48 protein-coding genes (1 of these 48 running past the window's edge) are annotated in these 57671 nt (G+C 59.7%); 18 read left to right on the top strand and 30 right to left on the bottom strand.

All coding sequences use genetic code 11. The features are described from left to right. Positions 1 to 36, top strand: partial view of an ATP-binding domain-containing protein gene (locus AC1DIX_RS15760; protein WP_477325572.1) — the final stretch only. The gene continues 1608 nt to the left of window position 1, outside the view; the window shows 36 of its 1644 coding nt (coding positions 1609-1644); the start codon falls outside the window, past its left edge; its stop codon occupies positions 34 to 36. Between the two features lie 25 nt (positions 37 to 61). Then, positions 62 to 445, top strand: a complete 384-nt coding sequence (locus AC1DIX_RS15755) for a hypothetical protein (protein WP_477325570.1) — start codon at positions 62 to 64, stop codon at positions 443 to 445. A gap of 102 nt (positions 446 to 547) precedes the next feature. On the opposite strand, the gene AC1DIX_RS15750 is transcribed toward AC1DIX_RS15755, so the two are convergent. After that, positions 548 to 1426, bottom strand: a complete 879-nt coding sequence (locus AC1DIX_RS15750; RefSeq protein ID WP_477325568.1) for a hypothetical protein — start codon at positions 1424 to 1426, stop codon at positions 548 to 550. Between the two features lie 352 nt (positions 1427 to 1778). Between AC1DIX_RS15750 and AC1DIX_RS15745 the strand changes: the two genes are divergently transcribed. Both AC1DIX_RS15745 and AC1DIX_RS15740 read left to right on the top strand, forming a co-directional pair. Next, positions 1779 to 3884, top strand: a complete 2106-nt coding sequence (locus AC1DIX_RS15745) for an McrB family protein (protein WP_477325566.1) — start codon at positions 1779 to 1781, stop codon at positions 3882 to 3884. After that, complete coding sequence (locus AC1DIX_RS15740) at positions 3884 to 6526, top strand: hypothetical protein (RefSeq protein ID WP_477325564.1); 2643 nt, start codon at positions 3884 to 3886, stop codon at positions 6524 to 6526. The genes AC1DIX_RS15745 and AC1DIX_RS15740 overlap by 1 nt, the downstream gene beginning before the upstream one ends. Positions 6527 to 6748: 222 nt before the next feature. Here the strand turns inward: AC1DIX_RS15740 and dndE are convergent, their stop codons facing one another. From dndE to dndB, 4 genes are read right to left on the bottom strand one after another with little or no spacing between them, the layout of a single operon-like run. Beyond that, positions 6749 to 7126 (bottom strand): DNA sulfur modification protein DndE, encoded by a 378-nt coding sequence (dndE, locus tag AC1DIX_RS15735; RefSeq protein ID WP_477325562.1) that lies wholly within the window; start codon positions 7124 to 7126, stop codon positions 6749 to 6751. Next, positions 7123 to 9108, bottom strand: coding sequence for a DNA sulfur modification protein DndD (dndD, locus tag AC1DIX_RS15730; protein WP_477325560.1), 1986 nt, complete (start codon positions 9106 to 9108; stop codon positions 7123 to 7125). Before dndD ends, dndE begins: the two co-directional genes overlap by 4 nt. A gap of 3 nt (positions 9109 to 9111) precedes the next feature. Next, a complete protein-coding gene (dndC, locus tag AC1DIX_RS15725; RefSeq protein ID WP_477325558.1) occupies positions 9112 to 10710 on the bottom strand; it encodes a DNA phosphorothioation system sulfurtransferase DndC in 1599 nt (532 codons plus the stop codon). Then, positions 10700 to 11797: a DNA sulfur modification protein DndB gene (gene dndB / locus AC1DIX_RS15720; protein ID WP_477325556.1), complete on the bottom strand. Its 1098-nt coding sequence runs from the start codon at positions 11795 to 11797 to the stop codon at positions 10700 to 10702. The genes dndC and dndB overlap by 11 nt, the downstream gene beginning before the upstream one ends. A 61-nt stretch (positions 11798 to 11858) precedes the next feature. Here dndB and dndA point away from each other — a divergent pair, with 61 nt between their 5' ends. Together dndA and AC1DIX_RS15710 are read left to right on the top strand one after the other, a co-directional pair. Continuing rightward, entirely contained in the window at positions 11859 to 12986 is a 1128-nt protein-coding gene (dndA, locus tag AC1DIX_RS15715) for a cysteine desulfurase DndA (RefSeq protein WP_477325554.1), read from the top strand. A gap of 108 nt (positions 12987 to 13094) precedes the next feature. Then, positions 13095 to 15740 carry a DNA phosphorothioation-associated putative methyltransferase gene (locus AC1DIX_RS15710; RefSeq protein ID WP_477325552.1) on the top strand — a complete coding sequence of 882 codons (2646 nt, stop codon included), beginning with the start codon at positions 13095 to 13097 and terminating at the stop codon, positions 15738 to 15740. Positions 15741 to 15926: 186 nt separating this feature from the next. Here AC1DIX_RS15710 and AC1DIX_RS15705 read toward each other — a convergent pair whose 3' ends face one another. The 14 genes from AC1DIX_RS15705 to AC1DIX_RS15640 form a co-directional block, all read right to left on the bottom strand. Continuing rightward, positions 15927 to 17024, bottom strand: coding sequence for a ribonucleotide-diphosphate reductase subunit beta (locus AC1DIX_RS15705; protein ID WP_477325550.1), 1098 nt, complete (start codon positions 17022 to 17024; stop codon positions 15927 to 15929). Positions 17025 to 17130: 106 nt separating this feature from the next. Next, on the bottom strand, positions 17131 to 18765 hold the full coding sequence (locus AC1DIX_RS15700) for an LPD7 domain-containing protein (RefSeq protein ID WP_477325548.1): 1635 nt from the start codon (positions 18763 to 18765) through the stop codon (positions 17131 to 17133). A 1-nt stretch (position 18766) separates the two neighbouring features. Then, a complete protein-coding gene (locus tag AC1DIX_RS15695; RefSeq protein WP_477325546.1) occupies positions 18767 to 20713 on the bottom strand; it encodes a type IV secretory system conjugative DNA transfer family protein in 1947 nt (648 codons plus the stop codon). A 10-nt stretch (positions 20714 to 20723) separates the two neighbouring features. After that, complete coding sequence (gene virB11 / locus AC1DIX_RS15690; RefSeq protein ID WP_477325544.1) at positions 20724 to 21794, bottom strand: P-type DNA transfer ATPase VirB11; 1071 nt, start codon at positions 21792 to 21794, stop codon at positions 20724 to 20726. Between the two features lie 8 nt (positions 21795 to 21802). Next, entirely contained in the window at positions 21803 to 23008 is a 1206-nt protein-coding gene (virB10, locus tag AC1DIX_RS15685; protein ID WP_477325542.1) for a type IV secretion system protein VirB10, read from the bottom strand. Further along, a complete protein-coding gene (locus AC1DIX_RS15680) occupies positions 23005 to 23811 on the bottom strand; it encodes a TrbG/VirB9 family P-type conjugative transfer protein (protein WP_477325540.1) in 807 nt (268 codons plus the stop codon). Before AC1DIX_RS15680 ends, virB10 begins: the two co-directional genes overlap by 4 nt. After that, positions 23808 to 24674: a VirB8 family type IV secretion system protein gene (locus AC1DIX_RS15675; protein WP_477325538.1), complete on the bottom strand. Its 867-nt coding sequence runs from the start codon at positions 24672 to 24674 to the stop codon at positions 23808 to 23810. Before AC1DIX_RS15675 ends, AC1DIX_RS15680 begins: the two co-directional genes overlap by 4 nt. 166 nt (positions 24675 to 24840) lie before the next feature. After that, positions 24841 to 25854 carry a TrbL/VirB6 family protein gene (locus AC1DIX_RS15670; protein ID WP_477325536.1) on the bottom strand — a complete coding sequence of 338 codons (1014 nt, stop codon included), beginning with the start codon at positions 25852 to 25854 and terminating at the stop codon, positions 24841 to 24843. An 8-nt stretch (positions 25855 to 25862) separates the two neighbouring features. Beyond that, entirely contained in the window at positions 25863 to 26144 is a 282-nt protein-coding gene (locus AC1DIX_RS15665) for an EexN family lipoprotein (RefSeq protein ID WP_477325534.1), read from the bottom strand. Between the two features lie 28 nt (positions 26145 to 26172). Next, on the bottom strand, positions 26173 to 26826 hold the full coding sequence (locus AC1DIX_RS15660; protein WP_477325532.1) for a type IV secretion system protein: 654 nt from the start codon (positions 26824 to 26826) through the stop codon (positions 26173 to 26175). Further along, a complete protein-coding gene (locus AC1DIX_RS15655) occupies positions 26823 to 29297 on the bottom strand; it encodes a VirB4 family type IV secretion/conjugal transfer ATPase (protein ID WP_477325530.1) in 2475 nt (824 codons plus the stop codon). The genes AC1DIX_RS15660 and AC1DIX_RS15655 overlap by 4 nt, the downstream gene beginning before the upstream one ends. Beyond that, on the bottom strand, positions 29284 to 29664 hold the full coding sequence (locus AC1DIX_RS15650; RefSeq protein WP_477325528.1) for a VirB3 family type IV secretion system protein: 381 nt from the start codon (positions 29662 to 29664) through the stop codon (positions 29284 to 29286). Before AC1DIX_RS15650 ends, AC1DIX_RS15655 begins: the two co-directional genes overlap by 14 nt. Position 29665: 1 nt before the next feature. Further along, positions 29666 to 29959, bottom strand: a complete 294-nt coding sequence (locus AC1DIX_RS15645; RefSeq protein WP_477325526.1) for a TrbC/VirB2 family protein — start codon at positions 29957 to 29959, stop codon at positions 29666 to 29668. After that, a complete protein-coding gene (locus tag AC1DIX_RS15640; protein WP_477325524.1) occupies positions 29956 to 30393 on the bottom strand; it encodes a hypothetical protein in 438 nt (145 codons plus the stop codon). Before AC1DIX_RS15640 ends, AC1DIX_RS15645 begins: the two co-directional genes overlap by 4 nt. A gap of 154 nt (positions 30394 to 30547) precedes the next feature. On the opposite strand from AC1DIX_RS15640, the gene AC1DIX_RS15635 reads away from it, so the two are divergent. The 5 genes from AC1DIX_RS15635 (at position 30548) to AC1DIX_RS15615 (ending at position 34845) form a co-directional block, all read left to right on the top strand. Continuing rightward, positions 30548 to 30865 carry a TrfB-related DNA-binding protein gene (locus AC1DIX_RS15635; RefSeq protein WP_477325522.1) on the top strand — a complete coding sequence of 106 codons (318 nt, stop codon included), beginning with the start codon at positions 30548 to 30550 and terminating at the stop codon, positions 30863 to 30865. Beyond that, positions 30862 to 31647 carry a ParA family protein gene (locus tag AC1DIX_RS15630; RefSeq protein ID WP_477325520.1) on the top strand — a complete coding sequence of 262 codons (786 nt, stop codon included), beginning with the start codon at positions 30862 to 30864 and terminating at the stop codon, positions 31645 to 31647. Before AC1DIX_RS15635 ends, AC1DIX_RS15630 begins: the two co-directional genes overlap by 4 nt. Beyond that, positions 31644 to 32726: a ParB/RepB/Spo0J family partition protein gene (locus AC1DIX_RS15625; protein WP_477325518.1), complete on the top strand. Its 1083-nt coding sequence runs from the start codon at positions 31644 to 31646 to the stop codon at positions 32724 to 32726. Before AC1DIX_RS15630 ends, AC1DIX_RS15625 begins: the two co-directional genes overlap by 4 nt. A gap of 456 nt (positions 32727 to 33182) precedes the next feature. Beyond that, positions 33183 to 33812 carry a plasmid mobilization relaxosome protein MobC gene (gene mobC / locus AC1DIX_RS15620; protein WP_477325516.1) on the top strand — a complete coding sequence of 210 codons (630 nt, stop codon included), beginning with the start codon at positions 33183 to 33185 and terminating at the stop codon, positions 33810 to 33812. Further along, entirely contained in the window at positions 33802 to 34845 is a 1044-nt protein-coding gene (locus tag AC1DIX_RS15615; RefSeq protein WP_477325514.1) for a relaxase/mobilization nuclease domain-containing protein, read from the top strand. The genes mobC and AC1DIX_RS15615 overlap by 11 nt, the downstream gene beginning before the upstream one ends. 456 nt (positions 34846 to 35301) lie before the next feature. Here the strand turns inward: AC1DIX_RS15615 and AC1DIX_RS15610 are convergent, their stop codons facing one another. Further along, positions 35302 to 36294, bottom strand: a complete 993-nt coding sequence (locus AC1DIX_RS15610) for a hypothetical protein (RefSeq protein WP_477325512.1) — start codon at positions 36292 to 36294, stop codon at positions 35302 to 35304. A gap of 842 nt (positions 36295 to 37136) precedes the next feature. Between AC1DIX_RS15610 and AC1DIX_RS15605 the strand changes: the two genes are divergently transcribed. From AC1DIX_RS15605 to AC1DIX_RS15595, 3 genes are all read left to right on the top strand, one after another. After that, entirely contained in the window at positions 37137 to 38687 is a 1551-nt protein-coding gene (locus AC1DIX_RS15605) for a patatin-like phospholipase family protein (protein WP_477325510.1), read from the top strand. A gap of 985 nt (positions 38688 to 39672) precedes the next feature. After that, complete coding sequence (locus tag AC1DIX_RS15600) at positions 39673 to 39888, top strand: helix-turn-helix transcriptional regulator (RefSeq protein ID WP_477325508.1); 216 nt, start codon at positions 39673 to 39675, stop codon at positions 39886 to 39888. A 1084-nt stretch (positions 39889 to 40972) separates the two neighbouring features. Further along, positions 40973 to 42334 carry a Fic family protein gene (locus tag AC1DIX_RS15595; protein ID WP_477325506.1) on the top strand — a complete coding sequence of 454 codons (1362 nt, stop codon included), beginning with the start codon at positions 40973 to 40975 and terminating at the stop codon, positions 42332 to 42334. 135 nt (positions 42335 to 42469) lie between these two features. Here the strand turns inward: AC1DIX_RS15595 and AC1DIX_RS15590 are convergent, their stop codons facing one another. The 3 genes from AC1DIX_RS15590 to AC1DIX_RS15580 all read right to left on the bottom strand — a co-directional run bounded on the left by AC1DIX_RS15590 (position 42470) and on the right by AC1DIX_RS15580 (position 46911). Further along, positions 42470 to 43513: a glycosyltransferase family 4 protein gene (locus tag AC1DIX_RS15590; RefSeq protein WP_442122505.1), complete on the bottom strand. Its 1044-nt coding sequence runs from the start codon at positions 43511 to 43513 to the stop codon at positions 42470 to 42472. Between the two features lie 30 nt (positions 43514 to 43543). Further along, positions 43544 to 44467 carry a glycosyltransferase family protein gene (locus tag AC1DIX_RS15585; RefSeq protein WP_442122504.1) on the bottom strand — a complete coding sequence of 308 codons (924 nt, stop codon included), beginning with the start codon at positions 44465 to 44467 and terminating at the stop codon, positions 43544 to 43546. A 218-nt stretch (positions 44468 to 44685) separates the two neighbouring features. Next, entirely contained in the window at positions 44686 to 46911 is a 2226-nt protein-coding gene (locus AC1DIX_RS15580) for a tetratricopeptide repeat protein (RefSeq protein WP_477325504.1), read from the bottom strand. Positions 46912 to 47289: 378 nt separating this feature from the next. Here AC1DIX_RS15580 and AC1DIX_RS15575 point away from each other — a divergent pair, with 378 nt between their 5' ends. Both AC1DIX_RS15575 and AC1DIX_RS15570 read left to right on the top strand, forming a co-directional pair. Continuing rightward, positions 47290 to 48171: a flagellin N-terminal helical domain-containing protein gene (locus tag AC1DIX_RS15575; RefSeq protein WP_442122502.1), complete on the top strand. Its 882-nt coding sequence runs from the start codon at positions 47290 to 47292 to the stop codon at positions 48169 to 48171. A gap of 101 nt (positions 48172 to 48272) precedes the next feature. Then, positions 48273 to 49121 carry a hypothetical protein gene (locus AC1DIX_RS15570; RefSeq protein WP_477249787.1) on the top strand — a complete coding sequence of 283 codons (849 nt, stop codon included), beginning with the start codon at positions 48273 to 48275 and terminating at the stop codon, positions 49119 to 49121. A 32-nt stretch (positions 49122 to 49153) separates the two neighbouring features. Here AC1DIX_RS15570 and AC1DIX_RS15565 read toward each other — a convergent pair whose 3' ends face one another. The 7 genes from AC1DIX_RS15565 to AC1DIX_RS15535 are packed head-to-tail and all read right to left on the bottom strand — an operon-like array spanning position 49154 to position 55453. Then, positions 49154 to 51247 carry a flagellar biosynthesis protein FlhA gene (locus AC1DIX_RS15565; protein WP_477325502.1) on the bottom strand — a complete coding sequence of 698 codons (2094 nt, stop codon included), beginning with the start codon at positions 51245 to 51247 and terminating at the stop codon, positions 49154 to 49156. Beyond that, positions 51244 to 52383 (bottom strand): EscU/YscU/HrcU family type III secretion system export apparatus switch protein, encoded by a 1140-nt coding sequence (locus AC1DIX_RS15560; RefSeq protein WP_477325500.1) that lies wholly within the window; start codon positions 52381 to 52383, stop codon positions 51244 to 51246. Before AC1DIX_RS15560 ends, AC1DIX_RS15565 begins: the two co-directional genes overlap by 4 nt. Continuing rightward, the gene (fliR, locus tag AC1DIX_RS15555; RefSeq protein WP_442122498.1) at positions 52376 to 53155 is read right to left on the bottom strand and encodes a flagellar biosynthetic protein FliR; all 780 of its coding nucleotides are present in this window, start codon (positions 53153 to 53155) and stop codon (positions 52376 to 52378) included. Before fliR ends, AC1DIX_RS15560 begins: the two co-directional genes overlap by 8 nt. 13 nt (positions 53156 to 53168) lie before the next feature. Next, the gene (fliQ, locus tag AC1DIX_RS15550; RefSeq protein ID WP_442122497.1) at positions 53169 to 53438 is read right to left on the bottom strand and encodes a flagellar biosynthesis protein FliQ; all 270 of its coding nucleotides are present in this window, start codon (positions 53436 to 53438) and stop codon (positions 53169 to 53171) included. A gap of 12 nt (positions 53439 to 53450) precedes the next feature. After that, positions 53451 to 54239, bottom strand: coding sequence for a flagellar type III secretion system pore protein FliP (gene fliP / locus AC1DIX_RS15545; RefSeq protein ID WP_442122496.1), 789 nt, complete (start codon positions 54237 to 54239; stop codon positions 53451 to 53453). Beyond that, positions 54236 to 54598 (bottom strand): FliM/FliN family flagellar motor switch protein, encoded by a 363-nt coding sequence (locus tag AC1DIX_RS15540; protein ID WP_442122495.1) that lies wholly within the window; start codon positions 54596 to 54598, stop codon positions 54236 to 54238. Before AC1DIX_RS15540 ends, fliP begins: the two co-directional genes overlap by 4 nt. Next, on the bottom strand, positions 54599 to 55453 hold the full coding sequence (locus tag AC1DIX_RS15535) for a FliM/FliN family flagellar motor switch protein (protein WP_477325498.1): 855 nt from the start codon (positions 55451 to 55453) through the stop codon (positions 54599 to 54601). A 349-nt stretch (positions 55454 to 55802) separates the two neighbouring features. Here AC1DIX_RS15535 and fliE point away from each other — a divergent pair, with 349 nt between their 5' ends. Then, positions 55803 to 56147 (top strand): flagellar hook-basal body complex protein FliE, encoded by a 345-nt coding sequence (gene fliE, locus AC1DIX_RS15530; protein ID WP_442122493.1) that lies wholly within the window; start codon positions 55803 to 55805, stop codon positions 56145 to 56147. Between the two features lie 17 nt (positions 56148 to 56164). Then, a partial coding sequence (gene fliF / locus AC1DIX_RS15525) for a flagellar basal-body MS-ring/collar protein FliF (RefSeq protein ID WP_477325496.1) occupies positions 56165 to 57671 on the top strand: 1507 nt, incomplete at its 3' end.

The following is a 57671-nucleotide window of genomic DNA, read 5'->3' as shown; positions in this document are numbered from 1 at the left end:
CGTGCTGCCGCCGCGTTGTTGGACCGGATGGCGTAATACATAACCTTCAGTTGGAGAGTGCATGAACCCAGTCGTCCCAATCGCGAGCGTCGAACGATTCAAATCTGCGTTGCTATCGCTGCGCGACAAGCACCTGCCATCGAGCCACTTCGCGATGCTGCGCGCCCAGTGTCGCGCACCGGACGCGACGATCACGGCCACTCAACTGGCCGTCGCGGCCGACTATGAGAATTACAACGCGGCGAATCTGCAATATGGAACCCTGGCGTTCAACCTGGCGGGACTGCTCGGCTTTACGCCGACCCTGCAGCGGCGCGATGGCAGCTTGTGCTGGTGGACGACCTTGTCGGTGGAAGGCGAGGGTCCGTATGAAGACGCCCCGCACTTCCACTTCGTGATGCGGCCCGAATTGATTCAAGCGTTGCGCGACATGCGTTGGGCGTGATCAGCGAGCCCGCGATGCAGGCATCGGTCTAGATCGGGTAAGCGGCAGGACCGCTGCCCATCTGAGGGAACCAGATTCGCGGTGAACTTGGCCCGCTAACGCTCAGCGCGAACAGATGGCCCGACGAACCGTGATGGGGCGTGTCGCATTTGAGATGCCCCACTGCCAGTTATAGGCGGGGTGGAATGCCGCATAGATGATGTCGGCAAACCCGGCATCGGACAGCGAACATGTGACCTTGGCTTTAAGCGTGCTGGTACAGCAGTTCAAAATGGCCACAGGGGCGTATTGCTCGCACCGTCGGATGAAGTCGTTTTGCAGATCCGGGACGTTCCATAGCTGAGTCCAAACATGATTCCGCACCGACTTTTTTAACGGCCCACTGGGTGCAGAAGTATACCTGGTCAATACGTCCATCCAGTGCAGGGAAGTCAGATAGGGGATCGGATTGACGAGCACGAGCGCGTACTCAGCGTCAGGAAGGGGCGTGCCAGTCTGTTCTTCAAACTGTTGTGCTAACAGATCAAGTACCTCTAAGCCCTGTCGTTCGATCGCGCCGCCAGCGTCGCCGGGTTGACGCCCTTGCGCCGGCCCCTTTGGAAAAACACGGTGTCGATTCGAACAAAATTGAAATTCTGAGACATGCGGCGATTCCAGCACCAACAAGATAATGTTCAGGCCGCCGCGATATGCGGTCATGTCGATGTCGTTGGGAAAATCGCTGAGCGCCAGTTTGACCCTGCCACAGGCGGGTTTCCAAGCTCCATTTACTCGACCATTTTGGATACTGAAACTGTAGCGCCATGCGTCTGGAACTCGACTGTGCCAACGTAGTAGATCCGCAAGGTGGGGGGCCATCTCTTCCATTGGCGCTTTGCTGGCCTTCACAAGCCGCTTGGCGCAGAACGTAACCTGAATGGATTGTCCGCGCCCTGTCTCGACATCGACGTGGTAAGGAATAGCAATGCGTGTACGTGGCATGGTATGGCGCTTCAATATACCGATCAAAACTTCCTGTTTGCCAGCATAGCAACAATATGGAGCTTGCGTTGCAGGCCCATATTTCGCAAGTTGACTTAGCCAGCGATATGGCGCGTGGTACCGCTGCAGCTCGCATGTCTTTACACGGGACTACGCCATTACAGCACAGGTAGCAGAAATTTAACACGGCGTTCCTTATTGAACTTGAACGTATCCTTGATCTGCTGCATCATTGTTGCTGGGAATAATGGTGCGTTTAAACGCTTAACTAGGGCTTTTGTCGTGTTGCTCACATCGGAATCAGGCTTATTATGCCGCTAGCGTATGGTGCGGATAGAGGAACGCCAGAGGTATGACGGCGTCTATGGTGGCTACAAGGCTACCCAGCTTCGACTGGACCGACGCAGAACTGTTGAAGTATCTGGCGGATACCTGGGGGATGGGCGACCCACATCACATGCGCGTCATTGGGCGCTTACGCGTTGCCGAAGCTGGCGCTCATGGGTTTTTGGAAGATTTATATGACGCAGTCACTGGCGTCAAATTACCTTATGTCTCGGAGATATCGCGGGGACGCCAGCGTATTTTCGTTCCACCACGTGACTTAGAATCTTTTATTGCCTGCGCTGGGCGGGTTGAATATGCCGTCGCCGAGTTGACGCTGGCGCCCCGTGAGCAGCGTCAGAAAAGCAATGATCCATTGGCCTGTAGAGTGCGCTCATTGTCGATGACTGCCTTAAGCCGTGCGCCGGAGAGTTGGGGTATGACACTCACGGACGAGGACAATTCCCTGCTCTTACTGGACCGCGCCCGTGAGGCCATCCAGGCGCAACTCCAACGCGATACGGCAGAAGTTGCAGCGCAACTTGAACGCGTGCGTCTTGAGTATGCAGAGCAGCAGCGGCAACAAGCGGTGCTAAAAGCTGCGATCGCGGAGTCTGACGAGTGGATGTCGACCGTCCACGAGAAAATCGAAGCGCTTAACGTAGATTTTGAGGTGAGGAGCAGGATGTTGGAAACTAAACTACGTGCGCTTGAGGACTTGCTGCGCCAGCGAGGTGAACGACTTGTGGCGCTTGACCTGATTGAGCCAGATGACCTACACGCCTTAGTGCCTCCGCTTGAACAGCCAGATACCCGTCAGGGGCACGATTACCAGGACGTGCTTGGGGGTGACTACGCGCGGCTGGCGCCGTACATCCAGGCCCGACTCTGGTCAAAGGATATGTTGTTCTCGCAAGGTCAGTTGCGCGACTTTCTCGCGCTCATGCGTACCCACGACCTGGTCGTTCTAGCAGGCGACTCCGGCTCCGGAAAAACAAGTTTGGTGCGCGCGGTTGCGGAATCGATTGGGGGGCGCTGTACGGTGATCCCGGTCAAGCCCAACTGGACAGGTCCGGAAGATCTGCTGGGTTATTACAACCCGATCGAGCGTAGCTACCAAGCCACGCCCTTCTTGCTTGCATTGCAGGCAGCTCAGCGCGAACCCGACATTGTGCACTTCATCTGTCTTGACGAGATGAACCTCGCGCGCGTTGAGCATTATTTTGCAGACTTCCTGAGTCTCCTTGAAGAACGGGACAATAGTCCCGTCATCCCGCTGTATACCTCGGATGAAGAACGGCATGTCGTCGTTGAGTACGACCACTTTCTCACGCTCGAGCGAGAGGCCCGGGGCCGTACCGGCATGGAAGAAACCGCTACCTTCCTCGATATTCTGAAGAACACAGAGGCGAATACAACCCTACATCAGCTTGGCGGGTTCCAAGACACGGAATCGGTGTTGCTCCACCATGCGCGACTGCGTAGGTCGGCGAGGGGCCTCATGCGCACGCCTTGCAGTCTCCAGTTTCCGAGTAATGTCAGGATCATCGGTGCCGTGAATGTCGACGAAACGACGCACTATCTCTCGCCCAAAGTACTTGACCGCGCCCACGTCCTTCGTTTTCGCAATCCATTGCTGATGGATTGGGATGCGATCGCGGATGAGGTGCAGCCTTTTGAGGTTGAGACCACACTGCCGGTACGTTTATCGACTGCTGACCTAGGCGTACGTGGCCCTTATCCTGCTTATGACAGAAAAAACCCTAACGCCGCGGCGCTCACGAAGCTAACGCGCGACTATTTAGCCCCCCTCGGCCTCGAGTTCGGCCTACGTACGATCCGACAGTCACTCGGCTATTTATACGCCGCCCAAAAAGCTGGGATTGACGATTTGACAGCACTCGACAACGTCGTCCAGCACAAGATTTTACCTAAGCTAATGCTTGATACGACGCGTACCGACGGGGAAGGTCGTAGCAAGCGGGAGATTCTAATCGCTTTACGCGACGCGCTTGCTGTTGTGCTGGCCGAATCAGAACCTACAGCCGGGGGCGAAACGGCTGTAACGGCACTTGATCAGCTGATCGGTTCGCTTGACAGTAATAATGGGATCGCCAATTTTTGGTTGCGTTGATGCTCGCGTCGTTACACGCTCACTATCTCGAGATTGAATGGCACGAATTCAAGCGTGCACGCACGATCACGGTGGCCCCGGAACCGATCGAAATCAGCGAACTGGACAGTGGCGTTTTGACGGCCGAGACCCAAGTCTTTCACGATTTTTGCCCATGGGTGGGCTTGCGCCTTGAAGGTGAGCTAGCTGCTTTCGAGCCGGCTTTTGAAGGATCAGATGGTGTTCTGAGCTCAATGCTTCGCCTTAAAGATGGGCATGGTGATCACTGGTGGGTGCAAGACAGCGGGTGGGATCCAGCCGGCAAGCGACACTTGAGCGAGTTACACCGCAGCATGGGCCAATTCACCGTTGTGCTCGGACCCTACCGTCTTTTGCTCAACAACGTGGTGGATGGATTGCGACGGGTCGAGGTCGAGGCATATCTGCATGATTTTCAGCATGACCTGATTTGGTTAGTACTGGGCTTTGGGGGCGCGACCGCCGCAGCGACCAGTGGCGTCAAGCTGAACCAAGAGTTGATAGAGGCGCTTGAGGCGTTCACCGCAGCAGCCCATCAAGTGCTGGCCCGTCCTGCTTGTGCCGTACGCGAGGTGCAGGTGGATAATCTACTCGCCCGCCTCCGACCCAATTCGACGACGTTTCGCCAATACCTTCGCCAACCGGCGGCCCAGCGCCTGCCCGGGCGAGGAGCTGAAGAAACGCCTGACATTGCCGACAATCGTTACTTACGCCATTTGGTCCAAGTCTGCGAAAAGCTTTCCTCGAGTCTGGCTCGCGCAGTAGTCCAACAGGCCAATCGATTTTTAGACCGTGCTCGACTCGAGGGTGAACGCTCTGCCATCTATAAAAGCCAGACCCATCGCGAGGTCGATCCAGACATTTTTAATCGCCAGTTAGAAGAGCTCAAAAGAAAATTAGCGGGTGTCGAGAAGTGTTGCGATGCCTATCGCGATCCGAATGAAATGCCACTTGTGCTTGAGTTTCGTGCCGGGGATCGCTTCGCAGACCTGTCGGATACTATCTTTTTTAGCAACAAAGATGGCAGCACAACAGGTTCGCGCCATGGAAACGAGTATGAATTCAGCATACTTAAAATGCCCGAGGCCCTCGCGGAGGCGATTCAGTTAACGCGGAGCTTTTGCGACTACTACCGACTTGAAGGGGCCGGCTCGGTGAGTTGGAGGTACAGTAAAAAGGGCAAGCCGTATCGAGAAGTTCACTTCACCCAAATTTATTCCGCCAAACCGTTTACCAAAGCAATCCAGCGAAAACTGGAGAAAGGTGCACAGTTAGAAAAGAATGGCTGGTTGGCCCCGTTGACGAGGAAGGAACGCCAGGAAAGCCAGCAGGAAGCGCGTACCGCCCAGTTGCGCGAGCAAACGTATCAGCGCTATGCTCAGCAAGCAGAACAGGCCTCGTTCGCTTTAAGCCGATGTCAAAGAGAGCTCCAGGTGCAGAACCGGGCTTGGGAGAAGCTAGGGGTAGCGGCGGTAACCACACTACCGATGGGTGTACGCTTCAGCCAGAGTCCCACATACACTGCCTGTAAGGTCGCGTTCTTCAGGCTGATGCAGCTTGCCCAACAAGGTGGTCTTGAACTGAGTACATTGGACACCCTTGACCGGATCGGGCTACTTCATGCGAGCGCATTGTACGAGCGCTGGTGCCTCGTCAAAATTCTCATTGTCCTGATGCAGGATTACCATTTTCAGCCTGAAGCTGGCTGGCAAGAGCAGTTAGTGCGTGTGATTGCTGGAAAGCCGGAGAGTGTGGAACTAAAGCTGCACCGGGCGGACGTTGGGCTGTTTGCTTATCTCGAAATTCAGCCCGTATTACCCAACGGCAGACGACCTGACTTCCGACTTCGCTTTTCGTATGATCTCGTCACGCCTGCGTCTGACGATGCAGACGACGACTGGAACGGGGAAACCCAAGGATATAGAGCGCAACACAACAAGGTTAAGACAAGAGCGCTCGTGTTAGATGCGAAGTTCCGCACCAGTTGGCGTAGAGGCGAACTTGGACGTACGTTGACTAGTCTCATCGCGGAAAAAAACTATAGTCAGCACGGTGATCGTGTTTTCATTTTGCATCCAGCACCCAAGGCCATCTTGACGCCGACTTCCCCGTTGATTTGGGGCAAAGACTGCGATTATGGACAAGAAGCCGGAAGAAACCACATGAAAGGCGTTGTCTATCTTGCCCCAGGCGCTGGCGCAACGAATCCGGAACTCAACCTCCGGCGATTGATCGTAATGCAGTTGCAAGCAACGTTTCCAGTCCCCGTCAAAATCGAATCGCTTGATGGTCCTTGCTCGGAGAGCAAAAGTTTTTGCATCCGCTGCGGGAAAGCGCATCAGTCACAAGACCTGCGGCAGCAATCCACCCAGCGTGGAAGTAGCTTTTGGATCTTATCGTGCAGTGAATGTCAGATGCAAACGACCCGTACCCATTGCTACGGATGCGAATCAGGTCTCATCTATAAAAACGGGTTGAATTTTACTTACCATCGGACAGTCGCGGATCAGGTGACTAACATCGCCTGTCCACAGTGCGGTAGGTATTTTGATAACGATGTCCATGGACGAGAGAACGCCTCCGTTCTCCAAGAGAGTGACGTCTACGAATATTGGCCAGTTTGAGGCGTATAACCTCGGATCCGATACAAGCGGCTCGTTTGCAGTACTGCCAACCAGGAGCTTATCCAGTGGCGACCATGTGAACGTCTGTTCCTTCTATCGACCTTAACTTTTTGTCTCTATGGCCGGCAGTTTTCTGTGGTTTTGCAGCCCTGCTGGGCACCAGTTGCCAGTGCATTATTGCTACCTGCCAGATTCTGGGCGCGGTTCGGCCAGGTAGCCGATTTATGCTTGCTCTGCCACGCCGGTCATACCAAGTAAGCCGAGCAAGTCAGGGGCACCATTCATCAGATAGGCGATGCCACGATGCAAGTGTATTTTGAAGAACTGCTGTAGTTGCTCAGCCGGAACATTGTCCTCGTGGGCCCGCTGTAACATAACGGCCGTAATCGCTTCGTCGAGCGAGCCAGCAAACGTTTTCCAGCTCATTTCGACGTTGCTGTCGGTGACGATGTCTTCATGAGGCGGAATGGTGCGCTCAGCCAGAGAGGCCAGCAACGCCCATCTGCACAAGACATTCCATTGTTGGATACCAGTGCGGCGCTTGAGTGTGAGCAGTTGGTTTTTTGCCTTCTCGGAAACGCGAACGACATCGATAATCATAACAGTGCCTCGTCAAACACAAAATAACCCGGTTGAATTTCAGAGCTTTGGCGATCCTGGTTGTATTCGATCAAGTACTCATGTGACGTTAAACGCTCGAGCTTAGCGTATAAGCCTGCGTCGATCTCTTGGTCAGTCGACAACAAAATGACTTGCTTGCTCGCCTTCGGGAAATAGTTTTGCACGAGTTTAAGACGATGTTGCCCATCCAAACGACCCAAGGGCGTGTCGATGATCGCTGGCAGCTGTCTTCCCGACGCAGAACTCAAGCCCCGCAGGATCGACACAGCCAGCAGTTGGCGCTCGCCGGCCGAAAGTTGGTGGCTCGGTACTTGATTGCCACCATAGTCAAACAAGGCCAAGCGATAGTCGACAGGTGATATCTCGATCCGTTCAAACATCTTGGATTTGCGGGTAATGCTCTGGAAGCTCTCCAAGATCAAGCGCGATAAGCGTTCGACGTTGCGTTGTAAGACCTCGTCGCGGTAGCGGTGCAACGTTTCTTCGACTGCGCGCGCATGACGCAGCACGCGCTCATTGGTTTTATGTTTCGAGTCCTGATCGGCCAGCTCTAACAGGGTACGCTGGTAGTCGCGCTCAGCTTGTGCCACGGCTTTGGCACAGTCATCTTGCTGCTGCTTGAGCAGAGCCACCGCCCCTTTCGCTTGCTCATGCAGTTGCCGGTGCGACTCAAGCTTTGCACGCAAAGGTGCAAGCACTTCTGGATTCGGCATCGCAGCAAGCGTACGTTCGAAATCGCTTACCCGTTCGGTCAGTGCCTGATTGCGCTTTAATTCCTGCGTCACATCAGCACACAGCGCTTTATATTGCTCGTCCGTGTAGGGCGCGAGCGCGTCCGCAGGCAGGTTCAGATAGGCGGGCGCTTGGGCCGCAGCAACGCGAGCAGCACGGTCGCCCGCTAACCGTGCGGCCACCGCCTCTCTTACTGCAACGCTGACTTCGCTCTGGGTCAGCATGCTCAGTACCTCGGTATCGCGTGCTTCAATCTCACTCAACATCGTACGCGCCAACTGGGCATTGCTTTCCGATGTCAGTTGGGTGCGCGCTGCACGTAATAAGTCCTGTACAAGCAATAACGGTGCTTGGCCAGCAGCCAATTTGTCGCGTAAATAATTGTCATGGAGCTGTTTCTGCTGGTGCGCTTCATCACGCTGGGCTTCCACTGTCTGACTTTGTTCGGCCAATTCGCCACCCTGTTGCCGATACTTGTCCTCGGCCGCCTTGACCTCACCGGCGAGCTGCTGTGCGATCTCGCTCTGGCGCTCGACCTGGAGCTTCAAGTCTTGGGTTTGATCGCTGAGCGCTTGTAACGCGTCACGCTGGGTCTGCAACAAGGCTTGCGATTCTGGCTTAAGTTCATCCACGCGACGGCGACGCTGAATGATTTTGATGTCGGCAGCGAGCCGATCCACTACATCCAAGCCGAGCAGTGCATGAATACCTGTCCGAATAATGGCTGCGGCTGATTGTTCCTCGGCCAAGGCTTCGATCTTTTCGCCGTCGAAGAAGAAGAGCTCTGAGATCTGCGATGGAATAAAGTCCTCGACAAACTCGTTCCAGCGCTCAGACAACACCGCATCCAACACATCGTTACGCATGACTTCGAGTTTTTCGCGCGGCGTCTCGCTCCGACCGTTCCAGGAACGTATCACACGTATCGTTTGCCATCGTCCTTCGTGGTGATGGATGAACTCGAGCTCGAGCCCTGCACCCTCGTGCGGAGGCACGTAGCGATTAATCGTACTGCGCAAAAAATCAGGATAAGCCATGTTACCGCGCCCGGTACAACGCGCATGCTTTCCGTATAGAACCAACTGCAATCCATCGAGGAATGTGGTCTTGCCGGATCCGTTGAGTGCACCGAACAGCACGATTGGCTTGCCGTGCTCAGTCATCAAGTTGACTGCATGGCGTCCTTTATAGATTCCRAAATTATGCAGGACGAATTCTTTAAACAGCATTGTTTACTCTTCTACAGTGAGCTCGGCATCGTCGGCGACGATAGGAACGATTGGAATCGTCGATCGGACGAACTGAATTTCTTGCTTCTGGTTCGCTTGTTGCAGCATCCAATGGCGATGAACAGCGAATTCCACAGCTTCTTGCTCCCCATTGAAGGCGTGGGACTCCAACACGTCGTTGAGTTCATCGAATAGACCCGCCCGGCGTGCCGCATGCTGGTACTTACCTTCAACGGCCAAGAGCTGACGCACCAGGTGAAAATGCAACTGATCAGGGTCGTCTTTCGATGCCGCGGTGTCGCGCAACAGGTCGATATCAGCGGCATTGAACACTTGGCTTTCGTCGAGCGCTGGGGCCGGATACGGTGTGTTCATGACCTCTTCGTAAATGCGCGGCACGCTGTCTTCGATTTCATGTTTTTCAAATAGCCAAATGCGGCGGATCTCTTCCAAATCTTCCAACGTGACCAAGTCGAATTTCACGTTGTCTGGTGCCGTGTCATGCACTTGCCTCTGTGCTTTCAACAGCTCGCGCAACAGCGCTTCGCGGTAGGTCTGTTTGTAGGGGCCGTGCACCAGACGGTAAGCTTTTCCATCAGGATCCCGAGCGACGTATGGCTCGTCTGGATTGCCGACTTCCATCAGCGTCAACCGACCATCGATGCGCCGGAACTCGCGGTGCTCCCGATCATTTGTCGTTATGAGCCATTTATTGCGCAAGTTGAGTAGCGGCGTCATCCACTCTTTTTCGCTGTCGTTCTGGATCATCGCGTCCATCGATTTGTCTTGCGACACCATCGTGCACACATAGCAGCCAAAACGACTGTCACCACAGCTGGGCGTGGTGGAGTCGACGACCAATGGGCATTCGCCATCGGTCGTGGCGCCTTGGTACATGCCGAGCAGTTCGCTGTTGTCGAAGCCCCAGGGGTTCTTCTCCTGCATCAGGTAGACCCAGACGTCGTCGTTGGTCCAGTCTTCGATCGGAGTGAACACCCAGCTGCGGTCGAGTTGGCCGTTTCGGTTGAGCCATTCACGCGTACTGCCCTCGTGGCGTTTCATCGACGCGGCGCGCGATGCGCTCTCGGCCTTGCGCGTGCCGAGAACGACGATCGCTTCGCCGTTCTGCTGCTCGAGTCGTTTGATGAAGGTGTTCGACGGGCTGATCTTCAAACGGCTGGTGCACCACCGGAATTTCGGCCGCGGCGCCGGATAGCCTTTGCCGATCAGGTTGACCCAGAACCGATCCTTCACCTCTGGGGTCAAGCGATGGGGTCTGATCGGCAAATCCTGTTCCAAGGCAGCCGCTTCCATCACGCGGAGCGAATGCGCGACCCACTGAGCGACGATCGGATTTTCGACCAAGGTGTCGGTACTGATGACGTGCACGTCCTTGTGTAACTGCTCAGGCGCGAGCTGGCGCAGAGCCTTCCACACCAGCTGCAGTGTGGCAGTTGAGTCTTTACCGCCGCTGTAACCGATCACCCAAGGGATGGGGTCACTCAGGTACAGCTTTTTGACGATCTCCAGCCGCTCGACGACGGTTGCCTTGAAACCATGCTCGGCAAAGGCCGAGACGGATGTGGGTTTGTTACTTTCCATGTTGTCCTCGAAGGAAGGCATCCTCGGTACGTTGCTCATCCGGTCCCAAAGGAATCTGTAGATGTTTCTTGAGTTGATTGATCGTCAGCGCGACGTTGTTCGACGCTTTCGAGATCGTTCCCCCCAACATCGCTCGTCCTTCCCAGGTGCGAGCGTTCGAGCGCGACCAGTCCAGTGTGCGCAGTGGACTAAGTATGTCGTGCCATCCTTCTTTTGGCTGACGCAGCACGTGGTTCCCTACCGCTCCGATGGCTTGCAAAGCAACTGAGTGCGAATGGATGAAGTCCCGCCGCACGTCGCCAGCACTCAGACGTGATTCCTTGACGAGTTGCCATTCTGGAATATGAATGCTGACAGTGTCCCAATAGTCGGCACTTAGCTGGGCGATCTCATCCGTGTTCGATGTGTCGAAGCCGTCCAGCAAAGCCGAGTTCGCTGAGTAAATGGCGCTCAGAGTAAACAATTTTCGGGACCGCTCAGAAAGTGTGTTTCTTTCCATTTCGACCATGTCACAAAAAAACTTCGACCTCAGTACAATCAATTTAGTCAGTTGAGATCGTTGGTCGCGATGGTCATATAACAAACCGAGCGAGCGACTTGGACGGATTGCATAGCGGTTCAGGTCAGCAAACATCTGCTGGCAACGCTCAAGTCCGCGGTCCACGAAAAACACAACAGCAATGGTCTCGTCACCTAGACCTGGTTCAGATTTCAAGGCGAGCTCGATTGCTGCGCGGCGGTGCTGCCCATCATTAATGATGAATCGTGATTGCATATTGACATGCAATGTACCGATCAGGCTGGCGTGTGTTGTACCGGTAGCCGGAACAAAGCGGACGTTGCCATCGATCGATGCAGTAATTGCTGAGAAAGTGTAGCTCTTAAGATTGCTTAAGATATACTCGGCAATTTCCGGAACGCGTCCTTTGTTAAGCGTGCGTTGGGCGCGGAGCTCAGGATTGAGCTCGTCATCATCAAACAAAAAAATTTTAGGAATGAGCCTTAACGGGCACATTGATACGTAATACTCGCGTCCCGATTGCACCCCCTTAATGGAAGGGAACACATACTCGAAGGCTCCGTTCATGATTAGCGCTCCTTTGTTTGTGGCATAATAACACAAACACCACCCGAAAAACATACAAACTATGTCCGTTTACCTTGATTGCAACGCTACTACTCCAGTCGAATCCGAGGTATTAGAGTTGATGATGCGTTACCTGGGTGAGGATTACGGCAACGCTGGGAGCCGGACTCATGACTTTGGGATGCGTGCTAAGCAAGCTGTCGAGCGAGCTCGTGAACAGATCGCTGCCGTGGTAGCTGCCCGTCGTGAAGAAATCACTTTCACGAGCGGCGCAACGGAAAGTAATAACATGGTATTGCTCGGCTTGGCAAACAGGGTGGATGGCGCAACACGGCGCCACATCGTCTCCACGGCGATCGAACACAAGGCGGTGCTCGAGCCTCTTGAACAACTCGCTAAGCAAGGCTTCGAGGTCACCCTAATTCATCCAGACCAGTCTGGYCGGATTGACACGCAAGCAGTGTTGGACGCGGTGCGTCCGGATACTCTGCTGGTGAGCGTTATGCATGCGAATAATGAGACCGGCATCGTGCAACCGATTGAGGCCATCGCTGCCGGTTTGCCGGACGAGGTCTGGCTGCACGTTGACGCCGCGCAGACTTTTGGTAAACTCATCACTCCTTTGCAAAATCAGAGGATTGACCTGATCAGTGTTTCGGCCCACAAGGTCTTCGGGCCAAAGGGCGTTGGCGCGCTGATTAGCCGCCGGCGCAATGGAAACCGGCCACCTTTGTCTCCCTTGATGTTTGGCGGTGGTCAGGAGCGCGGCTTACGACCGGGCACGCAACCGGTGCACTTAATCGCCGGGTTTGGTATGGCAGCACGCTTGGCGTTGGATGAGCACGATCAGCGCCAGGCGGCGTGTCTGCGTTTCCGCGAAGAGGCAATGGCAGCGATGGCGCGACTTGGAGGCCAGTTCAATGGTGACCAAGAACACTGCTTACCGCACGTGCTCAACGTGTCACTGCCCGGTCTGAATTCGGAAGCGGCAATGGTCTCGCTCAAGGGCATATTGGCTTTATCGAATGGATCGGCCTGCACGTCGACGAGTTACGAACCCAGCCACGTGCTGGTGGCGATGGGGCTCGACCAAGAGCGTATCGACAGTGCGCTGCGTTTCTCCTGGTGCCATATGACGCCCACCGTCGATTGGCTGCACGTGTGCGAGGTCTTGCGCCGCATGATGTGATCGGTGCGCCGCCCGTGTGAGGACGACGTCGGTTGACCTACGACCACGGTTTGCGTTCGACCTTCGCCCACTCGGCTACAATCGACTTCCAGCAGCACGACGCTGTGCGTGAGCGACACGCCCTGTTCCGCTGCGCGACTGGAGGTCAACATGCGAGAGCCCTTTCAAGGTGCAGTCGGTAAGCGTGTCGCGGATCACCTGTACGCGCACGTTGCAGCGCTTTCCTCCTGGCCGCCGACATTGCGCGCGCTGGTCGACCACGCTGAATCGCTCGCCCAGCTGGTGGCCGGCGAACATTTTAATGTCGTCAAAATCCATGCCTCTGGCGAGCAGTTGTCCTTGTTGTCCTACGAGACGTTCGATGAGGCGCCCTTCCCCACACTGACCAAGAGCTGGCGCATCAGCTTGCATACGGACGGTGTCGTGTATCGCGATTACACGCAGTCGCGCAATCCACCGATCTTGCACCGCAAGGAAGCGTTGCTGCCACCGACCGATCCGCGCATCGAGCGCTGGGCTGAACTCACCCGCAGCGCCGAGGCCTTGGGGCTGTTCGATGACACGAGCCGGATCGGCTTTCGTGAACAATGGGCGGAACACATCGCGATCAAGGGTTACGCACTGATCGGCGACGAGTTCATCCCGCTGGCCAATGTCGCCGAGGCCGATGGCGGCGACGTTCTCGTCGATGGACCGGTACAGCGCCATTTGACCGCCTTGTCGCGGGCGAACCTGTCAGGGCCAGTCCAGGCGCTGTGGCGCCATGAACTCATCGACGCCGAGCGCAGTTTTTTCGATTACGGCTGCGGCAAAGGCGACGACGTGCGTGCTCTGCTCGAAAACGGTATCCAGGCTGCCGGCTGGGATCCGTATTTTCGCCCCGATGCCGAACGCCACACGGCCGACACGGTCAACCTGGGCTTCGTGATCAACGTAATCGAAGACCTCGACGAACGCATCCACGCCTTGCGAGGCGCCTATGGGTTGACGCGTGGGGTGCTGGCCGTGGCGGCCATGCTGGCCAGTCAGCAAGCGCCGGTCGGCCGTGCGCACCGGGATGGCTATCTCACGTCGCGCAACACCTTTCAAAAATATTTTTCGCAAGTCCAGCTGCGTGACTTCATCGAGCACGTACTGGACGAGGCCGCCATCGCGGTTGCGCCCGGAGTGTTCTTCGTCTTCAAGGACAAGCTGCTGGAACAACGCTTCCTGCGACGGCGCTACGGTGCACGCCACTCACACAGCCTCGCTCGGGGCTGGATTACGCCAGCGCGCCTTCCGCGTCCGCCCAGAGAACCGAGAACGCGGGTACCCAAACCCTCGCGTGAAGAAGCATTGGTGGCGCAACACCACGAGCTATTGCAAGCCTTGTGGTCGACCCACGTCCAGCTCGGGCGGCCGCCCCAGCTGGACGAGATCGCACCTTCTCTGGCCGAACGGCTCGACGTGGCGGCGCTGTCCTTGAACAAGGCCTCGAAGCTGGTCGAGGCGCATTTCGACCAGACCGAACCGCGTCGCGCCGAGCACCAGAAAGTCGACGACTTGATCGTGTTTGCGGCACTCGGACAATTCGGCAAACGCCAGGCGTATCGCGACCTCGACCCTACCTTGCAACGCGACGTGCGTTACCACTTTGGTGATTACGGCACCTGGCAAGCGCGTGCGCGAGCGACGCTGTACGCACTGACCGACCTGGACCGATTGAACGCGGCATGCGTCGACGCGGCCCAACGTGGTCTGGGATGGCTCGAAGACAGCCACTCGCTGCAGTTGCATACGGGTCTCGTGCCGAGACTCCCTGCCCTGCTCCGCGTCTATATCGGGTGCGCCACCCTGCTGGTGGGCGAATTGACCGATTTCGATCTGGTGAAGGTCCACATCCGCTCAGGCAAGCTGAGTCTGCTCAAGTTCGACGACTTTACTGGCAGCCCGGTTCCCAGCCTGATCCAACGCGTCAAAGTGAAACTGCGCGAGCTGGATCTGGACATTTTTAACTATGGCAGTGAATATCCCAGCCCCATGTTGCCGTGGAAGTCGCGCTTTATCAACGAAGAGTGCCTCGGTTATGCGGAACAGCTGGCGTTCGAGGAACAGCTCGTACGCTGTGGCCTGGGCGAACTCATGGCGGACAGTCCAGGCGTCGCGCACTTCCACGCGGCGCTGGCCTCGCGCCGCTGGCAGATCGACGGTTTCGGCTTGGTCCGCAGCCGAGACTTGCCGGACCTGGACGTCACTTGCAGCCGGTATTTCACCTATCGTCAGTTCATCGAGTGTGGCGAGACCCAGACACGGACCGACATACCGAATCGACCGCGGCAGTCTGACACGTACACGGCCCTGCACGAGTTGGCCAGCTCGGTTCTGGATCCAGTGGTCGACTACTTCGGCATGATCGAACTCACCTATGGGTTTTGTTCGGCCGAACTGGCACGTGCGATCCCGGGCCGGATCACGCCCAAGCTGGATCAGCACGCGGGACACGAGGTAACGCGGACCGGAGCGCCGATCTGCGATAGGGGCGGTGCTGCGTGCGATTTCCTAGTGACCGACGAGGACATGGAGGAAGTGGCGCTATGGGTGGCGGCCAATACCCCCTTCGACCGCATCTATTTCTATGGGAAGGATCGCCCAATCCACGTGAGCTATTCGGCGGCCCCTGCCCGGCAGTTTGTGAGGCTTAGTACTAATGCAGCGGGGATACGGGTGCCAAGAATCGATCGGGCAGTCCCAACCTTTAGTGTTAGCAAGTCTTGACGGTATTAGCTTTTCGAGCTCGATGACATCATGCCTCAGATCGAGGGAGCGGTCTGCACGTTGCAGTGATTGGCCTAACCATGTTGGATTCTTGATTCACTCAGCAAAATAAATAGCGATTTCAACATGGATGATTTCGCTTTTCAAACAGATCTTACCCAATGTTTCCCAAATCGTGATTATCGATCAGTCCCAGCTCAGTGCCCCACCGGTCTGGTACTCGGTCACGCGGGTCTCGAAGAAGTTGCGTTCCTTCTTCAGGTCGATCATCTCGCTCATCCACGGGAACGGATTCTCTTCGTTCGGGAACAGCGGATCAAGGCCGATCTGGACGGCGCGGCGGTTGGCGATGAAGCGCAGGTAGCCCTTGAACATCGCTGCGTTCAGGCCCAGCACGCCGCGCGGCATGGTGTCTTCGGCGTAGCGGTACTCGAGCTCGACGGCCTTCAGGAACAGTTCCTTGATCTCTTCCTTGAACGCCGCGGTCCACAGCTGCGGGTTTTCCATCTTGATCGTGTTGATCAGGTCGATGCCGAAATTGCAGTGCATCGACTCGTCGCGCAGGATGTACTGGTACTGCTCGGCGGCGCCGGTCATYTTRTTYTGRCGGCCSAGCGCCAGGATCTGGGTGAAGCCGACGTAGAAGAACAGGCCTTCCATCAGGCAGGCGAACACGATGATCGAKYKCAGCAGCTTCTGGTCGTTTTCCAGGGTGCCGGTCTKGAACTSCGGRTCGTTGATGACCTCGATGAACGGRATCAGGAACTGGTCCTTGTCGCGGATCGACGGGATYTCGTTGTAGGCGTTGAAGATTTCCTTCTCGTCCAGGCCSAGCGAYTCSACGATGTAYTGGTASGCRTGSGTGTGGATCGCYTCYTCGAARGCCTGGCGCAGCAGGTACTGGCGGCATTCCGGSGCCGTGATGTGGCGGTAGGTGCCCAGCACGATGTTGTTGGCGGCCAGCGAGTCGGCGGTGACGAAAAAGCCCAGGTTGCGCTTGACGATGCGGCGCTCGTCTTCGGTCAGGCCGTTGGGGTTCTTCCACAGCTCGATGTCGCGCTGCATGTTCACTTCCTGCGGCATCCAGTGGTTCGCGCAGCCGGCCAGGTATTTGTCCCAGGCCCACTTGTACTTGAACGGCACCAGCTGGTTGACGTCGGTTTTTGCATTGATGATGCGCTTGTCGTCCGCGTTCACGCGCTTGACGACGTCGGCGGCGCTGGCGTCTGTTTCGTTCGGCCCCGCAGCTTGCGCTCCCGACGGCTCTTCATCCCATGACAACATGACGCTTCTCCTGGAAAAGCTGGCGGTCAAGGACGGCCGCCAGCGATTGTAGACACCCGTAACTTCTTGGCGATTCGCGACGTGTTAGCACAGTTGAACCAGCTGTCTACCGCTCCCGGACCAATGCCTCATCCTGCGTGCCTTTCACGGGGGGCTGACGCGCGGATCGCGACTGGTTCACATGTTCCGGATAGACCTTAGGCCCGACCACTTCCCTGCCCTCTCGCAGCTGCTGGGTGATCAATGCTTTCCCGATCGCGACGAACTGATCTTCGTGTCCTGGCATGTGTGCTTCTGCGAATTTGCGAGCCGCGTCCAGCAGCGCGTAGGCTTGTACCAGCTCCGGATACTTCTTCACTACGAGCGTTGGCCTGTCGTTCGCAAACGCCGACAGCTTTTCATTCAGCTTCGGGTCCGCGGATTGCTCCAATGGCTTCGCAAGTGACGTTGGGGCCACCGTCCCCTGCTGGTGTACCGGCCCCGCCTCGATCGAGTTGCTCGGTTCGCCCTGCTGTAACTGCGCAAGGTCGAGTTCTGTCGGCTTGTAGCCAGCCACCTGCATGCCGTTGCGTGCTGCTTCCATCCACGCCGCCCGGCGAAAAGTCTCCGAGCCTTTCACCGTGACGCTGTTCCAGCCGCGTTCCTTGGCGATGTCGACCAGCGCACGGACGACTTCAGGATGTTCTCCCCTGGTCGCCAACTTGGCGCCCTTGTCGACGAATGCCGGGGACCGGTCGGGGAAGTAGTAGTCATTGTCGATGTTCAGGAAGCGCTTGCGTACCGACTCCGGTACGGCATTTGGTACAGGTGTCGCGGTCACATCTTGCTTGCTCTTTGATGCGGCAGCCGAGCGGGTTGCACCAGGCTGGTAGATGGAAACCTCCTCTACTGCTTGTCTGAATTCAGGCGCCTGCTTATCGAATTCTGCCCTGTACGCAGCTCCTGCTCGACGATTCTGCGCCACCACCGCAAGACCGAGCTTTTGAGCGACTGCGTCCTTTATCGAATGCAGTGCTCCGATATCCCTCTGTGTAGTTGTCGAAACCTGTTCAACGGTCGAGGAACTACCCTCATGCCCACGGAGCGCGCGAGACCGCTCCAGAAGTTGACGCAACAGCCGCGCGTCCTCTGCGTCGTGTAGTGCCTGCAGGTCGGCTTCACTGAACGGGTCCTTGCGAACCTGCGGACCGGCCTCGATCGAATTTTCCTTCTCCGCTTTGCCGCGCTTCGTACGGGCAGGCCTGGTAGATGTGCCCGGCTCGCGCTCATTCGGCAGCCCTCTTTCTTCCGGAGTCCGAGTCGAACGCTCCAAGCGCTCAAGCCGTAACGCGGACCGCTTTTGAAGCGCCTCCTGGTAGGCGACATGCTGCTGCATGAATGCGATACCTTCTGGCATTGGTACGGGGGCGGGAGGCAACGGCGGCAAGTCGGCGCCTTCCGGCCGTGGCGAACCTTCCTTTGCGTGGCTCGCGTCGCCGTGCCATTGTCCATCCGTCTGCGGTTCCGATTGGCCATCCTTTGCCTTCGGAACGCGACGGGAAGTACGTGTCTTCTTCGGCTTCGCCAATTCATCCTCTGCATCTGGCGCGGCCTTGCTCCTGGACGCCGAGGGCCGTTTCGGCTTGTCGTTCTCCGTGCCAGCACCCGCCAGCGCCGCCTTGGATTCCTGGTCGGCTACCGCCGGAATGGCGCTCGTGCTGGCGGCCCCGATCACATCGCTCTCTTTTTGCTGTTCGCTCATGTCATTGCTCCTGTGAGGATTCGACGGCTTTCATGAATGATTCGAATGCCTTGTGCAGGTCTTCGTCAGTGATCGGCTCTCCCTTCGGCAGTTCGACCTTGGTAAAGTCGACGGCATACCCAGTCAAGTCGAGGTTGACCAGCTTTCCGAAATCGGCCGGCGTAACCGTGCGCGCCGGCGACGGGCCTGCGGTGGCTTCAACGCTTACCTCTTCCGACTCAGTTGGCGCCTGCGGTACTTGAATCGAGATCGGCTTGATCGGTGACACAGGCAGGCTAGCCCGTCCTGCAAACAAGCCAAGCTTCCAGAACCAGATCTTCTTGCACAGGATCGGCAGCATCCCTTCGATAGCGATGATCTCGTTATGCTTCCCCATCTGTTTCACTTCCTGCGGATTCATCAGCGGCCTGGCCRACAGCGAAACGGTACTGCTGCCGCCATTCGATTTCGAGGAAAAGCTGAACCGCTGGCGCGAGCGCGACACCACCTCCGCCGTATAGGGACCGAGCATGCGTGAGATATCTTCGGCATACTTCTGTTCGCGTGGGGCGAAGATGACCGACGCGCCGCAGCAGCTTATGATCGTCTCGGCCCCGTCCGCGCCGTACACCTGGCGCAGCTGCGATACTGCCTGCACCAGAATGAATGGGCGCAGCCCGTAGCCGCCCATCAGCCCGATCGAATCCAGTACGATCGGCATGCGTCCCATCGCGGTGAACTCGTCCTTGATGACGGCCACCTCATACTTGAGGTCCGGGTCGTCTTCAGGCATCTTGTCCATGTTGCAGTCGTAGAGCTGTGTGAAGAACAGGTTGAGTAGCTGGCCTAGCCTGCCCAGGTCACCCGGATTCACGCCGAAATAGATCGATATCCGCTCGCGGCGCAGGTCGTACAGGTTGAAGGAATCGGCGCTCGTCGCCGCATCGATCATCGGGTTGGCCCAGAGCTGCAGCTTGGCCGTAAAGGTCTTCCGGATAGACGACTGCGTCTGCGGACTCAGGTTGATAAAGTCGTAGAGCATCCGCTTGCAGGTCGGCGACAGCGGCTGGCCGCTGGCGTCGCGTCTAGCGATCACGCCACGCCAGTGCTCACCGATGCCCTCGGCTTCCCCGTACATGATTTGCCGGAGCATTTCGCCCATCGTGCGCGGCAGCCTCGGCGTCTCGATGACGTAGAGTGCCAGACCGAGGAACAGGTCACGGCACGAGGCCGGCCAGAATGGATCACCGCTCGCTGGATCGGGCGACAGCATGTTGGCGATCTTCTGCAGCGCATTGATCCGCTGTGCCGGGTCGTCTGGCACGTAATAGCGCGAGATCGGGTTCCATTGCGCGGTTCGGCCATTCGGCGACAGCGGGTCGAAAAGGTAGACCTTGGAAAACAGCGAACGCCAGCCGGCCGTGATCCGGTAGCACTCCTTGCGCGTGTCGTTGATGACGAAGCTGCCCCGCCAGCTCAGCGCGTTCGGCTGTACCAGGCCGGCGCCCTTGCCGGTACGCGGCCCGGCGGCGCAAAAGGCACCCCGCTGCTCGCCCAGCTGGATCAACTTGCCGCCCAGGCCCATGAAGCCGCCCCAGCGGCCGAGCACCAGGCCATCGTCGTCGAACAGCCCGGCCGCGGTGACTTCCCGCCGCGTGGCAAACCGCGCATCGCCATGCAGCGATCGCTTGGCTGGCCGCATCAGGCCGATAATGATCGCTATCGTCGCGATCCAGCCTGCCGCAAGGCACATGACGAGCCAGCGGCGTGTGTATGGGTCGTCGCCGTACTGCTGCCAATACGCCACAACCGTGAACGGCGTGGCAGCGTGTGGCGGCAATGCCGGGCTGTGCAGCTTGATCAGGAAAAGGTAGCCGGCGAGGTAGAACGCGAGGACGACACCGCCGCCCAGCGCGCCGGCAAGGGCGAAGGCACGATGGCGTTCGCTGTCCGCAGGTGAAACGAGCATTTGAATCTCCTTAACCGAGTTGCCGCATCGCGAATGCGGGATCGAAGTACACCTCGGAGACAACGCGCCGACCGTCTGGCAACCGTTCCATCTGCACGACGACGTCTACGAGCGCATGAAGGGTCGTGGTGATGTCTGAGAGATCGAGCCCGCCACCCTCCTTGCTGCCCTTGATCATCAGGGCCAGGCGCCGGAAAGCGAGCTTCGCGCGCGTAGCGTGGACAGTCGTGATCGTCCCGGGGTGGCCGGAATTGAGCACGTTCTGGATGAAGAAGAACGACTCGTCGCCACGCAGCTCAGCCAGCAGCACGCGCTCGGGACGCATCCGCAACGCCGCTTCCAGCAGGTCGCGCGGGCCGAGCTTCGAGACGCCGTTGCCGCCCTTGGGGTAGAAAAGGTTGACCTGGTTCTCGTGCGGCAGGCGCATCTCGGGCACATCCTCGACCGTGACGATACGCTCCTGCAGGGGAATCAGGGCAGCCAGCGCATTGCCCAGCGTGGTCTTGCCCGAGCCGGTCGCGCCAGACGACACAATGTTCTTGCGATGGGCAACGGCGAGCGCAAGGAAGCGCTCCCATTCCCCCGAACGAAATAGCGCCAGCAGCTCGCGGTCGCAATCCGGCAAAGCGCTTTCGAGAGCTGCCCTCTCTTCCGATCCAAGCAGCAGCGACTGTTCGCGCCTGGCGCTTTCGAACGCCCCTGCATCGACCAGTTCGCGCAGGGCAAGCACCCGCGAACCGGGGCGGCGGATCGTGATCGACACGGTACCCGTCGGCACCGCCGGCGGGATGACGATCTGCACCCGCTGGCCGTCCGGCAGCTGGGCGCCGAGCAGCGGCTGCGCTTCCGTGATGTCCTGGCTCGATCGGTTGCGCAACAGCTTGGCCAGGTCCAGGCACCAGTCGAAGTCCAGCGCCGGCATTCGATGGGATTCCCACTTCCCACGCCGCTCGACGGCGACGATACCGGGCCGGTTGATGACGATTTCGGTCACGTCGGCATCGGTCAGGAAGCCAGACAAAGGCTCCAGCGCCAGCACGACCGTTGATTTTTCCTGTGGATTTTCGAACAGTACGTCCATGGAGCGCCTCACTGGCTAACCGACGGACGCTCCCGCAGCGCGTAGACATCCCTGAAGTCGAGATCACGCGCCACGTGGATCACTACCTGGGATGCCTGCGGCGCCGTCAGGGTTGGCTGGATATTCAGGGTCGACTTGAGCACGTCGCTCATGACCTGCTGCGCACCGCCGGTAATGTTGGGGAAGGCGATCGTCGTATTGTTGTTGCCACCTCCCTGGTGCAGCGCAGTCAGGTAGGGACCGACGTCGCTGACGACGCTCAGCAGGATCGCGGCGCCGAAGCGGTCCCAGAAGTGGTTGTCGACGTCACCGGCGATTCCCGGCCGGCCGAGCGAGTCGGCGCCACCGGAATCGACGTCGACGAGAACGTGGTTCGGCGTCTCGCCGCGAGACCATACGATGCCGACGCGGCGCTGCCCTTGCGCTACACCATTGGCTTGCTGGCCGACCCATTTCGTGCCGCGCTCGAGCAGAACCACCCTGCCATCGGCGCTGCGCACGTCCTCGGCCTGGATGCAGGTTACGAGGCCGGGCAAGGTCGTGTCGAGCGCTTCGACCACGTTGCAGGGAATCTTGGTACCCTGTGTGATCAACATGCTCGGGTCGGCCAGCATGTAGGCCCGTGTGCCGGCCGCACGGGTCTGCTGCGCCGGGTGGACTGCCCCATCAGCGCTGGCCGGACCGGCAGTGGCTGACATTTGGGCAGAGGCGCTCGTCCCGGCGCCCCTGATTCCTTGGGTTTCGGCCACCTTGAAGACAAGAGGAGACTCCAGCCGCCGCTTCATCCGCTGCTGGGTGGGTGTCAATGGCGCCGCGGCTGTCGCTACAGCAGGCGTTGCGCCCGGCGAACCCGGTGTACTTGCCGTTACACCGGCCTGCCCGGTCGAAGGCGTGAGTGGCGGAAGTGGCGGTTCCTGCTTCAACTCGGGGAAGGTAGGCGGCTTGAGTGGCGGCAGGCTGGCCGTAACCGGAAACACAGCCTCGCGCGCCGGCTCGGTCGCCTCCTTGTGCCTGTCGTAAACGGCGGCGTAGTAGCGCCACAAGGCCAGCCCCGCGACCGTCACCACGCTGGCGACGATGACCAGGTTGCTTGCCTTGTTCTGCAAGCGAAGCCCACGGTCTACTGTTGCCGCGTCGCGCTCGCCCTCGATGACATTGTCGGCGTCATCGTCGCCCCTGACGCCGCGGTCCTGCCTGAACGGGAACAGCTTCATCGCTTTTCTCCTTTGACGACACGTTCGACGTTGGGAGACGAGGTATTCGTCGCGGGATGCGGCGCACCAGCATCGAACCCTTCGTTGAAGATGCACGCCACGATCTTCCCCGAGCGCAGGACGAACTTGCGGCGCACCGCATGGACTTCGACCGTCCCGTCGCTCGCGACCGAGATGTTCTCGACCCGCTCCAGTTGGTCGCCATCGCCCGTAGCCGCATAGATCGCAGGTACCTGGGCGCGCGCTGGAAAGCGGAAGTACGTGACGGTCCCGTCGTCCCACGCCTCGCCCGGAGACAGTTCGCCCGCGCCCTGGACCGTATAGTTGCGATTCCGGACCGCACCAGCGTGATCGAGGAGCGCCTCGATCCGCTCCTGTTCCTTTGCCTTGGCCTGCGCCGCGTGCTCCGCCGACGGATAGCGGAAGCGCACCGTCAGGTAGGCGACTTCCTTTGGCGGGGCCAGGCGCATGTCGAAGTTGTAGGCGCGCTTGTTGGTGATGACCTGGATGTTGGTCGCCGCTGCCTTGACGGCCGGCTTGAAGAACACGCCGTTTCGCTTGCCGGTGCTTGCGGCCTGCCAAGCGTCGGTATCGCCACCGACCATGTCCACCAGCTGCTCGTCCGGCTCGAACAGGATCATCGTGGAGGCACCGACCTTCCCGTAGATCGTCACCACGTTGTTCGGGTCGTAGTCGACGAAACGGATGCGTGGGTCGCCCTTCGACGCGACCGGTTCTTGGGCGGCGTGGGCCTGCAGCGCCAGCATGCCCGCCAGCGCGCAGGCGATCAGCTTCGTCCTCATGGCGTCACCTCCCGGGCCGTCGCTACTGGTGCGGTCAACGCCATCGGCCTTCCCTGTTGCGCCGGCGCTGGCCGGGGCGTGTCCGGCTGGCGAACCGCTGGTGCGGCGCCAAGGTCCGGGTCCTTGATGTAGTCCGTGATCTCCATGCCCAGGTCGTTGACGCGGCGGCTGCGCTCGTCGGTCGCCACGTTGACCCAGCGGAATGGGAGCGTCGCGATCCAGTTCGTCGGTTCGCCAACTGGCTGATCCGCCCGGGTCGTGCGCACGGAAAAGCTCGCCCTGACGCCTGTAGCTGCGCCGAGCCCGTTGCGCGTGATCGTGATCGCACCGAGCTGGATGCGGACCTTTCCATCCTTCTTGTAGACGTTCATCGGCGAAGCCGGGTTGGCGGTATCCCAGTACGAAGCCCATTGCGCCCGCAGTTGCGGACTCATGAACGCAGCGGCGTCGTAGTAGTTATCCTCGGCGGTGTCGAAGGTGTAGTTCTCCCGCGCGCGCAGGAAGGTGGCGATGCTGCGCCGGATCGTCGCTGCTTCCGGCGTGACCTGGTAGGCGCTGAGCGATAGCAGCGGGCTCGTCGCCCCGGTCGACTTGTCGACCACCAGCACTTCGGGCGGCGGCGCCGGCCGCATCGAGGTATGGATGGCGCCGGCGGCGATCCCGAACGCCGCGACCGTGAGCATGCATGCGCCGGCCGCTACGCGCCACGCGGTCCTGCGCGAGCGCTGTTCCGCGTCGGTCTGACGGTCGGACTCAGCGGCGGAATGTTCCAGCAAGAGTTGAATGTCGTCGTGCATTTCGATGAACCGGCGCAGCTCGTTCAAGTGGACAGCGAGCGCGTCCTTGGCTTGCGTGGTCTTCATTGAGCACTCCTATGCGGCCGTGCCGCAGCTTGGATAGACGGCGCCAGCCTGTGCCGGCGCATTGATGGGGCGACGGTGCGTGCCGTCGCACGTGGGCAGCTTGGCAGCACAGCTGGCCAGCATTGCGGATGTCACAACCAGCAGGATCAGTTTGCGCATGACGTCCTCACCGTTTTGTTTGCGAGATCTTCGTTTGAGAAATCGAATTCCTTGGCCTGCCCCGGAACGCGCCCTGGGTCGCGCCCCAGGTCTTGCGGCCTACGTAGCGCACCGGCCGCGTCGAGTAATCCACGCCCTTGCCAATCATCTGCCCGCCATGGCGATGCATCAGGCTTCCCGCAAGGCGGCCCATGCCGAACGAAGACAGGGCGACGCCGCCCGCTAGGCCTGCAGCGATGGTCAACACCGACGCCAGCGCAAGGAGCGAGATCAATCCCATGACCAGGAACGGAAAGATCTGGTCGACCTGGCCGGCATTCGCGATCGCCGTTGCCGAAGCGGCCCGGGAAAACAACTTGAGCACCAGCAGGTTGACCGCCATGACCAGGACAGGCACGAGGAAGTAGTTGCTGAGCTGGCGGATCCAGGAATTGAAATATCCTGCCGTCGTCTCGAACAGCAGGCTGATGATGAACAGCGGTCCGAGTGCGAGGATCGCCGTCAGCGCCACCTTCGACAGGGCCATCAGGAAGAAGCCGTAGGCCGTCACGACGATGATCAGCGACCACACTGCCAGGGCGATGAAGTACAGGCCGACGTCGCCGTTGAACAGGCCGGCCTTGGCCCAGAACTGCTTGCCAATGTCGAAACCCTGGCTGAGCAGCAGGTCGAGGTTTCCGGTAAAGCCGTCGGGGTCCGGCGCCCGTATCATCGCTGCGGCAAGCTGGTCCGGGCCATGCAGAAAGGTTTCCGTGATGACGGTGTTGTACTCGGCCAAGCCGATCCCGGTGCCGAAGATGAGAGACACCTTCAGCACCCGTTCGGCCATGTCGAGCAGCGGCTCTCGGATTGCCCCGCGCATGCTCGCAAAACCCCAGAGCACGACATACACGCCGAGGAAGGTGAACGCTACTGGCGCGATCGCCTGGGCGACGGCGGCAACCTGTTCGCCGACATAGGCGTCGCACACCCGCTCGATGTACGCGAGGCTGCTGGTGAAGAACGTCCCCGGGACAGCCATACGGTCACCTATGGGGTCGCGTTCGGGAAGCTTCCGCTGCCAGCCGAGGCGATGCGTTCCGCCCGCGTCGCGTTCACGCAGTTCGGATCATCGCCCTTTCGGCCAGGGTCATTCGCGCAAGCCGTGAATACTTTCTTGCGCAGGTCCGGATGTTTCAGGTAGTCGTCGACCGTGAGCACGCGATCGCCGGTTGCAGCCGCAAGTGTCGCGTCCTGCTTCGTGCATCCGCTACCCAAGCATGCCATTGCTGCGAGAATCACTACGTCGACGATGTTGCGATTGAAGTTCATTACTGGCTCCTTTGGGTTATTGAATTCGTCAGGGAAGGCTGGTGTCGATAGTCGGGAAATTCCCTTGCCCCGACGAGGCTGCGCGCATCTGGTTGACCATCAGTCTCTGCGCCTCGGTCTGAGCAGTAGCGCCGTTCCCGGCGGCAGCAAGCTGGTTCTGGTCATTCACCAAGGCAGCGTGTTCGATGGCGATGGCGTTGGAGAGGTCGTATGCCGCTTTTGGATCGTTGGTCGTCGCAAGGGCGCCCGTCAGCATCCGCAGGCGCTGCTCACGCACGATGGCGTCGTTGTATGCCGCCTGCGCCATCGCCTGGTTCGCGGCCGAGATGTTCTGCGACTGGCTCAGGAACGACTGCAGCGCCGGCGACAGGCCGGCTACTTGCGTCGGGGTCAGGATCGCTTGCGCCGACCTGATCTCCTGGGCGAGCGTCGAAAGCTGGGTCATCGACTGCGTCCAGTCGGCCGGCAGCACGCGCGTAGCGGCCGGCAGCAGAGTCGCCATGCCGCGGTTGCCGGTCATTGAATCGATCTGGATACGCATCTGCGCGTATTGCTGTTCCCATGCCCTCACCTGCTTGATTGCTTCCGCCAGCGCTTTCGGATCGGTCACGACCAGTTGAGCGTGCGCCGACAACGAGCCGCTGCTCAGCAGAACCGCGGCGATGATGTTCCGGTATCTCATGCCCTGCTCCTTTCATTGATAAAGTGCGGGTACCATTCATCGACGTCCTCGCCGTACTGCTCGATCAGGCGGTCCATCAGCGCCAGGTTCGACGTCCGCGCCGACAGCACGGCTAGATCGTCGTCCATGCCGTCGAGCGGCAGCTTGAGGACGACGGAATGGTGTCCCTGCCTGAACAGGAACATTCCGCTCCCTTCCGGCATTTCGGTCTTGATGATCTCGAACTCGCGTTCGGACAATCCAAGGCCGTCCACGTAGTCCTTCTTGCGCGCACCCGGGTTCGGGAACAGGAACAGCGTCGCAACCTGCTCGATCAACGTGCGGCTGATCGGGTGATTGATGGCGTCACTTGGCGAGTTCGAGTCCAGCGCCACGAAACCGTTCTTCTTGCGCAGCGTGCGCAGCATGTCGTCGCAGAACGCGGCAAACTTGGCGTCCCCCAGCGCCTTCCAGAACTCGGAGATCCAGACGCCGAGCCTGCGCCCGTCGATCAGGCGGCTCGTCAGGTAGAACAGGTGCATGTTGATCGGCGTTCGCAGTTCCGGATCGTCGAGGAAGCTGGTCACGTCGAAGGCGGTGGTCTGCACCGAACCAAGGCTGGAGGCGAGCGTGTCGATCTGGTTGTCGAACACCCAGGCGAGCGTCCCGTCCTTGCGGCCAGGCTCGCGCGCGTGGCACCACTTGGACAGGCGCTCATACACGCTCTCGGCGCCCTTCGGCAAATAGTCCAGCACGCGGCCGAGCCGGCGGTTCCCGGGTGCCAGACGCATGACAGCGTCAATCGCGTAATCGAGCTCCTTTTCCTCGGACACGCTCAAGGGCTTCGCATCGACCTCGAGGCCCTCGTGCGTCAGCATCGGCCGCGACACGAGACGCCGGACCAGCCGCCGGAGATATGGGAGCGCCGCCTTTTCCTGCGGGTCGAGGCTGAAGGGATTCCAGCCGGTCGACGCGCCAGGCTCGATCCGGTAGACCGTTCCCCCGAGCCGGCGCACGGCGATCTCGGTATCGCGGTCCTTCGAGAACAGCACCGAGGTCAGCCCATACTTCTGCATCAACGTCAGCACGAACATCGCAGCTGCAGTCTTGCCCGAACCGGTGGGCCCGAGGAACATCGAGTGTGCAACGTCCCTCTTGTTGCCGCCGTTCTGGGCTTTTGGGTCGGCTGCGTGCAGGTTCAGGTAATGCGGCGTGCCGGCCGCGGTCACCAGCATCGTGACCGCATCGCCCCAGTGGTTGCCACTGCGCCGACCCACCGGGAAGTTATGAAGGGGCATGAAGCCGCAGGCATTACGGCTGTTGATCAGCGAAAGCCTGGGCCGATACCGGTGGTTCCCCGGAAGCTGCGCCCAATACGACGCCTCGCAAGCCAGATCCTCGCGCGCGCTGACGATGCCGGCATCGGTCAGCACGGCACGGGCCTTGTCGACGTTCTGGTTCAATTCCCGCAGTGTCGTTCCCTTGACCTGCACGCTGTAGTGATGCGCTCCCATGACCAAGCGACGCGACGCGAGGTCGTCCGCCGCATCGGGCAATTCGTCGCGCTGCGAAATAGCGGCGTCACCCGCGTTTTCCATCCGGACGCCAGTCGTGCGCATCTGCTCCAGTGCCGCATCCTTGCGCGAGAACGTGAAGGACTGGGTCACTACCAGTTCGAACGGCAGGGTCAGGAGGTCGTCGAGGTAGAGCGGATGGGTCTCGGCCGGATAGCCGTTGATGCCCAACATCGCAGAAAAGCTCGTCCCGCCGGCGCGACGGATTTCGATGGTTTCGGCGCCGAAAAGCGGGCGCGTAGTGCCGACCAGCGACCGCAGCCGGCACGGCGCAAGCGCGATCCGTTCCCATGTGCCATTCGCCAGGTAGCCGAAGAACTCGGCCGGCTCGGAAAACCATACGCCGTCGCGCTCGTACAGCGCCAGCCGCTCCGCGTCGTAGTAGCGCAGGGCCGCGATCAGTCCGTCGACGATGGCATCGAGCTCGGCGACGTTTTCGCGCCGCTCCGTCTCGATGGCTTCGCACGTGCGCGCAGAGAAGAGCTTCCCCAGCTTCCCGCCCGTCCACCATGGGTTCGGACGAAACACCAGCGTCAGGTAAAGCTCGTTCGCCATCAGGCGTTCGCTGCCGATCTTCGCGGCGTAGCGTTCGTTGAGCTCGCGCGCATAACCGGATGGATAGTCGCCCTCCGGATAGGCTCCTTCCTCGCGCCGCACGATGTGCTGCCAGATCGTGAGCCTTGGATCGGCGAGGCTGAGCATGATCCTGTTAAGCCTGTCGTGCCGGGTGTTCAACTCTGCGTTCGACGCGCATTCGAAGGCCGCGCCTTCAAGTTTAAGCACGCAGACATAGTCGCCGGCATTGGTCAGTATCACGCTTGGCGTGAGGTGGAATTCATAGGGCACGTTCTGCTCATGCAGCAAGTCGCGCCCCGCCGCGTTTGCGCGGCGAGCAGTCGTGCGTTCAGGATTCGACATGCGTGTTCTCCTTTCCCAGGCGCCGCTGAAGGCGCCAGCGTTGAACAAACGTGATCCGCCGGCGCAGCGCCAGTGGCGAGTACGACGAGGCCGACCAGTAGCCACGAGTGGCGACCAGTCCGTTCGCCTTCGTCCGCAGCCACAGCACCAGCAGCTCGAAGCTGCGCGGGTCCTTCAGGCAGACCAGGTAGCAGATCCCGTGGATCGGGACGCAGATGAGCACCCACAGCAGGTTCCTGGTCCAGACCAGGGCCTCGACCGACGCCATGAGGTTGAGCATCAGAGCCGGATATGGCACGCCCCACCTCATGGCCGGCCGGGTAAGGCCGACGGCAAGGGAATCTACCTTGATGCCGTCGTCGTCCATGTCAGACTCCCATCAGCGTGCGGAACCAGGACACGATCTGGTCGCTGCCGAACATCATGCCGATGCCTACCAGGCCCCCGACGAACCAGCCCCAGTTCACGCGCCCCATCAGGCAGAGCACGCCGACGACCAGCACGGCAATTCCGGCGAAGGGCGTGAGTGTCTGCACGAGGTCCGACTTCAGGGTCGTTCCTGAGTTGGCGAACGGAGGCGCCGCAAGTACAAGTTCTGGGAAAAGGCAGCAAGCTACAACGGCGCCCAACAAGACAAGCTGCAGGGTACGAGCAGTTTTCATGGCAGTTCCTTTGCAGGGGGTTGAGAATCGGAAGGTGAAACACCGCGCCGGTAGACATCCCAGAACGGCGCCGGTGGTGGCGTAGACGAAGTGCGTTTGATATCGGCAGTGGCATCGGCCCCGGCAGCACGTGCGTGCACGCGCAGCGGTTTCTGGTCTGGTAGCTGGCTCAGCTCGCGCTGGAGCGCTTTCACGTTTTCCTCGTGCCGATGCAAGTTAGCCTGAGCGTCGTCTGTAGATGCTTGCGCCATCGACTCGCGTGCAGCGCCAAGCGCCTGCTGCTCGGCTACGAGTTCGGACGCGAGAATGGTGCGGCGATCGGCATCACGAGCCTGCTGGCTCGCCTTGTCGATAGAAGGAAACGGTTCGTTACCTCTCGCCAATGAACACAGTGATATTGCGCAGAAGATCAGCAACTTTCGAAGCAAACTCATGTCTGGCTCCTTGCGGTGACATGGGCCTGACGATAGGCTAGGTTCCTGCTGCTACCCTTGATGAGTATCATTCAATCAGGTGTTTAATTAACACCTTATTTAAGTACACTTAGGCGTCATGGATCAGCGCCTTCCCAGCCACAGAAAGGTGTGTATGAGGAAAAATAAGCGGCTGACCACGGAAGAATTCGAGGCGATCCGCCCGCATCTGGCGAGGATGAAAGACCGGAACGTGGAGGCCATCAAGGCCATCCTCGTGGAAGGCCGCCCGCAGAAGGACGTGGCGGCGGAACTGGATGTGTCGGCAGTCGCGGTGAGCTCGATGGTGCGCAGTGCGTGGGAATACCACATCACGCATGGCGTCCGCCCTGAGGGCTGGGTCAGCGTCAGCGTGGTCCTGCCACCAGAGATGGCGCAACTCGTCAGAGAGATGGAACGTAACGCACGTGAAAATCTAAAGGCGAAAAAGTGAAGATCTTCATCCCGGCCAATCAGAAAGGCGGCGTTGGCAAGACCAACACCTCGTTCCACTTCACCCATTACCTTGCCGAACAAGGCAAACGCGTGCTCGGCCTCGATGGAGACGAACAGGGCAACTACAGTCGCGCGATGAGTGAATACGTGCAGCTGGGAATGAGCGCCAGCCAGCTGTTCGGGGACACTCCTCTAGCCCTGCCCGATGCACCTGGCGCGATTACAGTCCTTCATGCGGATAAGGAAAAGCTGCGCATGGTCGAGCGCGCGGGCTTGAGCGATGCACAGCTGGTGTCCAGCCTGCGCGCACGTCTTGCGGAACTTGCGCCCCGCTTCGATTACCTCGTCATCGATTCGGCCGGATCGAACAGTCGCATTGCCAACGCCCTCCTCTTCGTCAGCGACTTCGCGTTGGTCCCGACGAAGATCGACCAGGACAGCATCGACGTGTCGGTGGAAGTCATGAAGCGAATCGCGTCGATCAGGCATACCTGGAACCCGGCGCTGGTCAACCTTGGCATCCTGCCGAACGAATACGACTCGCGCCAGCCGGCGCAGGTCAAGAGCCTCAAGGCCCTGCTCGGCAAATACCCGCAATTTATCTTCCCAGCCTTTATCGCGGATCGCTCAGCGTACCGGGAGGCTTCGGCTGCCCGGACACCCGTGTGGCGGCTGAAAAGCGAAACCGATGGCCGGACGAAAACGTCTGCACGCGATGCGGCAGTCGAAATCCGTACCGTCTTCAGCATGCTGTTCGACAGGATGGAGGCGCAATCATGAACCTCGACCTGACAGGCCTGGCTGACATCGCTCCGCCTGTAGCCGGCGAGCCGCTGCTGGTTCGACTTGACGCCATCGACTGCGATCCGAACCAGCCGCGCAAGCACTTCGACGAGGGGTCCCTGCAGGAACTCGCTGACAGCATCAGCGTGATCGGCGTCGTACAGCCGATCTCCGTACGCCCTGATCCTGAGGCGCCACGGCGCTACATCATCAATTATGGCGAGCGCAGATACCGCGCGGCCTTTATCGCCGGGCTCCAGGCGATTCCGGTCTTCGTGCACAGGACACCCGACAGCTATACCCAGGTCGCCGAGAACCTTCACCGCGCTGACCTGTCGCCGATGGAGATGGCGCTGTTCATCAAACGGCGCCTGGATGCTGGCGAGACGAAGAGCGAGATCGCGGCCAGGCTGGGCTACAAGAAGAGCTATGTGACCGAGCATCTTGCGCTGCTGGAGTCGCCAGCGTGCGTCGAGAAGGCGTACGCGAACGGCGTCACGTCGGCGCGTACCTTGTACGACCTGCGCAGGCTGCACGATGAGTTTCCGCAGCAAGTGGACGCTTGGTTTGAGGACGGGGGCGAGGTGACGCGCGAGTCGGTGGCGGCGCTGGCTGAAAGAGTTCGTCATGACGAACAGTTGGGCAAGGGGTCGGGCGACACTCAAATCGACCTTGCGTTGCCAGTTCCGCCCCCGTCCGGTGCCGGCGTGGCCTTCAGCCAACCGGCATCGAACGATCAAGTAGAAACAGTTCGTCATGACGAACAGTTGGATGGGATACCGCGAGATATTCCAGGCGATGAAATGGCAGCCGAACGGAACGCTGTGCAGCGCGAGCCTGCGCATGCCTTGACGACAGTAACGAAGAGTCCCCGTTCCCAGCCCCAGCGCCACGGGCAGCAAGATGGCGCCACCGATACCGCCCGGCTGTCCTCTCGCTTGCGCATACGGGTAGAGCACAACGGCCGCAGCGCGATGGTTCAGGAGAACAGCGTCATACACCTTCGATACGAAGACGGAAGCATGGCGGATGTGCGACTTGCGGATACCGTCGTCATTGCCGCTGTCAGGGCGTGAATACTTCCTTCAACGATATCGGAGCGTACTGTGCGGAGAAGAGCATCGCTGTTCGGGAAGTCGGCTAAGGCTTTGGTGCGTGTGGTGAGGTCGGCTTTGTTCGTGGCCCTGCTGCTAGCGTCTCGTGTGCTGGTGCCGGTTCTGCGGGTGATGGCGACGGCAGGACTTCTCGTGTTCGGGTTCTGTGCGTTGGCGAAGCGCGACCAGGTCGTGGCGATGTGGGCTGGGGCCGCCCTGGCTGCAGGTTCCGTTGCGTTGGAGTTGGCGCTTGGCGCCGCAGTTCGTGAGCTAGCGCCTTCTGATGTCGTTGTGATTTCCGAGGTGTGAGCGTAGTGGCGAGATTGTCCCGCAGTCCCGAAGGGACGAGGACCCGTCTGTTAATCCGCCAGGATTAACAACACGAGACGTTAGTCTATCCTGCCCTCCTCGAACCTAAAAGCAGTAACGAACCGTTGAATGCAAACGGAGCAGGCAAAGGAAACGCAGTCGGTTTTCAACGTTAGCGAGATCGGGAGAGCTGTCATGGCGGTGATCGGAGCACGGGTTGATGGCGAGATTAAGGAGGCATTCGATGCGCTTGCGCGGGCGAGATCGATGACGACATCGCGCCTGGCAGGGACGTTGATCACTGATTTCATCAGGGGCGAGCATGGAGGAGCTGCGCAAACGTCGACGAGTGCGGCATTGCCGGCGCTGGCTTATCCAGCCGCGCATGCTGGCGCCAAGACTGAAATGGTTCACGTGCGTCTCGAACCCTATTACTACAACGAGCTTGGACGGCTGGCGGCGCAGCGTCGGTGGTATCGCAGCGCCTATCTCGCAAACCTCCTCTATGCACATATCGATCGACGGCCGGTGCTGTGCCATGACGAGGTTAACGCAGTTCGGCAGGTCGCTCGGCAGTTGGCGGATATCGGCCGCAACGTCAACCAGATCGCAAGAAAAGTGAACATCGATCCCGACCGCGCCGACCTGTCCGCCTTTGACTTCGAACTGATCCGGATGCTGCTCGATGTCGAGACCGCGGCAGTCAAGGAGCTTGTGCATGCGAACCTGCGTACTTGGGGAGCGACCGATGTCCAGTAAGCTTGGAATCGTACCGGACCGCGATGGGCGCAAGTCGGGTTTGCGGCGGCTCGTCTATCGTTCACAGTCTCAGCCACGCAATGCCGACGGCGACTGGCAAGCTACCAAGGACAGGCTGCGTCGCACCGTCGCGCGAGTGCCGGAAGTCGTAATCAAGGTCACGGGCGGCGGATCGAAAAGTGCTGGCGTGCTGCGTTACATGAACTACATCTCACGCAGCGGATCGCTCACCACGGTCGACCAGGACGGCACACGCCTGGACGGCAAGGACAGCGTCCGTAATGTGCACGAGTCCTGGGATCTCGACCTGCAACGCGCCCCCGACAACCGCGGCGCGGCCTTACACCATTCCTTCAACATCATCTTTTCGATGCCGGCCAAGACCGACCCGGCCAAGCTGCTCGAGGCAGTGCAGGCTTTCGCCCAGCAGCACTTTGCCAAGCGCCAGTACATCATGGCGCTGCATACACCGGAGACTGACCCGAGCAATGATCCACCCCCGCATCCACATGTGCACGTGATCGTGCGCGCCGAAGATGAAGACGGGCATCGCCTTCATATCCGCAAATCGACCTTGCGGATCTGGCGCGAATCATTCGCGGCCGCACTACGGGCGCGCGGGATCGAGGCGAACGCCACCTCCAGGGCGGAACGCGGTGTGTCGCTCAAGGGACGGAGCAGCGCTGAATACCACATCAGGGAGCGCGGCGACGTATCGACGGCCCAAGTGCGACGCTTCGCCGAAGCGGCGGAAGACCTGCGCAAGGGCAACACCCAGCTCAAACCGTGGGAAGTTGCAATGGCGGCGCGCCGACGTGATGTGTTGGTAGAACTCGCACGAAATGCCGACGCCCTACGCCACGAAGGCGATTTCGAACTTGCCGAACAGGTCGAACGGTTTGCTCGTGGCTTGCCTTCACTTGAAAGCGAACGGCGCAGAATGCAGCGTGCGCTTGTCGAACAAGTGAAAGCGCGACTGGTGCGCAAACAGGTAGAGGACCTCGTGCCGCCACAGGAGCGAGACACTCAATAAATTCTTTGCCAAGTTAGTGGAAGACGCGACTATGCCAAATATCCGACAGGGACATTGAAAGGCGCGAAACTGCAGCAGGTATTGACCGCAACAGCTATTGATAAAATTTGCCACACGGTTGTGCAGTACTTTAAGCCTTAACGATTCCGTAACCTGAAGCTCAGGATTTTCCAATGTATTCGTGGCGACCCATACCGATGGATGCGTTCGACCATCGCCCAAGCAGTTTTTAACGACTTTTTAACCGGATATTAAGATATCTTTTTCAAATTAGAAAGAAAACTTCGAGAATAGTTAACCCATATTCTGACATCTCGCTTATCTAGCCGTGACCGTCCTTGCCTGTACTGCTTCTCCATGGCCCCAAAATGGGCCATTTAAATATTGGCAGACAGATCAACTTATAGTTGGCGTCTACATGCGTCAGAAAATTTATTAAATTCGAATCCCGCAAAATCAGTTATCCGTAAAATCAAAGCCAATTTGAAACGCTAACCAAAGTTTTCGGTCGTCTTTAAACTTGACAACGTTATCCTTCGATACCATGTCGGCTCCCAGAAACATGCCGAGCTTGAAAGGTTTGATATTGGGGGCTTTACTGATATCCCACATTACACCGCCCGCAATCGAATACGCTTGAAGATCAGGGGTACTCGTAACATTATTTTGTGCGTCGCGCACCTCCCCCTTAACAGATCCGATTGCAGCAGCCAGCGCGAAAGTAAATGCAGAACCGGGCGCGCCGTAGCGTCGCCCTAGATATGGCCCAAGTGACACCTGCGAAGAAAAACTACGCGAGCCGGTATGATATTTAAACGGCAAGGCCAAAACTCCATAAGTCCAACCGACACGTTCTACGCCAAGCGCGGCCAGACTACTGGCCTTCATTGTCTTGGCTTGTTGGCCACCTAAAGGCCTTCCGCAGAATGGCAGGCCCGCACACGGCGGCTCGCTGGCAACGACGGTGAGTTCGCGGTCTTGTTCGCCGAGGTTTTGTTGTGACATCACTCTTATCCAGGCTCCCTGCTGGTACACCACGTCTGGATAATCGCTACTGGTTGCCGTGATGTGGAAGTAATCTCCCACATAGTCGCCAGAAGCGCTGCGAGGCACCTTATGATCGATTACGCACTCCCCATTTTCGAAGGCTAGGTCGGTGGTGGCAGTACCGCAGCTTGGAGTCGCTTCTTTTCCGGTCACGAATGTGCAACGTGAGCCGTTCCAACTGAGACCGAGCGATGCTTTACAGCTCGGCTCGGTGTTGAAGTCGTTAATTTTGCTGTCGTCATGTGCGCATTTACCCGCGACAGGTACTGATTGATAGGGAGCGGGACACGTTGGCGTAATGTCTTTGAGGTGGATGACTTGCGCCTTTAATGGAGTCGAAATTGTCAGAAAAAACGCCGGGAACATCGTCGTCAGAAAAGATTCTATTTTGCGCTTTCGCATCAGCTCGCTCCATTAATTTGCTAAGGGAGAACACGTGCTACAACCAATTACTGAGACGTCCTATTGTATTTTCTACAATTTAGATAATTTTTTTCCTAAGGTCAAGACATCCTAACAATCCTGTTGTTTTTCGGGTAAACGGTAGCATTCGTAGATCGGAACTCTTCGCTTACATAGCGCCACCCATGAGGTCACGTAAGTTCACAACACGGTCTGCGCGCGACAGCAGCCCCGCATATCGCGTTGGCGTGAGCGTTGAACAAGAGGTTTTTCATCGCTTAGTTCCATGACTGGCCCGTGCTTCTGCCATGTGCAGCATTTTGCGTAAAGAGGTAGGTATTGCAAAAGACATGACCGGCCACTGAGATGCTGGTGGGCACCCACAGTTGTGCACTAGTTCTCAGGCCGCTCGTGCGGGATACTTTTAGCTGGCATCGTCACGATCACACCTAGTTAATAGGCATTCCTGCCGATTGGGCGTATCGGTGGCGGCAATGTGCAACTAGCATAGCTTGCCGGCCACCCGCAGCCCCGACTTGTCCCTGTCGAGCAAGGTGCAGGCCGTAATTGCGCGAAAATCGTATTGGCCACGTCCTGCAGCGCGGCGCGCATCTACGCAACCAATGCACTGGGTGTTGTAGGCCTTACGTCTCGTGCAGCGACTGGCCACCCGTTCGACCCGCTTACTTATGCTGAATAGCCGCCGTCCGGAAGTACGTTTGGGCATCTCGTCGCTCTCAAATGAAAAAAATTGAGCCTAGAGGGCACTCTATCCGATCCGAATAGACGTTGTCCGAACTCAGGTAGATAATTAAAAATGCCGGCGAAAAGTGGGAGAACCCATGCATCTATATACCCCAGAATGTGGCGTTCGTTTAAGCGTATGGCGAAAGGCGTTCGCAGTCACCTTCGTTGCAGCATGTCTTCTAATATTGGCCTCATGCGGATCACCCAAGATTTACAACGAAGACCAAAGTTTCAGTGAAGCCGGAACGAGAAAGACATCTCTCGGCGAGCCATACTACAATTCTATTAATTACGCGGAAACGCCGCGAGTACCGCAACTTCGTCCAGACCTTATAATTGTAACATTGTCAGGCGGAGGCATAAGGGCGGCGGCGCTGGCCGCCGCCACACTCAACGAATTGGAAAAGTTTACTATTAATGGGATTCCGATAACAAATAACATCGTCTTAATATCATCCACATCTGGTGGAAGTATTACAGCGGGTTATATCGCAGCACATGGCTTCGGACATTACGCGGATTTTCGGCGAGACTTTTTATCAAAGGATAATACGCGCGATCTTTTGCTACGCGCACTTCGACCGCGTGGATTCTACGACCGCTCTTCAATTATGCAAGAATTCCTTGAAGAGCGACTTGACATGAAGGGCATGACATATGGAGAACTTGCCACTAGGAATGACCGACCATATTTTGTCATGAATGCCACAAACCTTAGTACTGGCGAACCATTTTCGTTCGTGCCTTACCAGTTTCGCGAGCTCTGTACAAATATGAATCCGTTGCCCCTATCAGTGGCGATGACAGCCTCAGGCGCTTTTCCGTTTGTGTTAACGGACGTAGAACTAAAAAACCGCATGGATGAATGTCCGGAGCGCCTTAAAGAAGAAACTGGCGGAAATCCTTTTCGACTCACGTCGGAAGCGGTAGCAATGCGTGATCATTACAACTTAGTTCACGCATATGATGAGAAATCACCGCTGAAGTTCCGATCAAGACCAAAATACATTCATTTATCGGATGGCGGGCTGGTGGATAATCTTGGGGCTGTCGGCGCCAATTATATTGAAATCGATGCAGCTTCAAGTATCAAACAGCAAGTAGCACCATGGGGAAACCCCGAAAATTTGATACGCCAAGTATTAATAATCGAAGTAAACGCCAAAAATGAAAAGCACAAGGATAAGCTTGATCAACATGGCGGAAGTCCAGGAATTCTTTCAATGATAGGTTTAGTAACAGGCATTCCTATAGATCGCGCAACCACGCTCAATGCTGACGCGCTGCGCGCAAGTTTTCATGCCGCCGATTCTCTTAGCCCATACGTCGCAACTGGTATTTTAATGACAGAGATCGATTTCGATCTTATCGATGACGCTGAAGAAAGTTTGCGTGATCGAGTCAAGTCTATTGGCATGACGTTTACGCTTTCTCAGCAAAATTTGAAAGACCTTGAATACGTTGCAACGAGCCAGCTACGATCAAGCCCATGTTTTGCAAGGTATGTCGCGGATAGCGGCGCTGTGGGGCCGGGTTATATCCTCCCTCAGGAAGAAGGCCGTACCGGCTTTCGCTATGATTGCTGGCCTCTAATGGATAAGAAAGGCATGGGAGGAAAATCCAATGACAAAACCGACGCTCGCTAGACAAGCAGCAGCAAATATTTTTCGCCTTCCCTGTCAGTCCGGTTGACTCTTAATGCTGGACTGTGCGAATGAAACCGTCTGACGACGCAACCAAATTTTCCCAAAAACCCACAGCCGCTGCGCTCCAATGACCCTTCAGCTCAGCAGTACTGGCTTCTGTCATCTACTCCGAGAAAATGCCAGCCCCACGACACTTCATCGAACTTCTTCACTGGCCGTGGCGTCCAGGACGATGAACGCTCTCCCGCTCTTTGGCAATTATTCCTGGAGCGGAACGGGAGGCCATCGTCAGCGCTGGTTCACCGACAATTCAACGCCCGTCTAAGGAGAACCTACTATAACTATAGGTTCGTTAACGTACCGGTCGCCTTTTCCCATTACTTCGCCGAACACAGTGCTGCGATGAAGCTATGTTCTGATAGCGAGTGTGCCCTCTTAACGGGCGTGCCCGACCGAAACGCTAATCAGATCAGCAAAACGCCTCGGACTTATGACAAGGCTGAACTGGCGCACTCGATACAACAGCGGATAAAACTCGAAGGGATGTTCGAAGTAACGGTCGTTGGACCTTCGGAGCTGTTGTTGAACTAAGACCCTAGGGCAAGAATGGCTGGCGATTTTTCTGAATGCTGACACCAGCCTTCCAAATAGCAGCCATTGGCGACAGTGATCAGCCTTCGCCGGCTGTAGCCGGTCTTGCCCTATGCACTCGCTCGCCGCGATTGTCCCAACGGACTGCCTCTTCATTCATCAGTTAAACGAAAGGTAGCGCCACGCTCAAGGCTTATACATTCAGTCGGCAGGGCGGGCCGATAAATTGAGATATCACACTCAACAGTAACGTCATCATGCTAACTTCATGAAAGGCTCAGGTCGTTTAGAGAAGCGTTAAAGCAGGACCGGATATTTCCACCAACCACTCAACGCCCCGATTCTACGATTGACGTGTGAACAGTCAGCGTTGACCTTCTGAGGTGCGCCAGACATGCAAACTGAATTCATGCTTCTCGCCATCTACAATAAGCCTCGCCTGAACCTCAAGGAGGTATGCGAAGCCATCGGTATGTCATTGAAGACAGCGTACAATCAACGATCAGCAGATACGTTTCCGATCCCGCTATCCGGCGATCCTCTACACGCGGATATCCGCGACGTCGCAGCTTATCTTGACAGGCTACGGGCACCAGCCGTGCCCGCCTAACGCCACTGCACTCAACAGATCTCAGGCCTGGTTTGGTTCGCTTCGGACGAGCCTAAGCACCTCCCCTCTGCACTACAATGGCAACGCCGTCCCAGCGCACTGGCCGGCATCGACAGTCGACATCAGAACCATTACTCCAAATTTGCACCAGACCGGCCACCGGTCCCTATGAAAACCACGCTTCCTCGGTCCAGTCCATCATTGGCGCAGTACTTAGAAGTCGTTTGCGGTATTTCATGTTTTCTTTGATTCGATATGTCCAGCGTCTGGCGCAACCCAATAGTTTATAGCGAAAGCGTCGTAGAGGGCCATATGTTCTCAATGATCGTTTTGTTGTGACGATATCCGCGCCGACCAGTAAGGTCCGCACAGCCATACCGCTAACATGCAATTTTCCGTCTGATGTTGCCAATGAGTCATACTATTCATTCTCTTTATCAAAGAAAATCTTTGTGGATCGAGAACTCCAATTGCTCCTTCTGAAATCGAAGAGTCGTCTTGAAAGGATTGCCCGGTCCATGGGCTCGGGCGCCAAGGCGATAGATCTGTATGGGTAGGTTTGGATCGCCATATGTGCACTACAAGAGCGCCTGGGCAGCGCATGGATGAGAACTTCGTGCCGTTGCCTGGCGGACCAGTAAGGCCGCTTCCCCAAAAGACAACGAGGAATTTCGAGCATGAGCATTTGTTTTGACCTTCGAATGGATATTGCTCATCCGTCGGATGTCACGCGGTCGCTGGGCTTTTGTCCATCATAGGAGTTTCTTGGACAGGGCCGTCACGCCACGCGAGTACGAGCCAATCTGCTCGTTTCGCTTGTCGCCTTCCCCGGTATCGAGCTGAGATAGTCGACAATGATCACGTCTAGACCATGCCTGCGCGTCGGGCCTACGCTTGGGGTCGAAGCTCGGGCAGAGAAAGCGCCAGCCTCATATCCATACCAAAGCACTTATTGGCGAACTCAGCTTTCAGTGGCGTCAAACAAACCCAGCTTAAACCGCGCCATATTTGGCATATAAGCTGGCGCAGTTCAGAGAACTGCGCCACAATTGCGCCATCTATTTCTTGACTGCGCCAATCAATCATGCCGACCGCCGCTGACTTGCTGAACAGTATCCGAATGTCCGACACCGGTCTGACACTGGCTGAACTTCTTAGTCAACATCCCGATGTTGCCCGGCGTACGGCTCAGCGCTCAATCGCACAACTGATCGCACGGAGCCAAGTCACTGCGGTAGGTGAAGGTCGAGCTCGCCGCTATTTCAGCGTTGGTACCCGCACTGACACGAGCGTAAAAAATGCCGGTACGGACGCTTTCCCCAGCTTTATCCCGCTCTCCGCGGACAGCCAGGACATTCTTGCCTATGTCGACCAGCCCGTGGAAGCACGCAAGCCAGTGGGCTACCAGCGCGAATTTCTGGACGCCTACCGCCCAAACGAGACTTGGTACCTGTCCGAGTCATTGCGTCGCCAACTACGAAAAATGGGCATCACCGCCGATGTCGGGGCGCCTGCAGGCACCTACAGCCGGGCCATCCTGAATCGCTTGCTGATCGATCTGTCGTGGGCGTCGAGCCATTTGGAAGGCAATACCTATTCACGCCTTGATACGCGCGAACTCATCGAGCACGGGAAAGCGGCCCGTGGCAAGGCCGCTATCGAAACGCAGATGATTCTGAATCACAAGACGGCCATCGAACTTCTTGTCGAAAACATCAGCGAGGCGGAGTTCAACCGCTACACGCTGATGAACCTGCACAGCGCCCTGGCGGAAAACTTGCTGCCCAACCCCGCGGACGAAGGGAGAATCCGGCTGCATGCGGTCGACATCGGCAAAAACGTCTATCGTCCCCTGTTCACGTCCCAGCAGATCGAGGACGCCCTGGACGCGCTGCTGAACAAGGCAAACCAGATCAGTGATCCGTTCGAGCAGTCGTTCTTCATGATGGTGCATTTGCCTTACTTGCAGCCATTTGCCGACATCAATAAACGCACTTCGCGGCTGGCCGCGAATCTGCCGCTGTTTCGCGCCAATCTGTGCCCACTCACGTTTCTGGACGTACCCGAGCAAGCCTACAGCCGTGCCACTCTCGGCGTATACGAGCTGACGCGCGTCGAGCTGCTGCGTGACCTGTACGTCTGGGCCTATGAACGCTCGACACAGGAATATCTCGCCCTGAAGCAGAATCTGACCGAACCCGATCCGCTGCGCCTGGCCTGGCGTGACCTGATCAAGCAGACCATTCGCGAGATCGTCATTCACACTGAAAACGAGCCACTCGCCAGCATCCAGCGATCCGTGGCGCGCCATGTCCCAGAGCATGAGCAGTCCAGCGTGCAGGCGCTCATCGTTGAAGAACTCAAGCGCTTACATGAGGGCGTACTGGCGCGCTATGGTTTGCGACCGTCCGACTACGCAGCCTGGAAGGCGGTACACAGGCATTGAGAACCTCACGCGTTGGCGCCAGCCTCAACATGCGAATTCGGCGAACCTTGCAAAGTTCTGCTACTCCAAATTTGCACCAGACCGACCACCGGTCTCCGGCTGCTTCAGTAGAAGGCCTTGCGCGGCGGAGCCGGTTCAATATCCCAGCTTGCTGATTTCCCGGCGCGTGGTGACGTCCCGGATGATGCCGTCGAAACCGCTGCGCCAGTCTTTTGCCAGGGTCCGGAGCAGCAGACTCTTTGCCGCCTTCGGAAGGCTCGCGCGTACCGATTGATTACTCAGGATCGTTCTCAGGTTTTCCGCGAGAATGTCCGTATTGCCGACCGGGTGCACGAGCGCATTGACGCCGTGTTTCAGGCCGATGTGCCGATAGGTATCCAGGTCGGAGACGCAGATCGGCACTTCCAGTTCGAACGATTCCCAGATCGACAACGGTTGCGACTCGCTCGAGCTGGCCAATACGAAGCAGTCGGCGGAAGCCAGGTATCGCAACGCGATTTCATTCGGCTGCTCGCCCAGGAAGTGGTAACGCTCCGGGTGCGCCTTGACGATTGCCTGTTCCCTCTCCGGGAGATGAATGAATTTGCCGATGAAGACACATTCGATTTCGCGCTTCATGCTGTCGCTGAGCAGCTCGACCGCATTGATCGTGTCCTGCATGCGCTTGCGCGGCTCGACTGTTCCGATCGACACGATGCGAAGTTTGTCCTTGGGTGCCGGTTCGATCGCTTGCGTGTAGATGGCGTCGTTCCAGAAAGGCAGAACGTGTACCTCGGCAGGGGAATCGAAGGTAAAGCTGCTGTACACCATCTTCTGGTAGGTCGTCTGGAAAACGATTGCCGCAGCCTGGCGGAAACCTTCGGCCAGCGCCGGGTTCCTCAGGATAAATTGACGGCCAATATCAGACTCATGAATCCACCAGATCATCGGGCATTGGGCGCCGAACTTTGCCACGAATTCACCGCCCATCATGGTGTTGGCGACGACGAGGTCGACGTCGGAAGCGTTCGAGACGATCGGAATGTCCAGAGCCTTGAGCTTGGTCTTGATGTCGCCTTCCCCATCGATACGCGGCATCACGGAAACCTCGTGTTGTTCGCGGAGATGTTCGGCCAGGCGCAGGATCGCCGTGCTGGCGCCGGTGGTGTAGAACTCGTCGTTCAGTAACAGTATTTTCATGATGTCCTAGTGATAGGCAGTGCCGCCCGCTCAGGCGGCGACGAAACGATGTTGATGGTCCAGGCTCAGGCCGAAGTCGCGCTCGGACTCCAATTGTCCAAGCGGTACGCCTTCGAGTGCCATCACGTCGCCGACCAGTTTGTCTTCGTAATATTCGCCTTCCAGCAGGCCGGGGAAACGAATGGTAGCCATGACAAACTTTTCCAGCGGACCGCTGCCGAGGTAATAGGCGCCGCCACGTGCCCATGGACGGTGGAAGGGCTTGCCGTATGCGCGCCGGTTCAGTACCGGATCCTCGCATTTATTCCAGTGCCAGCAACGGTCGTGACTCAGGCTGGTCACCGGGAAACCGGCATAGACGTCCTCCTGCTTGAGCAGGTAAACCGCATCCTTGAGCCTTTCCGGATCGACCAGGGTCTGGTCATCGTCCACCTTCAGGATACCCACCTGGGAATCGACGTTCTCATACACCCAGTGCAAGGCTGCCGTCACCTTGCGAGGCAGGCTCTCATAATTGTCGGGGGCGTTGACCTGGATTGCGCGCGGATGCTCGATCGGGGCGGTATCCGAACCGGTCACGATCAGGTACGGAAATTGTGCCGCGTCGAACTGCTGGGCCAGGCGCAGCGCGTTGTCCTGATAGCGGCGGCAGCTGATGATCAAGGCCAGCGACGCTTTCGCCGGTGTCTTCGCGACGAGTCCCTTGTAAAGCTGCTGCAGGTTCTCGCGGTACGGGGCGAGTGCAATGGCAGCCTTGAGGTAGCCGAGTGCCGGACCCGCGGCGCCGCGCAAGCGCTCGATCTCGAAACGCTTGTAGTCCAGTATCCATTTGAAATCGGATGGAATATAGGGATTTTCCTGCTCGAGGTTCGCACATACCGTCATCATGGCGGCCGCATTGTCAGGCGTGACCGCAATCTCTTGCAGCGCCATGATTTGATTGATAAAGCTCATTTAGACTTCGATCAGGATAGGGAAAGAAAAGAGGCGCTGTTTGAGACTTGGCCAGAAGACATTTTTTACTTTGTTGGCGTCAGACAATATCATGAATGCGCTCAAGCAAACAAGCCGCCGCCACCGTATTGATGGCGACATGCAAGGCTTCGTTGGAAAGCCGCATCAGAGCCGAAGGTTCTCGTTAACAAGCCGTCAAAAAGCGATTCGTTCGTCATTCAGTTCGCATGTCGCGAGCGCAGGTCCGCACGTACCTTGTCGATGACCGCGCTCCAATTTCCCTCGGAGGGCTGGCGGTACAGTTTCGCGTTCGGATACCACGGGCTGTCTTCCCGCTCGAGCAGCCAGCGCCAGTCGGGACGGCGGGGCAGCAGCACCCGCACGGGCTTGCCGAGTGCGCCAGCCAGGTGCGCCACACTGGTATCGACGGTGACGATCACGTCCATCAGTTCGCACAGCGCCGCCGTGTCGCTGAAATCCCGGATCGCCGCAGCGAACTGGCGCACCTTGGGCTGCAGGCCCAGCACCGCCTTGTCGGCCGTCCGCACCTCCTTTTGCAGCACGACGAAGTCGCATTCCTCGCCGAACAGCGGCGCGAACTGCTCCAGCGTGATGCTGCGGATGGCGTCGTTCTGGTACTTGGGATTGCCGTTCCAGACCACGCCCACACGCGGACGGGTCTGCTCGCCCAGCGTGCCGGCCCAGTGCGCGACCTTGGCGGGATCGGCGGCCAGGTAAGGCACGCCGGCCGGGATGGTCTCGACAAGGGTGCCGAACGCCAGCGGAAGACTCATCAGCGGGCAATGGAGGTCGAAGGCCGGGGCCGGATCGCCCTTGGCGATGACGCGCGACACGCCATCGAGGCTGCTTGTCAGGCTGACCAGTTCGGGCTTCACTTCGAGGATGACGGTGGCGCCGCGCTGAGCGGCCATGCTTGCGTAGCGGCAGAACTGCAGCGTGTCGCCCAGGCCCTGCTCCCCCCAGAGCAGGATGGTCTTGCCCGCCAGGGACTCTACGCCGGTCCAGAGCGGCTGCTCGTATTCGCGCCTGTCCCTGGACAGGGAAAGCTCTTGCGCCGTCCAGCGCGACTCGTAGCTGCGCCAGCCTTCCGCGTAGTTACCCTGCTGCAGCTGAAGCAGGCCACGGTTGAAGCGGGCCAGCGAGCAGGCGGGATCGGCCGCGAGCGCCTGCTCATAACAGGCCATCGCTTCTTCACTGCGCCCCAGCTCTTCCATTACGCGGCCCAGGTTGGTATAGCCCGACGGATGGTGCGGCCAAAGTTCGATCACCTTGTGGCAGCTGGCGATCGCCGCGTCGTGGTCCCTGGTTTCGCGCTGGATGACGCCACGCGTCAGGTAGAGGTCGGCGTTGTCCGGCTCGAGGGCAATGGCGCGGCCGACGCTTTCGAGCGCAGCTTCGTACTGCCCGCTATCCTTCAGTGCCAGCGCGCGATGCTGCATCGCCAGGGCGTCGCTCTTGTCCAGGACGGTAACCGCCTCGTAGCTGAGGGCCGCCATGTCCGGGCGTCCCATGTCGCGCAGGATCTGCCCCTGGGTGCGATAGGCCTCGACGTAGCCGCGCTGTAGCTCGATCGCCTGCTCGCAGTCGGCCAGCGCCTCCTTGAGGCGCCTGAGCTTGCGCAGCACCGTCGCCCGGTTATTGTAGGCCTGCACCAGCTGCGGGTTCAGGGCGATCGCCTTACTGTAGCTTTCCACGGCCTCCTTGGTGCGCTCCAGCGCCTGCAGTGCGCGGCCCCGGTTATACCAGGCGTCCGCATAGCCGGGAAACAGCTCGATCGCCAGGTCATAGGCCTGCATCGCGGCTTCGGCCTCGCCGCTATCGTTCAAGATGTTGCCGCGATTATTGTGGGCCTCGACATTGTGCGCGTTCAGCGCCAGCGCGCGGCCGACACTCTCCAGGGCGGCCTCGAAGCGGCCCAGGTCCTTGAGCGCCACGGCACGGTTGTTCCAGGCMTGTGCGTCGTCGGCGTTGAGCGCGAGCGCACGGTCGTAGCTGTCCAGCGCCTCTTCCTGCCGCCGCAGCCCCTGCAGAACGATGCCGCGGTTGTAATAAGTATCCGCATCGCCGGCCTGCAGCGCCAATGCCGCGTCGTAGCTGTCCAGCGCCTCGTCGAAGCGCTGCTGTTCTTTCAGCGCATTGCCCAGGTTGCCGTGCGCTTCCGCCACGTTCGCGTTGACCGCCAGCGCGGAGCGGATGAAATGTTCCGCCAGGCCAGGGTCGCCCAACTGGAAAGCGCCGATGCCGACATGGTGCAAGGCCTGGAAATGCCGGGGTGCGAGCTTGAGCGCCTGTTCATACGACAGCATCGCTTCATTGACCTGGCCCTGGCTGTGGAGCTGCAGGCCGTGGTTGAACAGCTGGTTGGCCTGAGCCTGGTCCTGGGTGCCGGAATGGCCGGGAACGGAACTATTACTATATGCCATGTGGGGGAACGCGATAGATAGAATGGGTTCGCCCGGCGAGAGAGCAACGGTATGCCGGCGAAGGAAAGTCTTCGTGATTATAGAGGAAAGAGTTTTCGTAGGGCAACATAATCGCTGGATGCCTTGCGACCGGCGCAGGATCGTGGCGCTTTCCCGACACGAGGGCGTGCCCGGGCCGTTCTTGATGATTGAACAAGGAGCGGATACTCAGGCAATCGCGCCCTACCCATGAAGTCAAGGGCTTACGCGCGACCGCAAAATTTTTAAAAAAATTTCCGCGTGGAATTTAATGGATGTGTGGAAACGGTCGTCTTGTACTTGTGAGAGCGCCAGAAAGGCTGCTCCGAACAGACCAAACCGATATTCAGGAGCTTGAAAATGCTGAGCCTTCACACCAACGCCGCTTCGCTGTCCGCACAAAACTCGATCAGCAAGACCCAGACCAGCCTGTCGACCTCGATGACCCGCCTGTCGACCGGCTACCGCATCAATTCGGCAATGGACGACGCAGCCGGCCTGCAGATCGCCACCCGCCTGAAAGCCCAGAGCAGCGGCATGGCAGTTGCAATGCGCAACACCCAGAACTCGATCTCGATGCTGCAGACCGCCGAAGGTTCGCTGAGCGAAGTGAACAACATCCTGGTCCGCATGAAGGACCTGGCAACCCAGGCAGCCGATGGTTCGTCGTCGGATACCGACCGTACCGCGATGCAGACCGAGTATGACTCGCTGGGCAAGGAACTGAGCAACATCGTGTCGAACACCAAGTTCGGCGGCACCGAGCTGCTGAACACCTCGACCGGCAAGCTGAAGAGCTCCATCGACTTCCAGATCGGCTCGGACAAAACCGAGAAGATGACCGCCGACTTCTCGACCGACCTGTCGACCATGGCTACCGACATCAGCAGCACCTCGGGCGCCTTCAGCTCGACCGCCAGCTCGACCGTCACCGCCGTCGGCACCGAAATCGCTTCGAGCACGGCAGCCAACGGCAGCATCAAGACCCTGTCGGACGCGATCGACGCCGTCAGCGGCCTGCGTTCGAAGCTGGGCGCCGCCTCGAACCGCCTGGACCACGTCTACAACAACCTGTCGAACGTCTCGACCAACACCGCAGCCGCAACCGGTCGCATCATGGATGTCGACTTCGCAGCTGAAAGCTCGAACATGACCTCGAACCAGATGCTGCTGCAAGCCTCGACCGCCATGCTGAAGCAGACCAACAGCATGTCGTCGATGGTCATGTCCCTGCTGCAGTAATCGCAGGGCCGGCATCGGCCGCCTTCCCGGGCTAGACCAGCCGGGAGCCCCCAAAGGCCAGCCTTGCGGTTGGCCTTTTTACTTGTTACTCTGCCTTTATCATGGCCTCCCTGTCCTTCCCCCCGCTCCTTGCGCCGGCCTTGCCCGCTGCACCCGCCGCCGGGCCGCTGCCGGTCGGTGCGGTCGCCGCCGTCGCCCCGGCCGCGCTGCTGGCCGAGATGGATTCCCTGCCGCTGCCCCTGCCCGGCGCGCAACAGGCGCAGGCGAAAGCCGCACCGGGCGGCGACGGCATGGCGGAAGGCGCCGCGATGCGGCCGGACCAGGTATTGATGGCGCGCCAGCTGAGCTGGCCCACTCAAGAGGCCGGGACGCTCGCCAGTTCATGGCGCAGCATGGTGCGCAGCTATGGCACCCAGCTCGTGAACCGCGAACTGCAGGCGCGCCCCGGCCAGCTGCCGACGGCGATGCTGCTGGCGGGCCAGGATCCGCGCGTGCTGCGCCAGGGCGACCAGACCTCCCCTCTCGACGCCTGGCGCTTCACGGTGCATGCGGGCAGCCCGCAGGACCAGCACCTGCGCGTGGTGCAGGAAGAGCACGAAGCGCAACAGCAGCAAAAAAGGCGCCGTGCCCGCGCCGCCCTGCGCCTGGAACTGGTGCTGATTGATGGCACCGTGGTGACCGTGCAGGCCGAACCCCTGGCCGACGGCGTGCGCCTGGAGTTGTGCGCGCCGGACGAAGCCTCGCTCGCGCGCCTGCGCGCGCTGGAGCCGAAACTCGAGAAAGCGGTGGCACGCGCCGGATTGCGCGTGCTGGGATGGAAGTACCGCGCCAGCCTGCCGATGGGGCCTGCCCACATCCGCCTGCCTTCGACGGACGCGGCGTCGGCGCTCAGCCTGCCGGTGTTTCGTGCGATGGCGGAATTGGCGCTGGTGCTTCCCGTTCTTCAATAAAGGTTTGCGTGGGCACTCCGTGCCCACGATGGTCAGCCCACCGAACCAATAATGGAGACCTCGCGGTTCTCCGGAATCTCGTTATACGACAGCACGTGCAGCCCCGGCGCGAACAGGCGCGCATAACGGGCCAGCAGCGGACGGATCTGCGGCAACACCAGCAGGAGCGGCGGCGTGTGCTGCTGCTTCATCTGCTCGCGCGCGACCGGCATGTTCAGCTGCAGCTGGGACAGCAGCTGCGGATCGATCGGATAATTGTCGAGTGCGATCTTGCCGCCATTGTTCTGGCGCGCCTGGTTCAGGGAACCGAGCAGCATGTTCTCCAGGTCGCCGGACAGGTTAAACGCCGGCATGTCCTTCTTCTTGCCGTACAGGCCGGACACGATCTGGCGCCGCAGCGCGCAGCGCACCTCGGCCGCCAGCAGGATCGGATCCTTGGTCGACTCCGAGCTGTCCAGCAGCGTGGTGGCGATCACCACGATGTCCTTCAGCGAGACGCTCTCGGCGAGGAGCACGCGGAACACGCGCAGCAGCTGGGTGTGGGTCAGCGCCTTGTCCAGCGCCGACGCGAGCTTGGGCGACAGCGCCGTCAGGCGGTCCATCATCGCCGGCACGTCTTCGTGGCGGAACAGCTCCGACAGGTAATCCTTGGCGATCTTCGAGACGTGGGTCGCGATCGCGCTTGCCACCTCGACCACCTGGTAGCCCTGGCCCAGCGCGTGCGCCTTCTGCTCCGGGTCGATCCAGGTGACGGCCATGCCGAAAGCCGGCTCGATGCCGGGGATGCCGTCCAGCTGCCCGTACACGGTCGGCGACGGGATCGCCATCAGCGCCTCGGCCACCACCTCCCCTTCCGCGACCACGGTGCCGTTCAGCGAAATCGCATACTGGTTCGGACGCAGGGTCAGATCGTCGCGCACGCCGATGGCGGGCAGCAGCAGGCCCATTTGCTCGGACAGGCTCTGGCGCACGCCCTTGATGCGCTTGGTCAGGGCCTCGCCCTGCGCCTTATCGACCAGGTGCACGAGCTTATAGCCGACGGCCACCGAGATCGGCTGCACCACCGGCAGCTGCTGCCAGTCGAGGTCGGGCACGCGGTCTTCGCGCAGCGCGGCCTCGATGGCGGCCACGCTGTCCTGCGACGGCGCCTTGACCTGACCGGTCTGGCGCCAGCCCACATAAGCCAGCACGCCGGCGAAGATCATGAAGAAGAACCACGGCATGCCAGGCACCAGGGCCAGGATGATCATCACGCCGGCGGCCGAGAACAGAACGCTCGGCTGGGCCAGCAGCTGGCCGCCGACCTGCTCTTCGAGGTCGCCGGAATCGCTGACGCGGGTCACCAGGATCGCCGCCGCCGCCGACAGCAGCAGCGCCGGAATCTGCGCGACCAGGCCATCGCCGATGGTCAGCAGCGCGTACTGGCGGAAGGCATCGCCCATCGACAGGCCGTGCATCAGCGCGCCGATTGCGACGCCGCCGATCAGGTTGATCAGTAGGATCAGGATCGAGGCGATGGCGTCGCCGCGCACGAACTTCGAGGCGCCGTCCATGGCGCCGTAGAAGTCGGCTTCGTTGGCGACGTCCTTGCGCCGCTGCTGCGCCTGTTCCTGGTTGATCAGGCCCGCGTTCAGGTCGGCGTCGATCGCCATCTGCTTGCCGGGCAGCGCATCCAGCGTGAAGCGCGCCGAGACCTCGGAGATCCGTTCCGCGCCCTTGGTGACGACGATGAAGTTGATGATCATGAGGATCACGAACACCACGATGCCGACCACGAAGTTACCGCCGATAACGACGTTGCCGAAGGCCTCGATCACATGGCCGGCCGCGGCGTTGCCCTCGTGGCCGCGCAGCAGCACCACGCGGGTCGAGGCCACGTTCAGCGCCAGGCGCATCAGCGTGGTGCCGAGGATCACGGTCGGGAACACCGAGAAGTCCAGCGGACGCTTGGCCGACACGGACACCAGGATCACGATCAGCGCCAGCACGATGTTGAAGGTGAACATCACGTCCAGCAGCACCGGCGGCAGCGGCAGCATGATCATCGCCAGGAGCGCCAGCAGGAACGCCGGGGTGGCGAACTTCTGGCGGCGCAGCTCGGCCATCAAGCCGTTAATCATGTTCATGTTGCGGATACCTCACTCAAATGACTGGGAACGACGACTTCGTTCGGGAACCGTGGGGGCGCCTGGCGCCGGCCGTCACGGAATGCGTTCAGTTGCAGCACATAGTTCAACACCTGCGATACCGCCTGGTAGAGCTGCGCCGGGATCTGCTGCTGGACCTGGCTGGTGTTGTAGATCGCGCGCGCCAGCGGCGGCAGCGTGACCGTCTCGATCCTGTGTTTCGCCGCCACCGCCTTGATGTACAGGGCCATCTCGTCGATGCCCTTGGCGACCACGAAAGGCGCCTCGGCGCGGCTGGTGTCGTACTTCAGCGCGACCGCGTAGTGTTCGGGGTTGACGATCACCACGTCGGCGGTCGGCACGGTCTTGTTCACGTTGCGCCGCGCCAGCTGCTGCTGGATCTGGCGAATGCGCGCCTTCACTTCGGGCTTGCCCTCGGTGCTCTTGAATTCCTCCTTCACTTCCTGCTTGCTCATGCGCTGGCTGCGCGCGAACAGGAAGGACTGCAGCGGCACGTCGACCAGGGCGAACAGCAGGAACACCGAGATCAGCGCCATCAGGGCGTCGAACAGCTGCGACACGCCGCGCAGGATGGCGTCCGACAGCGGCAGGCGCTGCAGGTCGAGCCAGGATGCCGCGCCGGAGCGCGCCACGTACCACAGCACGGTCGCCAGCACGAGCGCCTTGGCGACCGAGATCCCGAAGGTGCTCCAGTGCTTGGCCGAGGCCAGGTTGCCCAGGTTCGTGACCGGCGAGAAGCGGCTGAAATTCGGCGCCAGGCTGGCGGTCGAGAAGTTCCAGCCGCCAGGCACGAGGCTCGACAGCAGCACCGCCAGGGTCACGCCGAACAGCGGCAGCAGCATCTTGATCAGCAGGATGGCCGCATTGCCGAACACGATCGACAGCGCGTTCTCGATCGCCCCGGCTTCGCCGAGCGGCACGAACACCATGCGGAACAGCGCGCGGAAGGATTCGAGGTAGTCCGGCATCAGGAACACCAGCAGCTTCAGGCTGGCCAGGATGCCGACCGCGGTGGCCAGGTCCTTCGAGCGGACCACCTGCCCCTGCTCGCGCGCCTTTCTCAGCTTCTGGCCTGACGCCTTTTCTGTCTTGTCGCCGCCGCTGCCTTCAGCCATGGGCCGCCCTCATCTGCTGCTGGAGCATCTCCAGCACCTGGTTAGTCATCTGCACGTAATGCTCGGGGATGAAGCGCACGACCTGCGCCAGCATCATCAGGCCGAACAGCGTCACCAGCGAAAAGCCCAGCGAGAACAGGTTCAGCGACGGCGCCACCCGGTTCAGGAAGCCGAGACCGATCTGCACCACGAGGGTCGAAAAGACGATCGGCAGCGCCAGCAGGATCGCGGCCGCGAACACCCAGCCCACGTTCAGGGCCACGGTCTGCAGCAGCAGCGGAGCATAGCCGCCGCCGACGGGCCAGGCGCGGAAGCTCTGGCCCAGCACGCCGACCAGCACCAGGTGGCCGTCGATCGCGAAGAACACCAGGATCGCCACCAGCCCGAGCAGGCCCGACACCACGTCCGACTGCTGGCCGTTGACCGGGTCGTTCATCTGCGCCATCGAAAAGCCGATCTGGCTCGACACCAGGAAGCCCAGCGTCGACACCACCGCCATCGTCAGCTGCAGCGCCAGGCCGATCACGCCGCCAATCACGGCCTGCTCGACCATCGCCACCACGCCCGCCAGCGAGAACGGATCGGGCATCGCGCGGCCCTGCGTCATCGGCAGCATCATGAAGGCCAGCACCACCGACAGCAGCGCGCGCACCGCCAGCGGCACATAGGACTCGCCCAGCACCGGCGCGGTCGCCAGCATCGCCATGCAGCGGGCGAACGGCCACCACAGCGCGCTGATCAGGGGCAGCAGGAAACCGGCGACTTCGAGCATCGTGCGCGCCGGCCTATCCGACCAGCTGGGCGGCGCGCTGGAACACGGCCACGCAGTAGTCCATCAGTTTGCCGGTCATCCAGTGCCCGGCCAGGATCAGCGCCATCAGGGTCACCAGCAGGCGCGGCAGAAAGCTCAGGGTCTGCTCGTTGATCGAGGTGGCGGCCTGGAACAGCGCGACGATCACGCCGGTCACCAGGCCGGGAAGCACCAGCACGGCCGCCAGCAGCATCACCAGCCGCAGCGCCTCGGCCACGAAGTCGACGGCGATATCGGGAGTCATATCTTTATTTACTCAGTATCCGTGGATGCTGCCGACCAGGGTGTTCACGGTCAGGGTCCAGCCGTCGACCAGCACGAACAGCAGCAGCTTGAAAGGCAGCGAGATCACGAGCGGCGACAGCATCATCATGCCCATCGCCATCAGCACCGACGACACCACCAGGTCGATGATCAGGAAGGGAATGAACAGCATGCAGCCGATCTGGAAGGCGCTTTTCAGCTCGGACAGCACGAAGGCCGCCAGCTTGACGGTGAAGCCGCGCTGCATCGGCGCCATCTCGGGCGGCTCGCCGGCCAGGTGCGCGACCTGGGCCAGCGCGGCCTTGCTGGTCTGGGCCAGCATGAAGCGCGACAGCGGCACCTCGGCGGTCCTGAGCGCCTGCTCGAGCGTGATCTTGTCCTTGTCGTAGGGGACGAAGGCTTCGTTCCAGACCTGCTCGCCGACCGGGCGCATCACCAGCAGCGTGAGAATCAGCGCGACGCCGGTGATGATCCGGTTCGGCAGGCCCGTTTGCAGGCCCAGCGCCTGGCGCAGCAGCGACAGCACGATCACGAAGCGCGTGAAGCTGGTCATCATCATGACCATCACGGGCAGCAGCCCGAGGACGGTCATCAGCACCAGGATCTGCGACTTCACGGTGAGGCCGCTGCCGGTGCCGGGGATGATCCCGGGCAGGAGGTCGGGATGCTGCGGCGCAGCCGATGCCGCGCCCGCGATCAGCAAAAGAGAAACGCCGGCGAAGGCCGGCGCGTAGCGGCGCAAAGCTCGACGCGGCTTCGCGCCGTCCAGCTTCAAGCTCATGGTGCGATCAGGTCCAGGTTGAGGCCGTCGAGATCGATCACCTTCAAGCCGTACTGCTCGCCCGCGACCACCACTTCGGCGCGGCCGATGGCGGCGCCGTTGACCTTGATGACCAGCGGCTCGCCGGCCAGCGCGTCGAGCGGCAGCACGGAGGACGGGCCGATCTCCATCAGCTCCTGCAGCGAGATGCGGGCCGAGCCCACTTCCAGCGTCAGGGTCACCGGGATGCGGCGCATCATCTGCGGCAGGCGGGCCGACTTGGCCGCCCCACTGCTTGCGGCGACCGGGGCATCGCCGCCTTCCAGGTCGTCGATGATGATGTCGCCGCCGGCGATTTGCTCATTCAGGTTCATGTCCATTTACTCGGCATCTTCAAAAGAGGTTAAACACAGCTTTCCCTTGTGCTCAGCGACGGCGGCCGTAAACAGGCACGCTTCGTCGAGCAGGACGTCGGCCCGGCCCACGTTGACCGGTATCACGTCCCCGACTTTCAGGTCGAACAGCGCGCCCAGCGTGATCTCCTTGCTGATCAGGCGGCCGTCGAGCTTGACCTGCAGCTTCGACGACAGCGGTTCGCTCGGTCCGCGCACCGCATGGGCGTGCGGGTGATCCGAGCGCAGGCTGCCCAGGATCGCAGCCATCAGCGACTGGTCCGGGGCGATCCAGAACCGGCTCGTTGCACCGTTGGCATCGCGCACCGTGGCGCAGATCGTCCAGGCGCTCTTGCCCGGCATGGTCGATCCGGCCACGGCGCCGGCCGGCACCGGCCTCGGCGCCACTTCCATTGCTGCGCTTACAGCGACGCGTGCATACAACAGGTCGACCATCTGTTGCGTCAACACGACGATGAGGCGCTCTTCGGTCGCCGTCACGCGTTCCGTTCCGGGATCGCGCGGCATTGCGGCGGCGCTACGGCCACCGTAGCGCCGCTCCAACAGTGTCAGCAATAAACCACGTTCAAATGCCACCGAAACCGTGCCCAAGGCACCCGTTGCGGCCATCCAACGCAGTCCGGTGTCCTGCGGCGCGCGTCCGAATACGACACTGTCGAGACGCCAGCCACCCCAGTAACGGCGCGCGGCACCTTGCATTGCAGCGTCAATGTCATCCAGCAGACGTCCCGCAAACTGGGGCAGCAGATGCACCGGACGCCCCAGCAGGCAGGGGTCGAGCACTTGGTGCTGCGAGGTAGGGTCAGGGATTGCGATCGGCATGTTCAAATTAACATTTAAATAAGCAGGAATGCTTTCTTTTCATTCCCCAAGGCAACTATTATACCTGTTAAATTGTGTCGCAACGCTTGAGATTCCTCTTTGAATTCATCATTGCCGTACGGTAATATGCTGGTGTTCAGCGCTGAATTGAGGAAATTCATACAGGGCGGCGATAGACGAAGCTGATATTTCCCCTGGTTCCGCAACAGAAACCAAGCTTCTTCAAGAACCTAAAAATTTAACAATTTCCAAAGCGCAATCGAAATTTCGACACATTGACACTAGGAAACACTGTCAATTCGCTACCAACCTTCACACACGAAATCTACGCATGGGAGCAGGAAACACGATGGGAACTGAACTTGCTGGTCTGATCCGCGCCGATCTCGCCGCCCTGACCAATGACGCCAGCCGCCTTGCCGTGGCCCCGTCGATCGACATCGGGCAGCCGACCCAGAACAGCGCGACCGGCGGCTTCTCCTTCGCGCAAAGCATGAAGGATGCGCTGGCCAGCGTCGACGGCGAGCAGCGCGCGGCGAGCGACAAGATGGCCGCCGTCGACAGCGGCAAGAGCGACGACCTGGTCGGCGCCATGCTGTCCTCGCAGCAGGCCAACCTGTCCTTCTCGATGCTGATGCAAGTGCGTAACAAGGTCATGGGCGCCGTCGACGAACTGCTCAAGCTCCCCGTCTGATCAGGAAGAAGCTCACTGTGATTGCCGCTCTCAAGTCCGCCATCGGCGGAAAACGCCTGCCGGCGCTGCCGCCCGCGCTGTCGAAGAACCTGACCCCGATGCTGGTGCTGGCGATCGCCATCACCGCCGCGGTCACCCTGTATATGTGGAAGGACCAGGCCGACTACAAACCGCTCTTCGGCGCGCGCGAAAAAGTCGCCGCTTCCGACATGATGAGCGTGCTCGAGGCGGAGCACGTGCCCTACCGCGTGCACCCGGACAGCGGCCAAGTGCTGGTGCCCTCCAACCAGCTGGGCAAGGTGCGCATGCTGCTGGCCGCGAAAGGCGTGACGGCGCAGCTGCCGGCCGGCCTGGAACTGATGGACAAGAGCGACCCGCTGGGCGTGTCGCAATTCGTGCAGGACGTGCGCTTCCGCCGCGGCCTGGAAGGCGAACTGGCGCAGTCGATCCTGACGATCGACGCGATCGCCTCGGCCCGCGTGCACCTGGCGATCGCCAAGTCGACCTCCTTCGTCGCCAGCGACGGCGACAAGTCCTCGGCTTCGGTGGTGGTCGCGGTCAAGCCTGGCCACACCCTCTCCAACGAACAGATCGCCGCGATCGTCAACCTGGTCTCGGGCAGCGTCGCCAGCCTGGCGCCGAGTCGGGTCTCGCTGGTCGACCAGAACGGCAACTACCTGTCCTCGCGCGTCGACCTGGCCGACGGCTTCGACGGCGCCGCCCAGAGCGACACCGCCGCCAAGCGCTTCCAGGACGAAGTGCGCGCCAACGTCAACGAGCTGCTCGGACCGGTCCTCGGCGCCGACAACTTCAAGGTCAGCGTGACCGCCGACGTCGACAACGACAAGATCGAGGAAACCCAGGAAAAGTACGGCGAAGCGCCGAAGGTCACCAGCGAAGCGATGCGCGAAGAGCTGGAGAAGAGCCGCGTGGCGCTGGGTGTGCCGGGCACGCTGTCGAACCGTCCTCCGGTCTCGGCGCCTCCGGCCGACCCGAACGCGGCCGCCAACGGCGCCGCCGATCCCAACGCCAAGGGCGACGACGGCAGCGCACGCAAGAATGCGACCACCCGCCAGTACGCCTACGACCGCGCGATCACCCAGATCAAGCGCTCGCGCGGCCGCCTCAAGAAGCTGTCGGTGGCGGTGGTGCTGAACAACGCCAAGGCGGCCTCGCCGAAGACCGGCTGGAGCGCGAACGAGATCGCCAACATCGACAAGATCCTGCGCGGCGGCCTGGGCATCGACGCCAACCGCGGCGACGTGCTGGCGGTGTCCTCGCTGAGCTTCCCTGCCCCGGCTCCTGCCGAGCCGTGGTACCAGCAGCGCGACAACGTGGTCGACATGACCGGCTGGGCGGCCTGGATCGTCGGCGCCCTGTTCGCCTGGTTCGCGGTCCTGCGCCCGCTCATGCGCATGCTGACCCGGCGCGGCAATCCGCAGGCGGCGCAAGCCCCCGCCCTGGCCCAGCTGCCGGGCGGCGGTGCGGCGGCCCTGAACGGCGCCGCCGGCGCACTGGCCGCAC

It is taken from the genome of Massilia sp. 05N420, from assembly GCF_056397205.1.
Note: the sequence above shows the minus strand (reverse complement) of the source record. Positions and strands in the feature narration are given on the sequence as shown.

Coding starts and splice junctions, on each gene's coding strand:
- virB11 (WP_477325544.1), bottom strand. CDS start 21,794: ATGGACGTACTGTTCGAAAATCCACAGGAAAAATCAACGGTCGTGCTG.
- AC1DIX_RS15755 (WP_477325570.1), top strand. CDS start 62: ATGAACCCAGTCGTCCCAATCGCGAGCGTCGAACGATTCAAATCTGCG.
- AC1DIX_RS15570 (WP_477249787.1), top strand. CDS start 48,273: ATGGCCTCCCTGTCCTTCCCCCCGCTCCTTGCGCCGGCCTTGCCCGCT.
- AC1DIX_RS15750 (WP_477325568.1), bottom strand. CDS start 1,426: ATGCCACGTACACGCATTGCTATTCCTTACCACGTCGATGTCGAGACA.
- fliP (WP_442122496.1), bottom strand. CDS start 54,239: ATGAGCTTGAAGCTGGACGGCGCGAAGCCGCGTCGAGCTTTGCGCCGC.
- AC1DIX_RS15585 (WP_442122504.1), bottom strand. CDS start 44,467: ATGAGCTTTATCAATCAAATCATGGCGCTGCAAGAGATTGCGGTCACG.
- AC1DIX_RS15560 (WP_477325500.1), bottom strand. CDS start 52,383: ATGGCTGAAGGCAGCGGCGGCGACAAGACAGAAAAGGCGTCAGGCCAG.
- AC1DIX_RS15540 (WP_442122495.1), bottom strand. CDS start 54,598: ATGGACATGAACCTGAATGAGCAAATCGCCGGCGGCGACATCATCATC.
- fliQ (WP_442122497.1), bottom strand. CDS start 53,438: ATGACTCCCGATATCGCCGTCGACTTCGTGGCCGAGGCGCTGCGGCTG.
- AC1DIX_RS15635 (WP_477325522.1), top strand. CDS start 30,548: ATGAGGAAAAATAAGCGGCTGACCACGGAAGAATTCGAGGCGATCCGC.
- AC1DIX_RS15535 (WP_477325498.1), bottom strand. CDS start 55,453: ATGCCGATCGCAATCCCTGACCCTACCTCGCAGCACCAAGTGCTCGAC.
- AC1DIX_RS15675 (WP_477325538.1), bottom strand. CDS start 24,674: ATGAAGACCACGCAAGCCAAGGACGCGCTCGCTGTCCACTTGAACGAG.
- AC1DIX_RS15625 (WP_477325518.1), top strand. CDS start 31,644: ATGAACCTCGACCTGACAGGCCTGGCTGACATCGCTCCGCCTGTAGCC.
- AC1DIX_RS15640 (WP_477325524.1), bottom strand. CDS start 30,393: ATGAGTTTGCTTCGAAAGTTGCTGATCTTCTGCGCAATATCACTGTGT.
- AC1DIX_RS15595 (WP_477325506.1), top strand. CDS start 40,973: ATGCCGACCGCCGCTGACTTGCTGAACAGTATCCGAATGTCCGACACC.
- AC1DIX_RS15605 (WP_477325510.1), top strand. CDS start 37,137: ATGCATCTATATACCCCAGAATGTGGCGTTCGTTTAAGCGTATGGCGA.
- AC1DIX_RS15575 (WP_442122502.1), top strand. CDS start 47,290: ATGCTGAGCCTTCACACCAACGCCGCTTCGCTGTCCGCACAAAACTCG.
- AC1DIX_RS15565 (WP_477325502.1), bottom strand. CDS start 51,247: ATGAACATGATTAACGGCTTGATGGCCGAGCTGCGCCGCCAGAAGTTC.
- fliR (WP_442122498.1), bottom strand. CDS start 53,155: ATGCTCGAAGTCGCCGGTTTCCTGCTGCCCCTGATCAGCGCGCTGTGG.
- AC1DIX_RS15590 (WP_442122505.1), bottom strand. CDS start 43,513: ATGAAAATACTGTTACTGAACGACGAGTTCTACACCACCGGCGCCAGC.
- dndC (WP_477325558.1), bottom strand. CDS start 10,710: ATGGAAAGTAACAAACCCACATCCGTCTCGGCCTTTGCCGAGCATGGT.
- mobC (WP_477325516.1), top strand. CDS start 33,183: ATGCAAACGGAGCAGGCAAAGGAAACGCAGTCGGTTTTCAACGTTAGC.
- AC1DIX_RS15645 (WP_477325526.1), bottom strand. CDS start 29,959: ATGAAAACTGCTCGTACCCTGCAGCTTGTCTTGTTGGGCGCCGTTGTA.
- AC1DIX_RS15745 (WP_477325566.1), top strand. CDS start 1,779: ATGACGGCGTCTATGGTGGCTACAAGGCTACCCAGCTTCGACTGGACC.
- AC1DIX_RS15600 (WP_477325508.1), top strand. CDS start 39,673: ATGCAAACTGAATTCATGCTTCTCGCCATCTACAATAAGCCTCGCCTG.
- dndE (WP_477325562.1), bottom strand. CDS start 7,126: ATGATTATCGATGTCGTTCGCGTTTCCGAGAAGGCAAAAAACCAACTG.
- AC1DIX_RS15615 (WP_477325514.1), top strand. CDS start 33,802: ATGTCCAGTAAGCTTGGAATCGTACCGGACCGCGATGGGCGCAAGTCG.
- dndB (WP_477325556.1), bottom strand. CDS start 11,797: ATGAACGGAGCCTTCGAGTATGTGTTCCCTTCCATTAAGGGGGTGCAA.
- AC1DIX_RS15740 (WP_477325564.1), top strand. CDS start 3,884: ATGCTCGCGTCGTTACACGCTCACTATCTCGAGATTGAATGGCACGAA.
- AC1DIX_RS15665 (WP_477325534.1), bottom strand. CDS start 26,144: ATGAACTTCAATCGCAACATCGTCGACGTAGTGATTCTCGCAGCAATG.
- AC1DIX_RS15655 (WP_477325530.1), bottom strand. CDS start 29,297: ATGTCGAATCCTGAACGCACGACTGCTCGCCGCGCAAACGCGGCGGGG.
- AC1DIX_RS15660 (WP_477325532.1), bottom strand. CDS start 26,826: ATGAGATACCGGAACATCATCGCCGCGGTTCTGCTGAGCAGCGGCTCG.
- fliE (WP_442122493.1), top strand. CDS start 55,803: ATGGGAACTGAACTTGCTGGTCTGATCCGCGCCGATCTCGCCGCCCTG.
- virB10 (WP_477325542.1), bottom strand. CDS start 23,008: ATGAAGCTGTTCCCGTTCAGGCAGGACCGCGGCGTCAGGGGCGACGAT.
- AC1DIX_RS15700 (WP_477325548.1), bottom strand. CDS start 18,765: ATGAGCGAACAGCAAAAAGAGAGCGATGTGATCGGGGCCGCCAGCACG.
- AC1DIX_RS15680 (WP_477325540.1), bottom strand. CDS start 23,811: ATGAGGACGAAGCTGATCGCCTGCGCGCTGGCGGGCATGCTGGCGCTG.
- AC1DIX_RS15670 (WP_477325536.1), bottom strand. CDS start 25,854: ATGGCTGTCCCGGGGACGTTCTTCACCAGCAGCCTCGCGTACATCGAG.
- AC1DIX_RS15610 (WP_477325512.1), bottom strand. CDS start 36,294: ATGCGAAAGCGCAAAATAGAATCTTTTCTGACGACGATGTTCCCGGCG.
- AC1DIX_RS15650 (WP_477325528.1), bottom strand. CDS start 29,664: ATGGACGACGACGGCATCAAGGTAGATTCCCTTGCCGTCGGCCTTACC.